Below are 57,671 nucleotides of genomic sequence, written 5' to 3'. Positions count from 1 at the left end.
AAACAAAAATATAAAATCCAAATAATGCGATCTATTTTTTAAGACTTCGCTTATAAACAGGTACTGCCGAACAGGCTTCACCAAACATAACTGAGCGAGCGTGTTCCATCATCAATTGAGTAGACAAAACGTAGGCCTCCTCTGGGATTGCCTTATTTGAGCACCCTTTAATAATAACTGGTAAATCCCTATATTCAGCGTAATTTATACTAAATAAAATTTCTTGATAAATTGATTTTTCCAAATGTGCTTTATCACCTAAAAACACACGTTTTGCAACAGGTTGTAGGTGGCTGGTTAAAACCATATACGCCCAAGCAGGTAAAATCGCATCTGTTGAACAATACAAACCTACATACGCATTTTGATATTGATTCCAATCTACTTCCTTCAAGGCAGCTCTAAACTCTTTCTCACGCAACACAAATCCCTCATACAACCATTGAGCAATGTCTATCTCTAATCGAGGATTAGTAGGATAATAGTCCTCTAAGTCGAAAACTTTCAAAGCACTATTGGCAACTTTATTTACAATTTCTCCTTCCATAATTACAGCATTCCCAACTCTAACTTAGCTTCTTCACTCATCAAGTCTTTTGTCCAAGGTGGATCAAATGTAAGCTCAATTTCAACTCCTTTGACGTTGTCAATAGATTTGACCTTCTCCTCTACTTCCATCGGCAGTGTTTCAGCCACAGGGCAGTTTGGTGAAGTTAAAGTCATCAGAATTTTAACATCATTTGTTTCATTTACGAATACGTCGTAAATCAATCCTAATTCATAAATATCTACAGGAATCTCAGGGTCATAAATAGTCTTAAGAATACCTACGATATTTTCTCCTAATTTTTGTACATCTATTTCTTCCATAATTTGCTCTGATTAATTTTTAGCTTGATAAGCTAAGGCATACATTTTAATTTGTTTAATCATCGAAACAAGACCATTTGCACGCGTTGGCGATAAATGCTCCTTTAAACCGATATCGTCAATAAACCCAAGGTCTGCATCCATAATGTCAACAGCCTTCTGTCCAGAAAATACCCTAATCAGAATAGCTATAATCCCCTTCGTTAAAATAGCATCGCTATTTGCAGTGAAAAAAACGTTTCCTTCACTTTCTTCAGCATGCAGCCAAACTTGCGATTGACAGCCTTTAATTAAGTTTTCAGCTACTTGATATTTCTCGTCGATTAACGGTAATGACTTACCTAATTCGATAATATACTCGTAGCGTTGCATCCAATCATCAAACATTGAAAACTCATCAATGATTTCTTCTTGTGCTTCTTTGATTGTCATATTGTTTTTTCTTATTATTATTCTCTATTACGAAAGCATCATTTTAGCCTTCTTTACAGCTTCGACTAAGATGTCAATCTCCTCTTTGGTATTGTAAAAACTAAAAGACGCTCTTACTGTCCCAGGAATACCGAAAAAGTCCATAATCGGCTGCGTACAGTGGTGACCTGTTCGTACTGCAACACCCAATTTATCGACAATTACCCCAATATCATAAGGGTGAATTCCCTCAATATTAAATGAAATCACCGAAGTTTTCTCTTGTGCCGTACCTATAATTTTCAATCCTTCAATTTCCAACAAGCGCTTTGTTCCATACTCTAACAGTTCGTGTTCATAAGCAGCAATATTGTCAAAGCCAATCCCATTCAAATAATCAATGGCATGACCTAAGACAATTCCCCCTGCTATGTTAGGAGTTCCAGCCTCAAACTTATGTGGTAAACACGCATAAGTTGTCTTTTCAAATGTAACTGTTTTGATCATCTCTCCTCCACCTTGGTAAGGAGGCAGTTTATTCAACCACTCCTCTTTTCCGTACAAAATCCCAGTACCAGTAGGTCCGCAAACTTTGTGTCCTGAAAACACATAAAAGTCACAGTCCAACTCAACAACGTCAGGGCGTATATGTGGAGTAGCTTGAGCACCGTCAATTAGAACTGCCGCACCGAACTGATGAGCCTTCTTTATAATCTCGCGAATTGGGTTAATAGTCCCCAAAGCATTAGAAATATGTGACACTGCCACAACCTTTGTGTTCTCATTCAAAAGCTTATCGTATTCTTCCATGATAAGCTCTCCATGCTCATTCATCGGAATGACCTTTAAAGTAGCACCTGAACGCTCACAAGCGAACTGCCAAGGCACAATATTAGAGTGGTGTTCTAAAGCAGAAATGACTACCTCATCACCTGCTTTTAATAAGCTACCAAAACCATTAGCTACAAGGTTTATACTAAAAGTAGTCCCAGCAGTGAAAATAATTTCGTGGTTGTGCTTAGCATTTATATGATTTTGTATTTTGGCTCTAGCTTCTTCATATGCATCGGTAGCCAATTGGCTTAACGTATGTACTCCGCGATGAATATTTGCATTGATTGTCTCGTAATACTTGATTATAGCATCCTCGACAACTTTTGGCTTTTGAGCAGTAGCCGCATTATCAAAATACACTAATGGCTTTCCATTCACTTGTTGTGTAAGAATTGGAAAGTCTTTTCGAATTGATTTTATATCTAACATACTACTATTCAATTTTATTACTTAATAATTCCTGTGCTTTTAAAGTAATGCACAATTCACAGCAAAGATAATCAATACTATACTTTTCAGTACAATATATTAATTTAAAATTAATCTAAATATGTTTTGTTCCGGAGCAAAAACCTCATATTTTTGCCTCAATTTAGATTCAATTCAAATTAGTATAAAAATGAAAAAACTTATTGCATTAACACTCTTAACCCTTGTGTTCATTTCTTGTAACCAAAAGAAAACAGAACAACCGCAAATCGAAGAAAGAATCATCTCTTTGAATGGAACGATAACTGAAATCTTAGTAGAATTAGGTAAAAAAGATAATATCGTAGGTGTCGATGTTACAAGTACTTATCCTGAGGATATAAAGAAAACAGCTACAGATTTAAATCACACGAGTAAAATATCAATAGAAAGCTTAATGTCTTTGAAACCAACGACTATATTCGCTATCACAAAAGACATAAACGAAGATCTTAAGAACCAAATTGCCAATTCAGGAATAAAATTAGAGTTAATAGATCAAAAGTACACTGTACAAGGAACAAAGGACTTAGTAAAGCAAATAGCAACATCCTTAAACATAACAGATTATGAGCACATCAGTGCTAATATCCAAAAAGACATGGAAAATCTACACCAATTTGAAGTAGCTCCAAAAGTACTATTCATATACGCAAGAGGAGCATCTATGTTGATGGTAGCAGGAGATGAAACCCCTGTAAATAACATCATTCAATTAGCTGGTGGTCAAAATGCGATAACAGAATTTAAAGGTTACAAACCATTAACTCCCGAATCTCTTTTAAATACAAATCCAGATTACATTCTAATGTTTACTTCAGGAATCCAGAGTATGGGAGGCGTTGATGGCGTTTTAAAAATTGAGGGAATAGACAAAACCAATGCAGGAAAGAACAAGAATATCATTGCAATGGACGGGCAACTTTTAAGTGGATATGGACCGAGACTTGGCCAAGCAACAAAAGAGCTTAACACCCTATTCGCTAAACAACAATAAACAAAATGCAAAGAAAACTCTCTTTTTACCTTATAATCCTTTCCATTCTATTAATTACAATTGCGTTAGTATCAATTTTCATTGGAGTTTATAAGTTTGAAGATGGAAGCATCCAAACAATAATCAAAATCATCTTTACCCAAGAAGAAGTAACCCCAAGTGATAGCTATGTGTTTTTAGACGTGCGATTACCACGTGTCATTATGGCTATTTTAGTAGGTGCCGCGCTATCGCTATCTGGAACAACCTTACAAGGAATGTTCAAGAACCCTTTAGCATCACCAGATCTAATTGGAGTTACAGCTGGTTCAGTACTATTTGCAGCAATAACAATTGTACTTGGGCATTATATTAAAGCTTACATACCAGAGGCAGTTCACTACTCCTTATTGAGTTTAATGAGTTTTATAGGTGCCATGATAACGATGACGTTCGTGTACAGAATGTCAACCTCAAAAGGAAAGACTAATGTAAGCGTCCTACTTTTGTCAGGTGTTGCTATCACAGCACTTACAGGGGCAGCCACAGGACTACTAACCTATATCTCAGAAGAAGAAGAATTGAGAAACTTAACCTTCTGGACTTTAGGAAGTCTCGCTGGAGCTACGTGGACAAAAGTAAGCATCTTAGCAGTCGTGATGCTTATTGCCGTAATACTGCTAATAAACAAAGGCAAATCACTGAATGCCATGATGCTTGGAGAAAATGACGCAGCACACTTAGGTATCCCAGTAGAAAGCATCAAGAAACGCATCGTATTGCTTTCTGCATTGATGGTAGGTACCTCTGTTGCCTTTTCTGGTACTATAGGATTTGTTGGTCTTATTGTACCCTATATATTGCGTTTAATATTCAAATCAAACTACTACTATATACTCCCACTTTCGACAATATGTGGAAGTATTTTATTATTAGTTGCGGACACTTTGAGTAGATCTATTATACCGCCTTCAGAGATACCAATAGGAATATTGACATCAATCATGGGCGCACCAGTATTCATAGCAATCTTAATAAGATTCAAAAAGTCACTATAATGATACAAGCACAAAAAGTAAACTTTAAATCTCGAGAAACTTACATCATAAATGAAATAGACTTCAGTTGTGAAAACGGTGAGTTTATAGCGATATTAGGACCTAATGGTGCAGGTAAGTCCACTTTCCTGAGTGTTTTGGCAAATGAGTTACACCAAAAGGGAAATAAGATTCTACTGAAATCATGTGAATATGACAAATGGTGTGATAAAGAATTACCTAAGCACAAAGCGAAGTTCTCTCAACACCACAACAACGACATTCCCTTGAACGTAGAAGATGTAGTCATGATGGGGAGATATCCCTATTTTGATCACACTCCCTCTGATGCAGATAAAAAGGCCATTCAACACAGTATGGAATGCATTGATATATGTCCTTTAAAAAGCAGGGAATACAATCATCTCTCAGGGGGTGAAAAACAAAGAGTACACTTAGCAAGAGTACTGTCACAACTCAACAACGATGTGGAGAACAAACTATTATTCTTAGATGAACCACTCAATAATTTAGACGTACTACATCAGCATAAAATATTAGAATTGATTAAAGATTTTACGGCTAAAGGCAATACAGCTATTGTAGTCTTACACGACTTAAACTTAGCTGCGCAATTTGCCGATAAAATCTTATTACTACAAAAGGGACAAAAAGTATCTTATGATATACCAGAAAATGTACTTACACAAGAAATAATTTCTCGTGTTTACAATTTCCCTTGCGTGGTAACTAAAAATCCAGTTAACAATAATCCCTTAATCATTTTTGGGTAAATTAGAAGACATGAACAAAGAAACACTTACTTTAAAGGAACGTTGGGCTGAATTAAAACAGCAGAATCCTCACTTGAGAATACGAAATGCAGCTACAGAACTAAACGTAAGCGAAGCTGAACTATTAGCTACACAAATTGGAGAAACAGTAACAAGATTAAATACAAACTTAGTTGAACTTCTATCGGAGATTGAACAATTAGGTAAAGTAATGGCATTGACAAGAAACAATGAATGTGTTCACGAAAGAAAGGGCGTGTATAGCAACCCAGATTTTTCGTCTCCTCATGCAGGATTATTTGTCAATCCCGATATAGATTTGCGCATATTCTTAAGCCATTGGACTAAGGCGTATGCAGTAGTAGAGATGGCAGGTGACAAAGAGAGAAAGAGTTTACAATTCTTTGGAAAAGATGGAGAGGCAATTCACAAGATATACCTAACCCCTCAAAGTGATGATTCAGCTTTTGATGCCTTAGTCAAAAAGTACAGATCAGACAACCAAGACTCACATGAGCCAACAGAAGCCTATCAGGTTAATCTCGATGAGAAATTAGATGAAGAAATAGACGTAAAAACTTTTCAACAAGAATGGAAAGAGTTAAAAGATACGCACAACTTCTTCTCTCTTTTAAAGAAACATCACTTGACAAGAACACAAGCATTGCGTTTAGCGCCTGATGAGTTTCACGCCAAACAGATAAGCAAAGAAAGCATAATCACCATGCTCGAAAAAGCAGCTGAGATGCAAACACCAATAATGGTATTTGTAGGAAATAGAGGAAATATACAAATTCACACTGGTGAAGTAAAACGCCTGATGTGGCACCAAAACTGGTATAATGTATTAGACCCAGACTTCAATATGCATTTGGATATGGACAAAATCGCCCAAACATGGATTGTGCGAAAACCAACTGAAGACGGTATCGTAACTGCCATTGAAGTATTCAATGAAATGGGGGAAATAATAGTACAGTTTTTTGGCAAACGAAAACCTGGAATACCAGAACTTCAAGCATGGAGAGACATCGTAGAACCCTTGTCGTAATAAACCATAAAAAGACCTTAAATTAATTTTTAAGGTCTTTTTATTTATGCTATTATCAAAAAGAAAAAAACAACATACTTTACAACAACGTTGAGAATAATCGTGCAATAAACAGAGAGAAATAAAAAAATATACAACTACACTAAAGCGAGAAATTTAAATATGATAAATACAAAAAATTACAATAATTAAGTTATTAATACTTTGTTGATAACTAATTCAAATATTTAAAATCCAAAGGTTGAATGACCTCTCAATATGTCCTATCTTAGCTTTTACAAAAACTTGTAATTCAACCTACTTTATATTCCTCGGCAGCACCTAATACTGCAAGAATCAATATTTTTGAGGGTATAAAATGTCCTATCTAATTAGGGTGAAACAAGCAACGGATTATTAAAATAAATTTTTTTTGCTATGTCTATTTTTGATAAAAGAGTTAACTACAAACCGTTTGAGTATCCTGGAATTTACCAATTCACAGATGCTATTAATAAGTCATTTTGGGTTCATAGTGAAGTAGACTTCACTGCTGACACGCAAGATTTTCATTCACACCTAACAAAAGAAGAACAAATAGCTATCAAACACAGTTTATTGGCTATTGCTCAGATAGAAGTTGCAGTCAAGACATTTTGGGGTAACCTTTATCAACATTTCCCAAAACCAGAATTCAATGGATTGGGTAGTACTTTTGCAGAATGTGAATTTAGACACTCTGAGGCATATTCACGTCTATTAGACGTATTGGGATATAATGATGAGTTCGAAGATTTATTGACAATTCCCGTAATTAGAGAACGCGTAGAATACCTTGGTAAGGTATTAGAAAACTCTAACAACAATACAGATCGCAAAAAATACGTTGTATCATTAATCCTATTCTCTCTTTTGATTGAGAATGTTTCCCTGTTTAGTCAATTTGCCATTATCCTATCTTTTACAAGATTCAAAGGGTTAATGAAAAATGTAAGCAATATTATTGCTTGGACTTCGATAGATGAACAAGTACATGCAAATGCAGGTATTTACATTATCAATATAATAAGAAAAGAGTTTCCAGATTTCTTTGATGAAGAATTGATTGCCCATGTAAATGATGTCATTCACAACTCCATAGAAATTGAAAGCAAAATCCTGGATTGGATATTCGAAACAGGAGATATAGAATCAGTGAACAAACATGACTTACTAAACTTTATGAAGTTTAGAGTAGATGAAAGCATGGTGAAGATTGGCTTAGACAAAGTATTCAATATCACTGCAGAGCAGTACAAACCAATGCAATGGTTTGAAGAAGATGTATTTGCAAATACCTTAGATGATTTCTTTGCCAAAAGACCTGTAGATTATACTAAACACGACAAAAGCTTTACAGCAGACGACTTGTTTTAAAAAAAAAAGAAAAAATTGTTATAAAAAATTACCAAAACTAAGAGCATGAATAACTTCTCATTACAATTACAAATAGAGGACAATAAAAACTTAAGAGAGAAACTTTGGTGGAAAAATTCTGAAAGTGAACAGATACTTAATAGAGGCTATCTTCTTAAGGGAGAAACAGTGGAGGGTGCTATTGATCGAATTGCATCTGCAGCTGCAAGAAGACTATATAAGCCGGAGCTAAAGGAATCATTTCAAGAAATGATAGAAAGAGGTTGGATGAGTTTAAGTTCACCTATTTGGGCCAACATGGGAACAGAAAGAGGATTGCCTATTTCGTGTTTCAATGTGAATATACCTGACAGTATTGAGGGGATCACTCATAAGTTAGGAGAAGTAATCATGCAAACTAAGATTGGTGGTGGTACCTCAGGATATTTTGGAAACCTAAGAGAAAGAGGAAGTGCAGTGACGGATAATGGAAAAAGTAGTGGAGCAGTTAGCTTTATGAAGTTATTCGATACTGCTATGGACACAATATCGCAAGGAGGTGTTCGCCGTGGTGCTTTTGCAGCCTATTTAGATATTGATCACCCAGATGCTGAAGAATTTTTAAACATCCGCAATATTGGTAATCCAATTCAAAACTTATTTTACGGTATTTGTATTCCAGATTATTGGATGCAAGAGATGATTGATGGGGATAAAGATAAGAGAATGCTTTGGGCGAAAGTATTAGAAAGCAGACAACAAAAGGGGATGCCTTACTTGTTCTTCTCTGACAATGTAAATACAAATAAACCGCAAGTTTACAAAGACAATAATATGCGTGTCAACGCAAGTAACCTTTGCTCAGAAATCATGCTTCCGTCAAATGATGATGAATCATTCATCTGCTGTTTGTCGTCAATGAACTTAGAATTATATGATGAGTGGAAAGATACAGAAGCAGTTAAATTGGCAATCTATTTCCTTGATGCAGTATTACAAGAATTTATTGAGAAAACAGAAGGTAACTACTATTTAGCACCAGCAAACCGCTTTGCGAAAAGACATAGAGCTTTGGGATTAGGAGTACTTGGATGGCACTCTTATTTACAAAAGAACATGATACCTTTCGAAGGCTTACAAGCTAAAATGCTAACGAATAAAATATTTGAAGATATAAGCAATAAAGCTGATAAAGCATCTCAAGAGTTAGCGAGAATATATGGAGAACCTGAATTATTAAAAGGTTATGGAAGAAGAAATACCACAACAATGGCTATTGCTCCTACTACTTCATCTTCTGCAATCTTAGGACAAACTTCACCAGGTATTGAGCCTTTCAGTAGTAATTACTACAAAGCTGGTTTATCTAAAGGAAACTTTATGCGTAAGAATAAGTACCTAACAGAACTACTTGTCAGTAAAGGTTTAGACAATGAAGATACATGGAGAACGATCATGCTTAACGGCGGAAGTGTTCAACAAATAGAAGGACTTACTCAAGAAGAAAAAGATGTATTTAAAACATTTAAAGAAATCAGTCAACTTGAGATTATCCAACAAGCGGCAATCAGACAAAAATATGTCGATCAAGCTCAAAGTTTAAACCTAAATATTCCATCTGCTTTACCAATCAAAGAAGTGAATAAATTAATGATTGAAGCGTGGAAATTAGGTGTAAAAACATTATACTACCAACGCAGTCAAAGTGTTTCTAAGGAAATGGTAACAAACTTAGTGACATGTAGTAGTTGTGAATCATAGAGAATATTTATCATAAATTCAAATTCTAAAAAGAGAGAGCTTTTTGTAAAGGTTCTCTCTTTTTTTTATTCAAGAGGATAAAGTCAAAATCAAATCTATCAAAAAACTTATAACCTATATACATCGCTAAATCAAGCGAAGCAGATAACTCGGCATATTTCGAATACCAAAAATAAACAAGTAAAAGCACTCCTTTATTGCATAAAAAACTCCTGTAGTTGTGTTAGCTCTTCTATTAATAAAGTACACACATGTGACGGTTGAAAGCCTTTAGAACATCATTAAAGTATTTCTATCTATCCCTACCAAGATTGACCAATTAATCAGTAAGTCAAATGAAGTCAATCTCTATATCACTAAATAGGCAATCAACATGCCCGAGATTAAATGTTGCGAAATTAACCAGTCTGATCATGGCGTTTAATCCCATAACACATCAACTTATTCTTCCTGGTTGCTAAAATTTTGTCCTCCAAATTAACTTACTTTCTTAGGACTTCCTTGCACCTTTCTTCGGGTATTCTTGCACTTTTGCTCGGAAAAAGGGGTGTTTCAGCAAGGAAACTGCCAGAAACCCCAAAGAATACCCAAAGAAAGTACCAGCGATCTAACAGTTATCCATCTCTAAGTCAATTACTTTCGAATACAATTACCTGATAGAATTTTTGAGTAAGAAGTAGTAAAGTGGATATGATTCAAAGCACTAACGCTTTTTTCAAAATAAGAAAAGTGCTCAAACACCACCTCAATAATAAAGTGAATAGTAAAGTAGCACAATGTCAGTGCTGATAAATCATGTAAAGGATTTGCAGTAATATCCAATAAAAAAAGACAATAAACATCTACTGCATTCACCATAATCTGTAGTGACAACCTACATCAAAACAAAATCAACAACGATTTAGTACATAAACGACTCGCTAATCGATTTTATACAATAAAACAACGATGAGGTTGGTTAAGAAAAATAAAGGCCCTAAAAGAGCTAAAAACAAACAAAGTCATGAAGCTACTCTTTACCTTCTTGAATACTCTCCTCCTATCACACCAAACAAAAACTCCAATAACTAAACATCTGTGCCAATAAAATCACAATCAACACAAAGAAATTCAAGTCTTATTTAGCAATTTTCAGGAAACATTAGAAGATATACTTCTTAAACAATACAAAATCGCCACCCTGAAAAAAAATGGTACAGTATTAGATATATTCAAAGTACAACAAAAAACAACAACTTTTTTCTTTTAGATAACCAGACTATATCCCCACATAGTCTGGTTTCTTTTTTATAAGAGATATTGATTTTAAAGCAAAAAAAATAAGGTTGTCTCTAAAAAAGAAACAACCTTATTTTCCATTAAAATATAAATAGAAATTAAATTTCAAATCCCATAGATACTCCCAACTTAGTAGCAATCAATTTTGCAACCTTCGCTTTCAACTCAGGTATCTTTACAGTTTCCATTACTTCGTCAGTAAAAGCGTACATCAACAACGCTTTTGCCTCCTTCTGAGGAATACCTCTTTGGCGCATATAGAACATAGCCTCATCGTCTAATTGTCCTATAGTACATCCGTGAGAACACTTCACGTCATCCGCGAATATCTCTAATTGCGGTTTAGTGTAAACAGCGGCCTTCTCACTTAACAAGATATTGTTGTTCTGTTGGAATCCGTCCGTTTTCTGAGCGATTTTATCTACGTAAATCTTACCGTTAAACACACCAACTGAATTATCGTCATAGATGCTCTTATAATTCTGGTGACTTTCACAGTTTGGCTGATTGTGAGATACCAGCGTGTAGTGATCTACGTGTTGTTTGTTTCCAATCAATGTAATCCCCTTAAGCGTACTATCGATGCGTTCACCATCTTGATAGAAGTTCAAGTTATTACGCGTAATCTTACCTCCAAAAGAGAAAGTATGTACAGACACACGGCTTTCTTGTTTCTGCTTAATGAATGTATTGTCAATCAAGTTACTGCTTTCCAAATCATTCTGTAACTTATAATAATCACAGATTGCACGTTTATGAGCAAATATTTCAGTCACTGAGTTCGTTAAAACATTTGAGTCAGTTAAACTTTGATGTCTTTCTAATATCTGAACGTGAGCATTCTCACCTACGACAACTAAGTTACGAGGTTGAGTCAATAAAGCTTGATCCTCCAGTGTCGTGAAGTAAATAATCTCGATTGGTTTCGACACTACTTTGCTCTTAGGTACATTGATAAAAGCACCTTCAGTCGCATAAGCACTATTCAATGCAGAAAACACATCAGATTTGTCAACCGCTTGATTATAGTAATTATCGATAACCATTTTATACTTAGGTTTGTTCATTGCCGAAGACATTAAACAAACATCAATACCGTCGTGAGTAGTTTCAGACAAATGAGAGCTAAAAATACCATTGATAAAAACCAATTTGTACGTATCTGAATCACTCAAGAAGTATTTCTTAACTTCTTTATAATCTAAGGCTACTTCTTTTTTAGGAAGAATCGTAAACTCTTTCTTAAGAATAGAGTTTAGTGACGTGTACTTCCAAGCTTCCTCTTTTTTAGTAGGAAACCCCTTTTCTTCGAAAGTCTTAAGTCCTTCCAAGCGGATGTTGTGTAACACATCGTGTTCACCAGTTAACCCTTGTTCGAAAGCAACAAAAGACGTAATTAATTTATCTTTAAGTTCCATATGTATTTACTATTAGAAATGATTAAATCAGTTAATTGGTTTACTTCTTATTTTTCAACAGAAGATTTAATCCAATCATAACCTTTCTCCTCTAATTCTAAAGCTAATTCTTTACCACCCGTCTTCACAATTTTACCATCGTGTAAAACGTGTACAAAATCAGGAACAATATATTCTAATAAACGTTGATAGTGCGTAATAACGATGATTGCATTGTCTTTACTTTTCAGCTTGTTTACACCGTTAGCAACGATTCTCAAAGCATCGATATCCAATCCTGAGTCAGTTTCGTCTAAGATTGCCAATTTAGGCTCTAACATAGCCATTTGGAAGATCTCATTACGCTTTTTCTCACCACCAGAGAATCCTTCGTTAAGAGAACGAGAAAGAAACTTTCTATCGATTTCTAACAACTCTGCTTTCTCTTTAATCTTTTTAAGCATTTCACTTGCAGGCATTTCTTCCATTCCCTGAGCTTTACGCGACTCATTGATAGCCGTTTTCATAAAGTTAGTCACGGATACACCTGGAATCTCTACTGGATATTGAAATGATAAAAACACACCTTTATGTGCTCTTTCTTCAGGAGCTAATTCACCAAGCTCCTCACCTTCTAAGATGATATCACCTTCAGTAACTTCAAAAGCTTCATTACCAGCGATTACAGAAGACAAAGTACTTTTCCCAGCACCGTTTGGTCCCATAATAGCGTGAATTTCTCCAGCTTTTACTTCTAAGTTAATTCCTTTTAAAATCTCTTTATCTTCAACACTTGCGTGTAAATTCTTTATCTGTAACATAAGTTTAATTGTATTTAATTGAGGTTTTGTTTAAAATTTCGCTGTCTTTCTATGGATTAACCCACACTTCCTTCAAGCGAAATCTCTAATAACTTTTGAGCTTCTACTGCAAACTCCATTGGCAATTTGTTCAAGACTTCTTTAGAGAATCCATTAACGATTAAGGCAATAGCCTTTTCAGTTGGGATCCCTCTTTGATTACAATAGAAGATTTGATCTTCACCAATCTTACTCGTAGTTGCTTCGTGTTCAATCTGAGCAGTAGGATGCTTTGCTTCAATATAAGGGAAAGTGTGTGCTCCACATTCATTACCCATTAACAATGAATCACATTGAGAGAAGTTTCTTGCATTCTCAGCACGTGGTCCTACTTGTACAAGACCTCTATAACTATTTTGTGATTTACCTGCAGAAATACCTTTAGAAATAATAGTTGAACGCGTATTCTTTCCAAGGTGAATCATTTTAGTACCTGTATCTGCTTGTTGGAAATTATTAGTAACAGCAATTGAATAGAACTCACCGATAGAATTATCCCCTTTCAAAATACAAGAAGGATACTTCCAAGTCACAGCAGATCCCGTTTCTACTTGTGTCCAAGATATCTTAGCATTTTTCTCACATAGACCACGTTTAGTCACGAAGTTAAACACTCCACCTTTACCACTACTATCACCAGGGAACCAGTTCTGTACTGTCGAGTATTTAATCTCAGCATCATCCATAGCAATAAGCTCAACTACAGCAGCGTGTAATTGGTTTTCATCACGTGAAGGAGCAGTACAACCTTCTAAATAAGAAACATAACTTCCCTCATCAGCAATAACAAGAGTACGCTCAAACTGACCTGTACCTGCTTGGTTAATACGGAAATAAGTTGATAGTTCCATTGGACATCTAACTCCTTTCGGAATATAACAAAATGATCCATCAGAGAATACTGCAGAATTCAATGCAGCATAAAAGTTATCAGTTTGCGGTACAACGCTACCTAAATACTTCTTAACTAATTCTGGGTGGTTCTTAATCGCCTCAGAAATAGAACAAAATATAATACCTCTCTCAGCTAATGTAGCTTTAAAAGTAGTTGCTACAGACACAGAGTCCATAACAATATCCATTGCAACACCACTTAATCTCTTTTGTTCTTCAATAGAAATACCAAGTTTGTTGAATGTATCTAACAGTTCAGGATCTACTTCATCTAAACTATCCAACTTCGGTTTAGTCTTTGGCGCTGAATAATAAGATATAGCCTGGAAATCAGGCTTCTCATATCTCACATTGGCCCACTCTGGTTCAACCATAGATTCCCAAATACGAAAAGCTTCAAGCCTCCATTCAGTCATCCATTCTGGCTCACCTTTCTTCGCAGAAATAGCCCTTACAATATCCTCATTTAAACCAATAGGCAAAGTATCTGCTTCTATATCCGTATAGAATCCATACTCATACTCTTTGGTTTCTAATTCTTTCTTTAAATCTTCTTCTGTATACTTACTCATATTTTAATCCTTAAAAGCAGTACCATAATATGCTTTTCCGTTAAACTATTTAATATCTAAAAGGAAAAACAAACTGTCTTAAAGTTTGCTTTTCCTATGATAAACTTATAATGAAAAACTTTCTCCACATCCGCAAGTTCTACTTGCATTTGGATTGTTGAAATAAAAACCTTTTCCATTTAACCCTCCTGAATACTCTAAAGTAGTTCCTACAAGGTATAAAAAACTCTTTTTATCAACTGCAATTCTCACACCATTGTCTTCGAAAACTTTATCCTCTTCTGAAACTTCATGGTCAAACTTAAGTTGATAAGAAAGACCTGAACATCCACCACTTGTCACTCCTACTCTAACAAAGTCAGTAGTAGGATTAAAACCCTCGTCCTCCATCATTAAAGCGACGTGTTTTCTTGCTATATCTGAAACTTTTATCATACGTTACTTAAATAGATTAGTTCTAAAAAAATTGTCATCGCAAAGGTATTATAAAAAAATGGTTTGTGATCATAACTAACATATTTATAACGATTAGAAGTTTTAATACTAATATCACAAAAATCTATTACCGCAATGCAATATTAGCTATTGATAATGAACGAGTTTAGCTAAAATCATATAGAAACTTAAATACATTTTTGACTAAATTTCTAATAAATTCGATTTTTAAAATCATTTATAGCAAATTTCTTACCATTTATCCTATCCAACAATTCACAAAAATAAGATTTGATTGAACAAAAAGAGGAATTTGAAATTCAAAAGACAAAGTTATCCTTTTTAAAACAAACAACACAAAAAAACAGAATTTCTTTGTGGTAGAACCTCTACTTTTTTTTACTGCAAAACAGCTATCAAAATGCAAAATAATAACACACAGCCTATTGCACCAAAATGCAATCTTACACTTACTGCATACAACGTTAAAATCTCTCTGAACAAAAAAGAACGCTAAACCAGTACATTTTATATAAAATTCATCAGTGAACACAACGAAAATACTTTAAAAAACACCTGTGAAATAGCGATAAAAAAAATAAAAAAAAACAGGCGTAGATAAGCGATCAACAATTGCCAGACTAACAAAACAGCAACGGTAAAAACCAAGCACCAAATAGTATATCCCCCCTACTCTTACCAAAGGACAAGAGCAGTGAAACAAAAGAAGGGTTCAACTATAAATCTCTTATTAAGTACATTCAACGCCAAAGGTAAAAATCCACGCTTACAAATTCGCGTATCCCACCTTATGTATCCCTGCAGAATAAAGAAATGCACCCACTATAGACTGTTCAAAATATCACAACCTTTCAATAAAGCACGCAAAGAAACTAACAAATTTCATTCACGCATCTTATCTTCGTAACAACGATGCTCAACAACATTACATTTGACATACAGAAAACTAAACATCACAAAACTACTCATAGAATTGTCCCTTTTACATTATTTGTTTAATTTGCACACAACAACTCAAAAACGATCAAATTATGAATCTATATAGTATAGAAAGTGGCAACTTCAAACTGGACGGAGGGGCTATGTTTGGCGTAGTACCAAAGGTAATTTGGAATAAAACAAATCCAGCAGATAGCAATAACCTTATCGATATTGGCGCCCGTTTGCTACTCATAGAAGATGGAAACAGACTGATTCTCGTAGATACAGGAATGGGAAATAAACAGTCTGAAAAATTCTTTGGTTATTATTATTTGTGGGGGGACCATTCGATCGAAAAATCACTCAAGAAACACGGATTTCACCCAGATGATATCACCGATGTATTTTTGACTCATTTGCACTTTGATCACGTTGGAGGAGCGGTAAATTGGAACACAGATAGGACGGGATATACAAATGCTTTTAAAAATGCAAAGTATTGGACAAACGAAAACCATTGGCAATGGGCTACAAATCCAAATGTAAGGGAAAAAGCTTCGTTTCTAACTGAGAACATCATTCCTATCCAAGAGAGTGGAGCATTACACTTTATAGACAGACCAGATACTGACTTGCTCAAACAATCTGATTTAGGCTTTGATATATTCTTTGCAGATGGACATACTGAAAAACAAATGATACCCATCCTCAAGTACAAAGACAAAACGATTGCTTATCCTGCAGATTTGTTACCCACAGTAGGACATATTCCCCTACCCTATGTCATGGGTTATGATACAAGACCTTTGTTGACATTAGCAGAGAAGGAGAAGTTTCTCAAAATGGCAGCTGATAACAATTGGTATTTGTTTTTAGGTCATGACGCACACAATGAAGTAATTACAGTTCAAAATACTGAAAAAGGAGTGCGTTTAAAAGAAATACACCGAGCAGCTGATATATTAATTTAATGTTAAGTAAGCCTGCTAATTACCAGTATTTGATATTTTTAAACAATTTTACAGAAGAAACAATAAATATAACAATAATGCGATTGATTAAGCCTATTTATCTTTCTGCTGCTTTAGCAGTAGCTTTAGCAAGTTGCGGAGGAACAAAGAGTGTAGTAACTAACACTCAGAATTACGCACCTATTACGAATGTAGATCACTTACAAAAGAGAACTACACAATTGCCAGAAGAACAACTTAAGAGATGGAGTCACTTAGATATTCTTACTGATACAGTACCAGGAATGTCAGTAGACAAAGCTTATGAATTACTACTAAAAGGTAAGCCATTACCTAAAAAAGTAGTGGTAGGAGTAATAGACTCAGGTATTGAAATAGACCACGATGATTTAAAAAATCACATTTGGACAAACCCAAAAGAAATAGCAGGCAACAATATTGATGACGATAACAATGGTTATGTTGATGATATTCACGGCTGGAATTTCTTAGGAGAATCAGTTCATGAAACTGTGGAAATGGTGCGTGTTATTCGCCGTGGAGATGATGGATCGGCTCAATATAAGAGAGCGGTAGCTCAATACGAAAAAGAAAAGAATGATGCATACGAAGGAAAAGTTAAGGCTGAAATGTATGAAAGAGCAAGCGAACGCCTTGCTAAATTCTTAGGAAAAGAGGATTACACTTTAGCTGATTTAGAAGCTATTCCAGTAAAAGATGATGAAGATGATCTAACAGCAGCTGAAATTACACATTCAAAAAATGTGATCATTGGATTATTAAAAGGTGGTAGAGATGTATCGTGGATTGCAGCATATAAAAATGCAATGCAAAGCAAATTAGACAATCACCTAAACCTGGAGTCTACTTCACGCAAATTAGTAGGTGATGATCCAACTAATATTGAAGACAAATATTACGGAAACAACAACGTATTAGGACCAGATCGAGATGAAGCTAAACACGGTACGCACGTTTCAGGTATTATTGCACAATCAAGACACAATGATTTAGGAGGAGATGGTGTTGCATCAGACGTAGCTGAAATAATGGCAATTAGAGCCGTACCAGATGGAGACGAATACGATAAAGATATCGCGTTAGCTATCCGCTATGCAGCAGATAACGGAGCGAAGGTAATCAATGGTAGTTTCGGTAAATACTACGAAGAAAATAGTCAATGGGTACGCGATGCAATCGTATATGCAGAGAAAAAAGACGTATTAATCGTTGTAGCAGCAGGTAACGATGCTATGGACCTTAACATAGAAGGTGGTGTAGAAAGATACCCAAATGACAACGTTGCAATGGGACCAGAGATTTCAAACAACTTCTTAGTTGTAGGAGCTCTTAATCCAGAATTTGGAGACCATATGGTAGCTCGTTTTTCTAACTACGGTCACTATGATGTAGACGTATTTGCTCCTGGTGTGAAAATATATGCAACAGTACCACACAACACTTACCAATACTTACAAGGTACTTCAATGGCTTCTCCTAATGTAGCAGGTGTAGCAGCTTTAGTAAGAGCTTACTATCCAGAATTTACAGCAGCAGAAGTAAAGAAAATCATCATGGACTCTGGAGTTCCTGTGAATATTGATGTAGTTGTTGGAGAGAAAAGAGAAGTTCGCAAGTTTGATTCAATTTCGACTTCAGGAAAATTTGTGAATGCATACAATGCATTACTATTGGCTGAGAAACTTTCAAAAGCAAAAAAATAAACCAAATTAATACTTACTAACACTTTTACAGACTCCACAATTATAAACCCAAATGATTGTGGAGTTTTAATTTGAATAATCAATTATGAAAAAACTAATACTAACCCTTACTTTAACACTAACAGGCCTTATCAGTGTAGATGCGCATAATAATCCGAACCCAGGATATTGGCAGCAACACGTTGACTACGAAATGGATGTGAAAGTTGATGTGAAGAAGTTCACTTATAAAGGAACGCAAAAGCTTGTCTATACCAACAACTCAAATGATACTTTGAAAAACGTGTATTACCACCTGTATTACAATGCTTTTCAACCAGGCAGTGACATGGATGCATTATTGAATAGCATTCCTGATCCTGATTCAAGAATGGTAGATACAAAAAATATCAGAGGAAGAAAAGTTACTGAAAGCAAAATCACAAAACTAAAACCCGATGAAATAGGTTTTGTCAAAGTGAGTGACTTAAAACAGAATGGACAAATATTGGTTACAAAAACAGTAGGTACTATTTTAGAGGTAGAGTTAAAAGAACCTCTTGCTCCTAATACCTCTACAGAATTGACTATGACATTTGAAGGACAAGCACCTAAAATGGTGAGAAGATCAGGTCGTCAATCAAAAGAAGGAGTAGCACTTTCCATGGCACAATGGTTTCCAAAAATGGCTGAATTTGACTTTGAAGGTTGGCACACAGAACAGTATTTAGGAAGAGAGTTTCACAGTGTATGGGGAAATTTTGATGTTAAAATTACAATCGACAAAGAATATACTGTCGGAGGTACTGGAATATTGGTGAATAACAATGAGGTTGGACATGGTTATCAAGATGCAGGTACAGAGGTAGCTACATCTAAAAAAGACAAAACATTAACTTGGCATTTTAAAGCTGAAAATGTTTTAGATTTTACATGGGCAGCAGATAACAATTATATTCACGACACCTATCAAGGGCCAAATGGCGTAAAACTTCATTTCTTGTACAAGAACAATCCTGCTATTATTGAGAATTGGAAAAAACTACAACCAATAACAGCTCAATTAATGGAGTTTTTCAATGAGAATGTAGGAGAATATCCTTACGAACAATACTCTGTCATACAAGGAGGTGATGGAGGAATGGAGTATTCAATGTGTACACTAATCACAGGAGAAAGAAACTTTGAAAGCTTAGTAGGAGTTACAGCTCACGAATTAGCACATAGTTGGTTTCAACACGCCTTAGCGACAAATGAGACTAAACACGAATGGATAGATGAAGGATTTACGACCTTTATTTCAGATTTGGCTATGGTAAAGATACTACCAGAACAAGGTTCTAATCCATTTGCGTCAAACTACAAAAGCTATTATAAATTAGTTGAAAAGAATATGCACGAACCACTTTCTACACATTCTGATCACTACTTAACAAATAGAGCGTACTCAACATCTGCCTATAGCAGAGGAGCTATATTCTTAACACAGTTATCTTACATCATAGGATGGGATAATATGATGGCATCCCTTAAGAAGTTCTATAGCGATTACAAGTTTAGTCATCCGACACCAAATGACTTTAAACGCACAGCAGAGAGAGTTTCTGGTGCTGTATTAGATTGGTATATGATTGATTGGACTTTAACAAACAATACGATTGACTATGCAGTTCAATTTGTAGAAGAAGTTCAAAAGAATCAAACATTAGTTACCTTAGAAAGAATTGGAAGAAGTGGAATGCCGTTAGATATCTTAGTTGTATACGAAGATGACACCATGGAAACTTTCTACATACCATACACTTCTATGCATTGGACTAAACCAAATCAATATGTACAATACGAAAGAACAGTATTAGATGGCTGGGGATGGGCTCAACCAGAGTACAAATTTATAATTCCAAAAGCAAAAGGAAGTATTAAATCAATCATGATCGATCCAAGCCAATTTATGGCTGATGTCAATCAAGAAAATAATTTATATCAAAAGTAAAAAAGGCCACGCAAGTGGCTTTTTTTATTAAATATACCTAAGCTTTTTCTACCTTTGCATTCTAATCCAATGAAACATGTTTACCTATCCAAAAGAGGAAAAATTAAAGAGTCATACTACTATAAGTGAATTATTTACTACAGGAAAGTCTGTCAGCAAATACCCTTTGCGTATGGTCTATATACCATTGGAGAATAAACAAGAAGATAACATTCCACTTTCTATTGGAGTTTCAGTATCAAAGAAACACTTTAAAAAAGCGGTTGATCGAAATTATTTCAAAAGACTACTTCGCGAATCTTACCGCTTGAACAAACATTTACTCTTAGAAATAATAGATCAGCCTTATGCTATAATGTTGTTTTATCAAACCAAAGACAGATTAAGTTTTGCTGAAGTGAATGAAAAAATGATTAAGATGTTTGAGAAATTCAAAGATCAATTGCAACAAAAGCAATAGTCAAAAGTTAACTGAGGATTTTAACATTCGTATTTTTATTTGTATTTTAGGGGAGTACACGATCAAATAAAATGAAATAAAGAATGCTTAAATCTTCTAATTTACTTCACACTTCACAAAACCCGGTGCAACTGTCTTCTTCAAAGTTAACCTTAGAAGGCCAAACAAATTTTAGAGACTTAGGGGGAATTCCTAATAAAGAAGGCGTACCTATCAAAGAAGGTATTATTTTTAGATCTGGGCAACTTAACGACCTAACCTATCAAGATATAAAGTTATTAGGTGAATTAAATTTAACTTCCGTTATTGACTTCAGAAGTAAACAAGAAGTAAGCTTACAACCCCATAAATTGCCAAACTGCACTACTAATGCAATACACCTACCTATCACGCCAGGAAAAATAACACCAAGTAGTATTGAGAAAATTGTTGTAAGCGGAGATGTAGAAGGTGCAAACGAATACCTCTTGAGTATCTATAGACAACTCGTATTGGAGAATCAAAAAGAATACCGTCTATTCTTCGAGCAATTAATAAACAACCAAGGAACTCCTACTCTATTCAATTGTACAGCAGGAAAGGATAGAACTGGTTTTGCAGCAGTACTATTTCTTTCAGCCTTAGATATAGAGAGAGAACTTATCTATGAAGATTACTTAAAAACAAATCATTCTGTACAAACAATGATCAATCAATTGTCTGCAGTCTATCAATTGGAACACGAGAATCAGAAACAAGCATTCAACGATATGATGACTGTGAAAGAAGCTTATTTAAATGAAATATTCCATATCATTGATAAAGAATATTCTTCAATAGATCATTACTTGACTAAACAATTAAAAGTGGATAAAGAGAAAATTCAATCTATATACTTAAATGTATAAACGCTTTTTAAAAGCATTTAAGACCTTAATTATAAGGTTAAAACACAATACATATAAAACGTAAGATAATAGCTTAAATACACATTAAAAAACAAGAGAGAGGTAATAAGGATTACCTCTCTCTTTATTTAAAATATATTGTATTAATAATTCCCTCTAATTCAGCTAACATCTTTCGCTTGCTCATGGAAGGATTATAAACCATCCCTTCGATAAAAACATAACGGTCAATTTCCTCATCCTTAAAAACATAAGTCATATAAGGCCCTGTCATAAAACTATTCAACATATCCCAGGTTCCTTCGATTACAATACCTTCTTTACCTCCTAAGACAATAGACTTATGAGAAGATATCTCTTTGATGTAGGTTTTCATCATAGATCCAACTTCAGAGGACTGAATATACTTTCTTGTTACTGAATCTTTAGTAGCTATAATATTGTCAATCACAGTATTGTTCACATTTTCAATATTGTGGATAGGCACTGCATAAACAAGAATATTACTACTACCCGATGCGATATCCTTCTTAAACCAAATAAAGTCCTCCCCTTTCTTAGCTTGTTTGAAAGTAACAGGTAAGTCTAACTCAATGTCAAAAGGATGTGATAAAAGCTCCTTAGGATGTAATCTTTCAGAGCGAATATTATCTATATACACTTGAATCTCCGTTTTCTTAATCAAATTCTTAATTGAATCATTCTCAAGAATAAAAGTATTTACTAATTCATCTCGATTCATTGCTGTGACGACAAAATAGTTTTGAGGTGATGCAAACTTATTCCCTTCATAGGAAAAATTTATATCATTGTGGTTATCAGAAAAGACAACAATATTCCTATACTTCTTATAGTCTTGATCAAACAACCTCGGAGAAATTTGCAAAAGGCTATACTCCGATTCTGCAGGCTCTACATCCTTTACAAAAGAGGCTAAATAAGAACGAATACTATCTCCAATATTTCCGTACCATAGCTTATCATCAATAACGACTAAAATACTATTGTGCTCACCAAATGAATGAGGTAAAGAATCCCTTCTTAGAGCATCTTTACAGCTCAAGAGCAAAAAAAGAAATAAAACAGACAGTATTCTATGCATGAAATTACTTTATTTTCAATTTCATTCCAGGGTGAATAGGCGAATCATTCTGCATGTTATTTAACTCACATAATCTCGCAATGGTAACTCCCGGTATCTTACGGCTAATAGAATATAGAGAATCTCCCTTCTGAACCGTATAAAAACCTTTTGAGGCAGAAGCTTGAGCCACTACCGTTTTTCCAACAATTAGCTTTTTACCAGGGTAAATTGTATTGCTCTTCATGTTGTTCATTTTCTTCAACTGTGCAACAGTCAGTCCATACTTCTGAGCGATAATACCAACACTCTCTCCTTTGCGGATTGTATGGTACTTTGATCTATAGTCACTGCGTTCAGCAAGCATTTCGTTCATATTGTAGATAGGCTTTTCCTTTTTAGATTCTTCAAAATCCACATAAGCATAAATCTTATCCTCATTAGAAGCAAAAATTCCTATTCTATCAATTGGCAAACGGACAACATTCACTTTGTCACTCACATAAGGAATAAACTTCAGTTTATAAGTAGGGTTTAAAAACTCTATTTCTTCGTTTGTAATATCTAAAAGTTTAGAAATCTGATCAAAAGAAATTGCTCTTTTCACAGCAATAGTATCTGTTTCAACTAACTGGATAGGAGTTTTATCTGCATTAATACCGTGTTCTTTTGCATATTCGAACATATACATTGTAGCATAAAATGCTGGTAAATAGTTTTGTGTTTCACGTGGAAGATTATGTCTAATATTCCAGTAATTTTTAAACTCCCCAGATCGACGCATAGCCTTAGTAACGTTACCAGGTCCAGCATTGTAAGAAGCTAAAACTAAGTCCCAATCTCCAAACATTCTATACAAATCAGACATAAACTTTGCCGCTGCATCTGAAGATTTAACAGGATCAATGCGTTCATCTACAAAAGAGTTCACTTCTAACTTATACTGTTTACCAGTCGCATACATAAACTGCCACAGTCCAGTAGCTCCCACACGAGATCGCGCATTGGGATTCAAAGCAGATTCCACTATAGACAAATACTTCACTTCTAAAGGAACGTTGTACTTAGCCAACTTCTCTTCAAACAGAGGAAAATAGTATTCAGAAGCCCCCATTAATCGTTCAAAAGAGCGTTTTCTTTTCTTTAAAAAAGACTTTATCACCTTTTCTAATGTTTCATTATACTCCACATTAAAAGGTGTTTTCTCATTAAGTAATTGCAAACGTTCTTTTAAAAGATCAGTAGTTAACCCGTCATATTCATCGTCTATTTGAGCTAAATCGATACTTTCTATATCTTCTTGAATCTCTTCGTAAATATCAGAACTATTCAACTTATTCAACCACTGTTTCTCTATCTTATTGGTGATTTTATGATTGACAAAAGTTGCTTTAATAGAATCTAAATATACACTTGGATCTTCAATTTTACTTTGTGCAACATTAATCTTTTGATTAGTAATATTCTCAACATTATTTTCTTCGACCAAAATATGTCTTTCTTTCGACTGTGCTAAGCTTGCTATAGAAAACAAGCCGCAAGTAAGAACAACAAACCCACTGTATTTCATACTTTTCTCTTATAAAAATCACAGAAGAAAACCCTTACTAAAAGTTTTCTTCTGTGAATGTATTTAACTTAATCTTGAATAGCCTTTACTCCAGGTAATACTTTACCTTCTAACATTTCTAACATAGCGCCTCCACCAGTAGAAACGTAACTCATCTTCTCAGCTAAACCAAATTGTTTAACTGCAGCAACAGAATCTCCCCCTCCAACTAAAGAGAAAGTCCCCTTCTTAGTAGCTTCAGCAATGAAGTTTCCTAATTCAATAGTTCCATTTGCAAATTTATCCATTTCAAATACCCCTAAAGGCCCGTTCCAAAGTATGATTTTAGACTCTAATACAACAGATTTTAGTCCTTCTAAAGTCTTTGGACCAGCATCTAATCCTTGCCATCCATCAGGAATTTCTTTTACATTGACAATTTTAGTATTCGCATCAGCTGCAAAAGCGTCAGCAGCAACTACGTCAATTGGCAAATGAACAGTAACGTTTTTCTCTTTTGCCTTAGCTAAGATATCAAGTGCTAAATCTAACTTATCATCCTCGCAAATAGAATTACCAATCTTTCCACCCATAGCTTTGATAAAAGTAAAAGCCATACCTCCACCGATAATCATGTGGTCAATTTTATCTAAAATATTCTCAATAATAGTAATTTTAGAAGACACTTTTGAACCACCTAAAACAGCAGTTACAGGCTTATCTTTACTGTGAAGTACTTTATCTAAACTTTCGATTTCTTTAGCTAATAAGAAACCAAAGCATTTATTGTCAGGGAAAAACTTAGCAACGATAGTTGTAGAAGCATGTGCTCTATGTGCAGTACCGAAAGCATCGTTAATATAAAAATCAGCTACTGAACCTAATTCTTTTGCAAATCCCTCATCACCTTTTTCTTCTTCATTGTAAAAACGCAAATTCTCCAATAAAATCACATCACCTGCTTTAGCATTAGCAACTGCTTTTTTCACTGGTTCCCCAACACAATCCTCAACAAAAGTAATTTTGCTTCCCAAAATTTCTTCCGTTTTAGAAACAATATGTTTCAAAGAATACTTCGCATTTTTCTCTCCATTTGGTCGCCCTAAGTGTGAAACAAGAATTGCGATACCTCCATCTTTAGTAACTTTTTCTATAGTTGGCTTAGCAGCTTCAATACGGTTGCTATCAGTAACGTTAAAGTCTGCATCTAAAGGCACATTAAAATCAACGCGGATTAAAACCTTTTTACCTTTAAAATTGAAATCATTAATTGTTTTCATATATAAAAATTTGAACCAGTTATTTTTTATTGATTCACAAATATAACCCATTTTGTAAACTAAAAGACTGATATTTATTACAGAAAGAGATTATAGTATAAATATAATAGAGTAATTCTTAAATAAAAACACATACAGCACATTTTTAAATTTAAAAAACAGAATAATTAAAATAACTTGTTTTAATACATCTTACAAAAGACTGCAATTAATCACTTAAAATCCAATAGTCTTTGAATTATAAATAAAACTAATTTACTTAGCATTTTATTTATCTTTGTGCTATGCAATTTTCAGAAATAATCGGTCAAAATAATATTAAGAATCACTTAATACAAAGTGCTCAATCAGGTCGAATCCCTCATGCTCAACTATTTGTGGGTCCTGAAGGTTCGGGAACTTTGCCTATGGCAATCGCATATGCACAATACCTATTGTGTAAAAACATAGGGAATGAGAATACAGGAGGAAACGAATCTTGCAATCTAAAATTTTCAAATCTCTCTCACCCAGACTTACATTTCGTTTATCCGGTTGCAACTACAGATCAAGTAAAGAAACACGCAACGAGTGATCTATTTGCTGATCAATGGAAAGCTTTTTTAAAGAAGAATCCCTATTCCAACTTGTTCGATTGGTATAATGCGATAGAGATTCAAAACAAACAAGGGCAAATCGGTGTAGACGAAGCTTCCGAAGTAATCAAAAAGTTGGCCCTAAAGTCTTATGAAGGAGGATACAAAATCATGATTATATGGATGGCTGATAAAATGAACACAGAGGCATCTAATAAATTATTAAAACTATTAGAAGAACCACCTGCTAAAACGCTATTTTTATTGATTACTGAGAATGAAAAGAGCATTTTACAGACTATTTTATCTCGCTGCCAAATATTGAGATTTAACCCTTTAAATGACAAGGAAATAGAGAATGCATTAGTAGTTAAATACAATTGCCCAACAAACCAAGCTGCGATAATAGCTAAACAAGCTCAGGGGAACCTTAATAAAGCATTTCACTTGTTTGAGAATATAGATGTTGCACTTCCATTTGAAAAATGGTTTGTACAATGGGTAAGAGCAGCCTTTAGAGCAAAGGGAAATGCTGGAGTTATTCAAGAATTGATAGAATGGAGTGAGGAGTTAGCTTCATTAGGTCGCGAACAACAAAAGCAATTTATAGAATACTGCATTGAATTATTTAGACAAGCATTATTGTTAAACTATCAAACACCTAACTTAGTTTACTACCAAACGACAGTTGATAAATTTAAGTTAGAGAATTTTGCCCCATTTGTAAATGGAGCAAATATTCAAGATATATTTAATGAGTTATCTGATGCTATTTATCACATTGAACGCAATGGAAATGCGAAAATGATATTTACAGATTTATCAATCAAACTAACGAGATTAATACACAGAAAATAATAAATACTAACCTTCTGCAGCAGAAGGACGAGATCGTTGGTACAACTTCAATTCTTCCCAAGAGTATTTATCTTCTATCTCAGCTTTTATTTCTGAGATAGACTTCCCATGAAATTCTTCAAATAAAGCCTGTAATTCAATTATTCTTTCAGAAGGTAATATATCTTCTATTGATAAGGAATTATCCTCTACAAGCTTACCTAAATGAGAATATATTGTAGTTTTAGTAAGTTTTCTAAGTTCTGCAATCTCATCGATGCGATTACCTTCTTTCCACAGGTCAAGCGTAATCATATAAGTTGGCTTTTTCTTTTCCTTCTTGTCTTTTGCTTTTTTATCTGAACTAAAATCGGCTAAATCATACTCGTCATCAACTGCTAAAGTTGTATTTCTAATGAGTTCAGCAATAGCAACTAAATGGTTGATTTTATATTCACTACTATCTAAAGTACGCAAATTCTCCTTGCATAATTTCTTCCCTTCGTGAAGTACTTCTAACATTTTGTTGGCTTTCTTCATATTTAAAACCACTGTTAATAGCTCATCCTCTAAAACAACAAGCTCTTCGTAAAAAGCTTTCATCTTGCGTTGACGTTTCACTTGAGCTATCGTAAATAGCAGTTCAAAAACAATGTGATCCATCTTTGGAAAGAAATAATCATAAGCCTTAAAAACTCTTTCTTTAGTAAAATCAAATCGAAAAGGTTTTTCTTGAAACAATGCTTTCAACTGCTTCACGAACTTCTCTGAATTAATAAGTATACTATCTAATTCTTTAGTAATCTTCTCAGCCCATTGCTTATAAGAAGACTTCTTACTCCTATCTGTTTCGGCCAAATAACCGTACAAATGAGTATGCCAAGAAGTATTAAGATCAAACCAAGAATATGTTTTTATTAAAAATTTGCCCAAAAATACTTGTGTCTCTTCAGCTAATTGAAATGCTAACTCGTTCAAAGAAGATTTATTCTGAGAATATGACATCACATCTGTATCATTTTCTAATCCATTCATACGCAACGGACTGGATAAGACAAGCCCCTCTAACGATCGCAGACGAGATAATGCAACATAAGCTTGTCCTGGCAAGAAAACACGAGATACATCTAACACGGCTTTATCAAAAGTTAAACCTTGGCTTTTGTGTACTGTTATTGCCCATGCAAGTTTTAAAGGATAATGAGTAAATGTACCTAATACATCCTCTTTAATCTCCTTAGTATTCTGATCTACTGTATACTTGATATTCTGCCATTCATAGCGTTCTACTTCAATTGTAACATTCTCCTCTGGAAAGCGAACAAACACTTCATTAGAAGATAAGCGTTCAATAACGCCCATTTTCCCATTAAAGAACTTCTTCTCAGGAGAAATATCATTCTTAATGAAGATAACTTGCGCACCTTTCTTTAGCCCGAGATTAAATTCAATCGGAAATATCTTCTCTGGAAAATCACCTACAATTTCAGCTTCATACTTGAACTCCTTATTATCAATTTCTTTCAAAGCTTCAGTGTTAATCTTATCGGCTGTAGCATTGTGAGTGGTCAGCGTGATATAACCAGGATTCTTCATTACATCAAAAGTTGGGTCTAAATAAGCATTGAGTATCTCGACCTGCTCACGCGTAACTCTATTGTTTCTCAAATTATTGAGAATGGTAATAAAACGGTCATCTGACTGCCTGTATATCTTCTCTAATTCGATGTATAAAGGAGGATTGTTTCGGATAACTTCAGCATGAAAAAAGTACACTCCATCATAATAGCGCTTCAAAATATCCCATTCTTCATTCTTGACTACAGGAGGCAATTGTAATAAGTCGCCTATAAATAGTAACTGAACTCCACCAAAAGGCATACTATTCTTACGCACCGACTGTAGAACAAAGTCCATTGCATCCAAAACGTCCGCTCTCAGCATACTAACTTCGTCAATAACAAGCAATTCCATATTCTTAAAAATAGAGCGTCTTGCATTATTCATAAGCATATGCCTTCTTAAAGAAACTCTATTCTCAATCTTAATATGATCTGTAAAAATTGGAGGATTCTTTGTATCTGGTACTAAAGTAGCAAAAGGTAAGTGAAATAAAGAGTGAATAGTCACTCCACCAGCATTCAGAGCAGCTATTCCAGTTGGAGCAACTACAACTGTATTCTTATGCGTTGTAGAGATAATTTCACGTAACAGCGTAGTTTTACCAGTACCAGCCTTTCCTGTTAAAAAAATACTGCGATTAGTTTCGTTTATAAACTGTAAAACGTAGTTAGCTTCTTCAGAAAAAGTATTCATTTTTTTAATTTTGGTTCAATTTACAATAATTAGAAAACATAAATCGATAAACGAACAATAAAAAAAGAGAGACTATGTAAGTCTCTCTTTATACAATATATAGAAAAATGATTCTATTATTTTTTTTCTGGTGTAGCTTCAGTTGGAGCGATGTCTGTTTTAGCAACAGCAGAATCTCCCTTGTACTTCGCATTCAATTCCTTTAAGATAATATCTGTAATATCATTACCGTCTTTACTATAGATAATAGTAGAAGCGTCATCTGTATTAAAAACATACTCAAAATTATTCTTCTTTGCGTACTCAGCAATATACTCCTTAACTTTCTTAACAACAAGATCCATTTGTTCTCCTTGTTCTTTTTGAAGCTCTTGAATCAAAGTATTTTGCTTAAACTGTAACTCTTGTTCTCTTCTTTGAAGTTCTTTAGCTTTTTGCTCTGCCCAAGCTTGCCCTTTTTGAGCAGCTGTTCTCTGGAAACCTTCAGCCTCCTTTTGGAAACTTGCTACCTCTCCATCAAAAGCTTTACCTTTTTCGTCAGCTTTAATTTTCAATTTAGACTCTACATCTTTAACCTCTTCATATTCTTTAAACAATTTAGCTGAATCTACATATCCAGTTTTAAATTCATTTGAAGTAGAATTATTACAAGAAAACAACATTGTTGCTAAGCCTAAGACTAATAAACTTTTTTTCATTTCTTATTTTTTTAAACTGATGTAAATGTAACAAAAGTTTTTGCTATATAATAAAAAAAATAAATATAGATAATACTTATAGCTATCTTATAAATCATAAATACTATCTATAAAAACAAGCTTTAATAAAGCTGTTTTAAGACATTATTACAAATAAACCATACATTTATATACATAACTGTAATTAATCGCTTTAAAAAGCTTTAAAACAAGAATCACACTCTAAAAATGTTAGAAATCTAATAAAAGATGACAAAATAGCAATGGAGCACACAAAATCAAAAGAACTACTCCTTCAATTTGAATACATAAATAAGAGATGAAAAATTCATTGTTTTTCTGGCTTTAAAATTAGACAGACAACCAATGCGAAAAGCTTTCAACCAATTCAATCTTCCACTCTTATACTTTTCTGATAACAATGAAACATAAAAACTATCGAAGTACATAGGTTTGATAGATTCTAACTGAAAACCATAATTCTCTAAAAGCTTAGTTAATGACTCTTTGGAAAAATGCCATAAATGTCGTGGAACATCATAAGCAGCCCAATACTCTTTATAATATGTAGCATCATAAGATTCATAATTAGGAACAGCAATAACTAAAACGCCTTGTTTATTCAATAAACGAACAAACTCTTGTACCTGGGCATCCAAATCTGGTATATGCTCTAATACATGCCATAGAGTTAATACATCAACACTTCCATTTTCTATAGTATCCAGATCATCACAGATTTCAACTCCTTTACTAACAGCTAAAGTCTTCGCTTTAGAATTAGGTTCAAATCCTAATACATTCCAATCTAACTTTGCTGCACAAGTTAAAAAATCACCAGTACCACATCCTATATCTAAAAGTACCCCCTTCTTATGATGATAAGAATTGATAAGACTAACTTTTTTATTTAAACTATACAGTTTAATTAGATGATATACTTTCTCAAAAAAAGTTTGCTTTCTATCCGTATGAGAAATATAATCATTACTCAAATAATAATCACCAATAACTTCATTAGAAGGAACAGGGGTAGTACGCAAAATATTTAAACGTTCATCCACAATTAAATCAAACTCCTCTCCTGATACAGTAAAATCTTTTACTGATAGAAAAACATTCTTCACTACTATCAACTATTTAAAAGTTATTAAAACAAAGATATAAAACAACTGAAATCTCCTATCCAATTTCTGAAAGAAAAACAGATTTAAATTGAAAAGAAAGTCAATTACAAAGTGAATACACCAGCAGGAAAAAACGTAAAGAAAAAACATGAAGAAAAAACATGAAGAAAAAACATGAAGAAAAAACATGAAGAAAAAACATGAAGAAAAAACATGAAGAAAAAACATGAAGAAAAAACATGAAGAAAAAACATGAAGAAAAAACATGAAGAAAAAACATGAAGAAAAAACATGAAGAAAAAACATGAAGAAAAAACATGAAGAAAAAACATGAAGAAAAAACATGAAGAAAAAACATGAAGAAAAAACATGAAGAAAAAACATGAAGAAAAAACATGAAGAAAAAACATGAAGAAAAAACATGAAGAAAAAACATGAAGAAAAAACATGAAGAAAAAACATGAAGAAAAAACATGAAGAAAAAACATGAAGAAAAAACATGAAGAAAAAACATGAAGAAAAAACATGAAGAAAAAACATGAAGAAAAAACATGAAGAAAAAACATGAAGAAAAAACATGAAGAAAAAACATGAAGAAAAAACATGAAGAAAAAACATGAAGAAAAAACATGAAGAAAAAACATGAAGAAAAAACATGAAGAAAAAACATGAAGAAAAAACATGAAGAAAAAACATGAAGAAAAAACATGAAGAAAAAACATGAAGAAAAAACATGAAGAAAAAACATGAAGAAAAAACATGAAGAAAAAACATGAAGAAAAAACATGAAGTAAATTTCTACTCTAATAATAAAGCCTAACCAATAAACATATTAATAATTTAATAGTAAAAAACATCTCCTACTCTTTTAGAATTATCAATTAAAATAAACACCTAAACCACCTTAAAAATCCATAATGTTTCACGTGGAACAAAAGAAAAAGGATATAAAAAGGGATTGTTCCACGTGAAACAATCCCTTTTTATATTATAGCTATACTTTAACTATCTTCCCATATGTATCAGTAAAATAGAGATATCCGTAGGAGTAACTCCGCTAATACGAGAAGCTTGAGATATCGTGATAGGTCTAATATTCTTTAGCTTCTCACGTGATTCAAATGATAGTGACACTATCTTATCATAATCAAAATTCTCAGGTATACGCACATCCTCCAACCTATTCAACTTATCAGCATTATTCTTTTCTTTCTCAATATACCCAGAGTATTTTACTTGGATCTCGGCCTGCTCAATAATCTCTTGATCTAAATTATGATCTTCTACATAAGCCTTTACTTTCTCAAATTTAAGAATGTCTTCCAGTTCAATTTGTGGACGAGAAAAGACCTTAAACATCTTATCAGGTTGAGTCATTAGAGATGAACCTTTGTCCTCCAAGATAGGGTTAGCTTCCTCTGTTTTTACACTTGTTTCCTTAAAGAATTGAACGAAGTTTTCAGCTTCTGTCTGCTTATGTTCCATTCTTCTCATACGTTCTTCGGTAGCTAAACCTAGTTCAAAAGACTTCGGTGTTAATCTAAAGTCTGCATTATCTTGACGTAATAAGGTACGGTATTCCGCACGAGATGTAAACATTCTATAAGGCTCTTCTGTCCCCTTCGTAATTAGGTCATCTATTAATACTCCTATATATGCTTCATCCCTTCTAAGGATTAACTCTCCTTCTTCTTTCACTTTCAAAGCCGCATTCATACCAGCCATTAATCCTTGTGCAGCTGCTTCTTCGTAACCAGTAGTTCCATTGATCTGTCCAGCAAAATACAATCCATCTACAAGTTTAGTTTCAAGCGAATGCTTTAACTGTGTAGGTGGAAAATAATCATATTCGATAGCATATCCAGGTCTAAATATCTTAGCATTCTCAAACCCAGCTACCGAACGAAGAGCCTTAAACTGAACCTCCTCCGGTAGTGAAGTAGAGAATCCATTTACATAGATTTCACAAGTATTCCACCCCTCAGGTTCTACAAATATTTGATGTCTATCTTTATCAGCAAAACGATTAATCTTATCTTCAATAGAAGGACAATAACGTGGTCCAATACTCTTAATTCGACCAGTAAACATAGGAGAACGATCAAAACCTTCTCTTAATAAATCGTGTACTTCAGGAGAAGTATACGTCATGTAACAGTCTCTTTGTTGAACTAATGGCTGCGTCACATCTAAGTACGAGAACTTAGAAGGGTTAATATCTCCCCCTTGCACTTCCATCTTACTATAATCTAATGATCGACCATCCACTCTTGGAGGTGTACCTGTCTTCATTCTTCCAGAAGTAAAACCAGCTTTCACAAGATCTTCTGTTATACCGTAAGCAGCACCCTCACCGGCTCTACCACCACCGAACTGTTTTTCTCCGATGTGGATAAGCCCATTTAAGAATGTACCATTCGTTAAAATAACTGTCTTAGCTTTTATCTCTAACCCAAGATTAGTTACTACACCTTCGATCTTATGATTCTTAATAATCAAAGATTTCACCATATCTTGATAAAAATCAAGGTTAGGTGTACCCTCTAACATAAGTCTCCAAGTCTCAGAAAAACGCATACGGTCAGACTGAACACGTGGAGACCACATAGCTGGTCCTTTAGACTTATTAAGCATCTTAAACTGGATCGCAGTCTTATCTGATACAATACCGGAATACCCTCCTAAAGCATCAATCTCTCTTACGATTTGCCCTTTTGCGATACCACCCATTGCAGGATTACATGACATCTGAGCGATGTTCTGCAAACTCATTGTAATCAATAAAGTTTTAGAACCCATATTTGCAGCGGCAGCAGCAGCCTCCGAACCAGCGTGCCCTCCACCTACTACTATTACATCATATTTATCTTGAAAAATACTCATTCATTAAATTTTAAAATTATTGTTCCACGTGGAACAAAGTCATCTTTTCATCTTCTTTACGACGCATTAAATCACTTTCTTCTTTAGTCTTATCCTTATATCCACAGTAATGTAATACACCATGAGCCATAACTCTTAGTAGTTCAGTATCAAAATCAACACCAAACTCTAATGCATTCTCTCTAACTCTATCAATGGACAAAAAAATATCACCTGAAATAATACTACCTTCCGTATAGTCAAAACTAATAATATCAGTCAAAGTGTCGTGATCAAGATACTTTACATTAATTTCATGTAAAAAATCATCAGTACAAAAAATATAGCTAATATCACCTAAGTAAAAATCTTCTGACTCTACAATATGTTCAATCCAATTTTCATACTTTTCTTCGTTATCTAACTGAAAATCAGTTTCATAATTAAAAATAACCATACTTATTTTCTATAAAAAATTTGAGTGCCAAAGGTACAATGAAAAATAAAAAACTTAGAAAATAAAAGCATAAATATTTCTTTACAAACAAATTAGCCCAGGATCAAAGAATAAAATAAGTAGATAAGTAAAATTAAGAAAAAATGCAAATGCCGGAACCAGGTAAATACAGGCTATAAAAATAGGAGTAGTAGAAACAAACTTATATCTCAAACTCTCCTTACTAACAATAGTTTACGATAGTATTCTTATACTATGGTACTACCAAACATCAACTTAAGAGATCAATAGAAAATAAAACTTAGAACTATCGATTAATATTGCTCATACCAAAAATCAAATATACAAAATATATACAACCAATACAGAAGAATAGCTACAAGTGTAGAAATAGAAAACACCTAAAACTTTGTGCAGTATTAATCTCATAAAAAACTACTTGCTCTCTACTCCCGAATATCGTAAATATACCACGAAGAAAACCCAAAGAATCAAATCAAAAAAAAATTTATCCAAAATCTAACCCTTCATAAATCTCATAAAAAAAAACTACTTGTCCTCTACTCCAGAATATCACAAATATACCACGAAGAAAACCCACAGAACAAAAACAAAATAAAATTCTATCCAAAATCTAAGGCTTCATAAATCTCATAAAAAAAACTGTTTGTCCTCTACTCCAGAATATCACAAATATACCACGAAGAAAACCCACAGAACAAAAACAAAATAAAATTCTATCCAAAATCTAAGGCTTCATAAATCTCATAAAAAAAACTGTTTGTCCTCTACTCCAGAATATCACAAATATACCACGAAGAAAACCCACAGAACAAAAACAAAATAAAATTCTATCCAAAATCTAAGGCTTCATAAATCTCATAAAAAAAACTGCTTGTCCTCTAATCCAGAATATCTCAAATATACCTTGGAGAAAACCCACAGAACAAAAACAAAATAAAATTCTATCCCAAATCTAAGGCTCTATAAATCTCATAAAAAAAACTGCTTGTCCTCTAATCCAGAATATCTCAAATATACCTTGGAGAAAACCCACAGAACAAAAACAAAATAAAATTCTATCCCAAATCTAAGGCTCTATAAATCTCATAAAAAAAACTGCTTGTCCTCTAATCCAGAATATCTCAAATATAAGCAGAAGAAAACCTACAGAACAAAATCAAAATAAAATTCTATCCCAAATCTAAGGCTCTATAAATCTCATAAAAAAAAATAACTGTCTCTTAGTACAGAATAGCACAATTATACCCTGGAGAAAACCCATAGAACAAAATCAAAATAAGATCATATCAAAAATCTAAGGCTCTATAAATCTCATAAAAAAAAATAACTGTCTCATAGTACAAAATACTACAACTATGGGACGAAAGGAAAAAAGAATGTCACTAAAAGCAACATTAAAATAAATACACTACTACCTTCAAAAAAAATTGAACAAAATAAAATTCTGATACTCCAAAATAAAATTGTCACTGACTATCAAAAAAAGTACATGTGTACAAACTACATAATGGGTGAAAAAAGCACAATTAAATAAAAAGACAATAAGCACTGGCAAAACTCGAGAAAAGAAAATCAATAAAAACAGAAAACAAAAAATATTTAAAAATCTCGAACCGCAAAAGAACAAATAATTTTTCCCATCACTTTACTCAAAATAGAAAAGCACACAAATCGTCGGAAAAATGTTCCACGTGAAAAAAACAATTTCAACCTTTATTAACAACATAAATTATTAATAAAAGAAAAAAGAAAATTTATAAAAAAAGATATGTATGTATATAGCTTGTTAATATGTAGCATAACTTTTTTCTATAGATTTCGTATTATCAATTATTAATACTTATCAACATATTATTAATTTTTAAATTGCTTAAAATTAAAGGATTATTTTGTTTATCAACATAGCTTATTATCGTTATCAACAACCTTTTTAGGATAAGTTTAGGTGTTAATTTCTGTTGATAAGTGCTTAGTTCATTATTGATATCTACCTAATAGTTTTTATAAAGTTAATTTGGAATTGACCTTCGATGTAGTGTATTGTAAAATTTTATTAAAATCCAAAAAATAGTTATTTCAAACTTTCCATATTTATCAACATTTTTTGTTGATTTATATATCATTGATTATCTGCTTTTTAAGCGATTTAATTATTTCTTATGTTGATAACACATAAGTAGCTAATTATTAATAGATTATAGTATTTAGTAAGATGTTGTCTTTTACCTGTTTTAGTTCTCTTATGTGCTAAATAGAGTTTAAATATTTCTGTAGTAAAGCAGATTTTACGCTTAATATAGACATGTTTTAATCCAGAAAATATTGTTTTAGAGAAGTAAAACTCCTTCTATTTTAAGTTGATATTTTCTCGAAAAGCAAGTTGTAAATCTTTTTGAAAGACATATTATTTCTTTTTACGTTATTATAAAAATGTCCGATTAATACTATTTTATATACACTTTAAATGCCATCTTCATCGTGTCATTTTATTTCTATTTTATGTATAAGTACATACTAAATTGTAGTTGTATGTCTATGTATTTACCCTTAAGGTTATTTCTTTTTTCTATGTGACGTATATCTTTCAAATGATTACTTTTTGAGTAGTTATATACTTATTAATTGACAGTTATGTTATCTTTGTAAAAAATTTTAAACAAAATGGCTAAGCAAGTTCGCGTGCGTTTTGCACCAAGTCCAACAGGGCCTTTACACATTGGTGGTGTAAGAACCGCGTTATTCAATTATTTATTCGCTAAGAAGCACAACGGAGTATTCTATATTAGAATAGAAGATACTGACCAAAATCGTTTTGTACCAGGAGCTGAGGCTTATATATTAGAAGCTTTAGAATGGTTGGGGATTTCACCAGATGAGACTATCGGTAAGAATGAAAAGTTCGGACCATATAGACAGAGTGAACGCAAGGAATTGTACAAACAATATGCTGATCAACTGATCGAAAGTGGATGGGCATACTACGCTTTTGATACTGCTGAAGAATTAGATCAATTGAGAAAAGACGCTGAAGCTGAAGGAAAGACATTTATATATAATCATACGAATAGAGAGCAGCTGAGTACTTCTCTTAAATTAAGTAAAGAGGAAGTAGATGCTAAGATAGCTAATGGTGAGGCTTATGTTATCCGCTTTAAGACTCCTGTAGGAGAGACTTTACATCTAAAAGATATTATCAGAGGTGATATCAAGTTCGAAACGAGCTTATTAGATGATAAAGTGTTGTATAAAAGTGACGGAATGCCGACATATCACTTAGCTAATATCGTGGATGATCATCTTATGGAGACATCACACGTGATTAGAGGTGAAGAGTGGTTACCTTCTCTTCCACTACACGAGTTGTTATACAAAGCATTCGGATGGGAAGCTCCTGAGTTCGCTCACCTTCCTCTAATCCTTAAGCCAGTAGGTAACGGTAAGTTATCTAAGCGCGATGGAGATAAATTAGGATTCCCTGTGTTCCCATTAGATTGGCAAGATCCTACATCTGGAGAGAAATCTTCTGGATATAGAGAGAGAGGATTCTACCCTGAGACTGTGGTGAACTTCCTTGCTTTACTTGGATGGAATGACGGTACAGATCAAGAGATTTTCTCATTAGAAGAGCTAGTAGAGAAGTTCGATTTAACACGTGTGCACAAGGCAGGTGCTAAGTTTGACCCAGAGAAGAATAAATGGTTTAACCAGCACTATCTGAAACTACAAAGCGATGCTGACTTAGCTAAGGCATACCAAGTAATCTTAAAAGAGAATGGTATCGAGGCGACAGATGCTTATGTAGAGAAAGTAGTGGGATTAATCAAAGAGAGAGCAACATTCGTAGCTGATTTCTATGAGTTGAGTGATTTCTTCTTTGTAAAGCCAACAGAATATGATGCTAAGGCATTAAAGAATTGGAAAGAAGATACCTCTGGTATTATGACACAAGTGTCTGATGTAATAAAAGGTATTGAGACATTCGAAGCGAAGAATATAGAGTCTATCGTGAAGGATTGGATCAATGAGCAAGGTATCGGAATGGGCAAAGTGATGCAACCACTTCGCCTTAGTTTAGTAGGTGCTGTAAAGGGACCAGACTTATTTGACATCATCGAGATGATAGGAAAAGACGAAACTGTCGATAGAATAAAGTTAGCTATTCAAAGAAATAACTAACTTACTAATAAAGTTTAGCAAAGGGGCTCATGTTTCATGAGCCCCTTTTTTTGTATAGTTAACCTATAGAATAGTTTTTTTGTTAAAAAAAATGTAATTTTATAGCATACTAATGCATTCAAAAATGAAAAAGTTACTGTTTTTATTTTCTTTAATGCTTTGTAGTTTATGTTTTTCATGTAGCAATGATGACAATAAATTAGGAGACAAAGCTGAAGAAGCGTGGAACCATTTTGTACAAAAACACCTTGTTGGTGAATGGGTGCCTAATAAAATTGAAATTAAACCAATAATAGGTGAGGTTTTATTATCTACCCCTTATCCTCACAAGGATGGATGTGATCGCGATATCCTGTCTATGTCTGAAAATTTTGAAGGAGCATTTAGCGTATACAGTGAATCCTGTAGTATTGTGAACTACCCATTTAAGTGGAAACACCAAATAGGCACATTGAGTTTTGAGTTTGATAACCGCATCTTAACCGCTTTTTTATTAAAAAAATCCAATGAGTATTTAGTATTAGATTTTAAAGCTATAGATGCGTTACCTATCTTGACTAAATATTATCCAGATATTGCTACTTTACCAGCTGAAGAACTTGCATTGCTTGTGGTAAAGGTCACTTTTTTGAAAAAAGCGAATTAGGTTAATTCTTTTGAGTTACTTTGTAAATAATTAAATATAAATAAATTGTTATGAATCCAACTATTATTGTAGGGGTAATTATAGTAGTAATTATCTTTTTGGGAATTTTTACTGTTAAGCAGCAAAGTGCTGTTGTTGTACAACGTTTTGGTAAGTTTAATAGTATTCGTCAATCTGGTTTGAATTTTAAAATTCCGGTTGTGGATAAAATTGCAGGAGTGGTTAACCTTCGTATTCAGCAATTAGACGTATTGATTGAAACAAAAACAAAGGACAATGTATTTGTTAAGTTGAAAGTTTCAGTACAGTTTAAAGTGATCCAAGATCGCGTATATGACGCATTTTATAAATTAGAGTATCCTCATGATCAGATTACATCCTATGTTTTTGACGTAGTACGTGCTGAAGTACCGAAACTTATCTTAGATGACGTATTCGAGCGCAAGGATAATATCGCTGTAGCTGTTAAAGCAGAATTGAATGAAGCTATGACCACTTATGGTTATGATATCATTAATACTCTAATCACAGATATTGATCCGGATATCCAAGTTAAAAATGCGATGAACCGTATTAACGCTGCTGATAGAGAAAAAGTAGCTGCGGAGTATGAAGCAGAAGCAAGTAGAATACGCATTGTAGCGAAAGCTAAAGCAGAAGCAGAATCTAAGCGTTTACAAGGACAAGGTATTGCAGATCAGCGTAGAGAAATTGCTCAAGGATTAGTAGAGAGTGTTGACGTATTGAATAAAGTGGGTATTAATTCACAAGAAGCATCAGCTTTAATTGTTGTAACTCAGCATTATGATACACTGCAATCAGTGGGTGGTGAAACAAACTCTAACTTAATCTTATTGCCAAATTCACCTTCTGTTGCAACAGATATGTTAACGAATATGGTTGCTTCATTTGCAGCGAGTAGTAAAGTTAAAGATATGATGGAAACTCCCAATATTGCATTAGCTAAAAAAGGAGGTTATAAGCAACAAAATAACGATAATGAAGATGACCTTAACTAGGTTAGAGAACGTTCTTTAAAACGTATAATAGAATCAAAAAAGGCTAATTACATTGTAATTAGCCTTTTTTGATTATTGTCTTCTCTTTTTAAAGAGATATTTTAAAACAGTTGTAATTACAAAAGCTTGTAAACTCCCAGAAGATTTTACAAAGTTTGCAATAGAACCGACTGTATTTTTTACTAATCTATCAGGTGATAATTCTTCTTTAATATCGTCTACAGATTGAAAAATCTTTTGGTAGTGTATTTCGCGTTTGACTTCCAAAATCTTTAAATCCGAATTAATTTCCTCTAAGGATGTATATTGCTTTCTCATGAGTTCGATTCGAATTTAATCATTAAATAATATTTCTGATAGTTTTTTTATCAAAGGTCTCTCTACTAAAGATTTTCTAAATGAATAAGCAATAATAGAAACTAAGATATAGAAACTACCAACAATTAAAAACCCTGTTGAAGTACTATTAAAAGCTTCACCGATAGCATAGGCTGCGAACAAGGATATAAACAATAAGGCCAATGTTGAAAATAAGCTTACTAATATCAATGTCATAAAGATACTACCAGCTTTGACACTTACTTTAAAGCCCCATAAGCGATAATAGTCTAATGTTGACTTGATAAATTCTTCCGAATTTTCTTTAATATTAGTCATTTCTGATTTAACCTCGTCGAAAGCCATATTACAAAATCTAATTATTTTTTAACGTTATCAGCAGCATCATTTGCTTGTTTCTTCAATGCAGCTAATTTATCTTCTAAAGTTGCAATTACTTCATCTCTTTTCTTTCCTGAAGTATTTACAAAGTGCTCAAAACCCTCTTCAAAATCGTGTTTTTTCTTTTCAACAGCACTGCGAACTTGTTTTTTAAGTTCGTCAATTTTGTCTTCAAGATCTTCCTTAGATTCATCAAAAGTTTTCTTGATTTTCTTTCTTGTTTTTTTTCCTTCATCAGGAGCAAAAAGTATTCCTAAGCCTGCTCCTACTGCTACTCCAGCTAATACTGCAAGTACTGTACCTCCTAAACGATTTGACATAACATTGATTTTTTGATTATTATCTAATAAAGTTAGAAAAAAATCACCTCTTTAACTGTTAAAAACAAGTTAAAGAGGTGATTAAATTATATTTTACACAAAAGATTAGGAGTTTATTTTTGCTCTACTTTAGCCCAAGTATCTCTTAATCCAACTGTTTTATTAAATACTAATTGATTCGGTTTACTGTCTTTATCCACACAGAAATACCCCATTCTTTGGAATTGGAATTTATCACCTTCTTTAGCTGTACTTAAACTTGGCTCTAAATAGCCTTTTACAATCTCTAAAGAGTTAGGGTTTACAAATTCTAAGAAGTCTACTTCTTTATTACCATCGGGATTTTCATCTACGAATAAACGATCGTAAATACGAACTTCTGCTTCTACTGCATGAGCTGCAGAAACCCAGTGAATCGTCCCTTTTACTTTGCGTTTACTTGCTTCTGATCCACTACCACTTCTACTATCTGCATCATAAGTTGCATGTATTTCAGTGATATTTCCGTGCTCATCTTTAACGACACTTTCACCTTTGATAATATAAGCATTCTTAAGGCGAACTTCTTTTCCAAGCGTTAATCTAAAGAATTTGCTATTAGCTTCTTCTTTGAAATCTTCTCTTTCAATATAAAGCTCTTTAGAGAACGGAACTTTGCGATAAGTCATTACCTCTTCTTCTGGGTTGTTCTCTGCGTCTAACCATTCTTCTTGTCCTTCAGGGTAATTTGTAATCACCAATTTTACAGGATCCAAAACAGCCATGACACGTGGAGCAATTTTATTTAAGTCTTCGCGAATACAAAATTCTAAAAGTGATACATCTATTAAATTATCGCGCTTAGCAATACCAATAGTATCAGCATAGTTTCTTATAGAAGCTGCTGTATATCCTCTTCTTCTCAATCCTGAAATAGTAGACATACGCGGATCATCCCATGCTGTTACATGTCCTTCACTTACCAAGCGAGCAAGTTTTCGTTTACTTACTACCGTATGCGATAAGTTTCGTCTTGCAAACTCGCGTTGTTTTGGTCTAATATTGTCTTCAGTAACCACTTGATCTAAGAACCAATCATATAGTTCTCTATGAGGTAAAAATTCTAAAGTACAGAAAGAATGAGAAATACTTTCAATATAATCACTTTCACCGTGTGCCCAGTCGTACATTGGATAAATGCACCAAGCATCTTTAGTTCTGTGGTGTGCTTTTTTTATAATTCTGTACATGATCGGATCACGCATCAACATATTCTTGTGAGACATGTCTATTTTTGCTCTTAGAATATGTGCTCCTTCTTCAAATTCTCCATTTTTCATTCTCTCGAATAAATCAAGGTTTTCTTCTATAGAACGATTTCTATATGGACTATCTACACCAACTGTAGATGGAGTACCTTTCTGTTGAGCCATAACTTCTGAAGTTTGGCTATCTACGTATGCTTTGCCATCTTTAATCATTTGGATAGCCCAGTCGTATAGCTGTTGGAAATAGTCAGATGCATAAACTTCATTTGCCCATTTATACCCAAGCCATTCTACGTCCTGTTTGATTGCGTCAACAAACTCCTGTTCTTCTTTAGACGGGTTAGTATCGTCAAAACGCAAGTTAACTGGCGCATTGTACTTTAACCCTAATCCAAAATTTAAACAAATAGAACTCGCGTGACCAATGTGTAGGTACCCATTTGGTTCAGGCGGAAAACGGAAATGAAGTTTTTCTGTTGGCAAACCATTTTTTAAATCCTCTTCAATGATTTGCTCAATAAAGTTTAATGATTTCTCTTTTGTTGACATGGATTTTATTTATATAATACTCACAAAGGTATCAAAAAACAAATCAACTTCGATGGATTTATTATCTTTCCTTGCTATAGACCGTAAAAAAATGTCGTAATTTTAGCCTTTATTTATTTTAATTATTGACTAATGGGAATTATTCGTTTAAACAATATTCGCGTATATGCTTTTCATGGTTGTATGGAAGAAGAAGCTAAGATAGGATCTGACTATCGTGTAGATGTTACTGCTAAGGGAGTATTTAGAGATGCTGCTACTTCTGATAACCTGGTTGACGCTATAGACTACGTGCATTTGAACAAAATAGTGAAAGAGGAAATGGCAATTCGCTCTAACCTTTTAGAACACGTATGTGAGAGAATCATCAAAAGGGTTTTAAAAGAAATTGAAATGGTTACGGATATCACTGTTGCAGTTTCGAAAATTAATCCTCCTATTGGCGGAGATGTCGAATCTGTAACGGTTGAAATGCAGGAAGTTAGATAAAACCTAAAAAAAATATACAACTTTTAGAGTAAAAGGCTTTTGAACTTTCAAATTATTTGCTAAGTTTGCAATCCAATTCGGAACAATGGCTTCGTGTCCGAGTGGCTAGGAAGCGGTCTGCAAAACCGTCTACAGCGGTTCGAATCCGCTCGAAGCCTCAAAAGGATAGTTGTTTAACTATCCTTTTTTTGTATCCAATAATGATATATCTGTGAATAAAAAAAGCCTTAGAGATTCTCTAAGGCTTTTACTTATTTTGTATTTTCTGTAGCGGTTGTTTGGAAGTATTGCTTTACACAGTCTATTGTCGATTTTGGTAAAATTCCTTTCATCATTATTCCAAAACCAAACACCATGATGATGATACTGCTGATTTTTTTTACTTTCAAGATATTTTGATACGTTAACTTCTTGCGTAATTGCTTTGCTAAGAATATTTTAAATAAATCTGTGATAAAATAAGCCAGAATAGTAAAGCCAAAGAAAGTGAACATCTTTTTTGGATCCATGTCCATTTGAGGTCCAATTGTAATGATTATTCCCAACCAGAATCCCAACACACCTACATTGATAAAGTTTAATAGAAAACCTTTCGCAAAGAGGTTAAGATATTCTCTCCTTAGGTTAGGTGGAGCTATTTGCAGTGTTTGTACTTCTACTTTTTTGAGTTTGATAAAGGAGATTATTCCATAGGTAATCATGATAATTCCTCCAAAGATAAAAAGTGCAGGGTCGTCTTTTATGGCATTGATCAGTTTAAAACTACTAAAGAAGGCAATAGCAAAGAAGATAGCATCAGCTAAAATAACTCCCATATCAAGAGCTATCGCTGCTTTAAACCCTCTCGTTATACTTGTTTCAATAAGAATAAAAAAAACAGGACCTATCATAAAACTTAGGAAGAACCCCAAAGTCATACCTGTTAGCAAACCATCAAACATTTTATATAATTAAAAAATGCCAATCATAATAATTGGCATTTAATTATTTCGCAAGTTACAGCTTTTTGGAACAATACTAAAAAATGTTATTCAACTTTTTTAATTGTACCCCCAGCTATTGTTTTTTCATTTAATGTTTTTGGATTCCCATATACGGAAATCGATCCTCCTGCTCTTACTTTCGCATCAGCAACATCAGTGGCATTGATACTCGCTTTACCTCCAGCATTTACTGTGACTGATGTTTGTTTGGTTACAAGTTTGCTATTGATAATATCAGCTCCCGAGTTTGATAATGCATCTTGTACATTTGCTTTACCAGTTAATCTAATTATAGATCCAGCACCTGCTTTGACATTTACTTTATCGGTATCTATGTCTAATTTAATGGATGAGCCTGTTTTTCCTTGTACGTCTAATACATTGGCATTCAATGTACCTTTTCCAACAACGTTAGCACCTTCTCCTGCATTAATCTCATTTAGCTCTTTGTAATACAGAGTAACCTTTATCTCATCACCTTGATAACTGTTAGTGAAATTCATCTTTATTTTTAGATGTTCATTCTTGTTGATGACATTGACGTTATCTTGTTTTTTGCCCTCGATTTCTATCTTGGTACTTCCTGTAGTAGGAATTAAAGTTACTTCTATTTGGTCGAAAACACTTAGCTTTTTAAAAGAACCAATTTCTTTATCTATCTGTGCAAAAGAAATTTGAGCAACCAATAAAGTAATTAATACGGCTAATTTTTTCATAATCTAATTTAATTTTTTAATGAAATTGTAATCCAATTGTTTCTTTACTAAATCTGCATTTTTTACAGTAACAACAACCTCATCTCCAAGTTGCAGAAGATTCTTTGTTGCTTGTCCAACTAAGGCATATTGCTTTTCGTCGAAAACGTAATAGTCTTCTTTTATTTCTCTAATGCGAACCATTCCTTCACATTTGTTTTCTATGATTTCTACGTAGATTCCCCATTCAGTAACACCAGATATAACACCTACAAACTCTTTTCCTTGTTGGTCCTGCATATACTTTACCTGCATGTATTTGATACTATCTCTTTCGGCAGTTGCAGCCAGGTTCTCCATAGAAGAACAATGGTTACATTTTTTCTCAAATTCATCTACTTTAGCAGACTCACCATTATCTAAATAGTGTTGCAGTAGGCGGTGTGCCATTACGTCTGGATAACGTCGTATTGGCGAAGTAAAGTGAGAATAATAGTCAAATGCTAAACCGTAGTGACCGATGTTGTTGGTAGAATAACTTGCCTTACTCATGGTGCGTATAGCTAATGTATCTACTAAATTTTGTTCTTTTTTACCATTGACATCCTTTAGTAGTTTATTCAGTGATTTTGATACACTTGACTTTGTCTTAAAGTTGATTGTGTGTCCAAATCTCGCAATGACAGATTGAAGAGCAAATAGCTTTTCTTGATCTGGTTCATCGTGCACACGATATACGAATGTCTTCTTTTGTTTACCAATAAATTCTGATACTTTTCTATTGGCAAGTAACATGAATTCTTCAATCAAATGGTTTGCTTCTTTTGCCTCTTTAAAAAAGACTCCTACTGGTACATCATCTTCGTTCAAGTTAAATTTCACTTCCACTTTGTCAAAAGAGATTGCCCCATCACTCATGCGTTTTTTGCGCAATTGTTTAGCTAAATCATTCATTTTTAACACTGCTTCAGCTACTTCTTCACTGACTGTTTGCGTTTCTCCTGTAATAGAAATGCTCTCTGGAATTACTCTATCCTCAGTTTCAATGATGTATTGTGCTTCTTCGTAAGCCATACGTTGATCTGAATGCGTCACTGTACGACCAAACCACTTGTCGACAATCTCTGCCTTGTCATTTAACTGAAATAGGGCTGAGAAAGTATATTTATCTTCATTAGGTCTAAGTGAACAAGCAAAGTTAGACAACACTTCAGGTAGCATTGGAATTGTTCTATCTACTAAATAAATAGAAGTAGCTCTATTATAAGCTTCTTCGTCTAAGATAGTTCCTTCTTGTACGTAGTGTGATACGTCAGCAATGTGGATACCTATTTCGAAATTGCCATTTTCAAGTTTTTGGAAAGACAAAGCATCATCAAAATCTTTTGCGTCTTTTGGGTCAATAGTGAAAGTAAGAATATCGCGCATGTCTTTTCGTTTCGCTATTTCACTTTCAGCTATAGAGGTATCTAATTTGTTTGCAAATTCTTCTACTTCTTTTGGAAATTCTGTAGGTAAACCATATTCTGCCAAAATAGCGTGTATTTCAGTATTGTGTTCTCCTTGTTTACCTAATACTTTCATTACTTTCCCGAAAGGACTATCTGCTTTTTCTGGCCAATCTTCTATCTCAACTACAACTACATCACCATCTCGTGCTTCTCCTACTTTTTCTTTTGGAACGAAGATATCAGTATACATCTTAGCATCAGCTGTAGATACAAAAGCAAAGTTCTTTTGAATTTCAATAACACCCACAAACTGTATTTTGTGTCTTTCTAAAACCTCAACAACTTCTCCTTCTGGTTTTTTACCTTTTCGTTTGTTGTAAATATAAGCTTTGACAAAGTCGCCATCTAACGCTTTATTTAAATTATTTGTAGGAATGAATACGTCGTCTTCCATTCCCTCACATACCAAGTATGCTGTTTTACGCGAAGTCATATCGATATAACCTTCAACATAATTAGCTTTAGGGATAAAGCGATATTTACCAGTTTCTATTTCTTCTATCTTTCCTTTTGAGATTAAGTGTTTAAGTTCTTTTATTATCTCGTTTCTTCCTTGCGTATCGTTTACTTCTAATTGACCAGCAATTTGCTTGTAATTATAAGATTTAGTAGTGTTCTTAGACAAGAACTTTAATATTTTTGGAGCAAAGTCAAACGACTTATTCTTTTTATGTTTAATTTTTTTTGCCATTTTCTAATTCATTTGTTTACCTCTATTCAGGTTCATAATTATCCTTAAAAGTACGAATTACTTACTGGTTTATCCTACTTTTTGGATTAATTTAATTTGATTTTTATACATTAATTTATTAATTGCTGTCATTATGAGCAAAGTTTTGAAGCAATGTGAAATGTAATAATTTCCCAGAAAGGGAGATGGAAGAATTATTTTTTTCTATACTCATTGATAGTAATACAGTACTGTAGAGTGCCAGTACAATTTAATGTGACAAAGTTAATGCGCTCTATTGTACTTTCCAAAATTTACGGGTAAAGCTTGTATCAATTACGGAAGAAAATGAGAAATTAAATCATTATCACGGTCTACGTGATAGTTGTTTAAAAATGGATAGTGTAATCGTATTTTCCTTTTTTGTAATATTCTACGCTTTGAGGTTCATTATTTCTGAAGTAAGTCTTTTCTGCTATTCTGCCTTTCTTGTCGTAAACCTCCCATACTGATAGCATTCCACTATTAAATAAGAAGTATTCATTCTTTTCTCCCGTATTGTGGAAGTTAATTTGAGCCTGGATGACTCCCTCTCTATAATTCTTTTCAAACTCCTTTACCCCATTGGAATAATACGAGATAATGTTGCCATCTAAAAGACCATTCGAATAGCTGTAAGAGGCTTTTAATTTGCCGTTCTCGAAGTAGATTCTCAGCTCACCTTCTCTTTTTCCTTCCACATAATTCACTTCAGAGAATAGGATGCCATTTCGGTAGAATGACTTGTACTTGCCCGTTTTATAACCATCGACATACAAAGCCTCTTCCTCTATGATATTGTGATCGTTGTACCTTACAACTTTTCCTTGTAAAGGCTTTCCATTTAGTTCGAATAAAACGGGTTCTTCTTGTTCTTGGCTATATACGGATAATGAACTGAATGTAGCCAGAATAAAGATTCCTGTGATTAAGTTGCTATTCATCTTCTTTTGTATTGAAGTTTTCAATTGCTTTGACTACTAAGGGTAGATAGACACTTTTGTAAATGACGTCACTTTCATCAACCAACGTTCCATCGGCATTGCATATATTGGGTGAAATTATTTGATACCCATTTCTAAAGATTCTCTGTATGTAAACTTCTATGGCTACATACTCTTTGTGCTCCCCGTGTAGTATTCCATTTTTGTAGTTTACCTCTCTTTTTAGGTAACCATTTTTGTCAAAAACTTGTCGGAGTCCTTCTCTTTTATTGTGAAGGTAATACGCTGTTTCTTTGACAACTCCAGTTTTTGTATAGATTACTTCAGGCCCTTCTTTGAGGTGGTTTTTGTATATTCTCTTAATAAAAACCTTTCCGTTATCATGATAATAGTATAGCTCCCCATCTAAGTTGTCATTGATATAGGTAGCTTTTAGTTGCAAAATGCCCTTGTCGTATTTATTGTAAACACCATTTAGCATGTCGTTTTTATAGCTGTGTTCTCCTGTCAATTTACCACTTGCTGTATATTGTTTAAAGATTCCGTCTTTAAGGCCTTTGATATACTTGCCTTGTTGCTCGATTTGTCCATTAGGAAAGTAGGTAGTTAGTTCACCGTTTAATATATTGTCTTTATACGTACCTTTATATTTGAGTTTTCCATTGCTGTAATACACTGTGTTTTCGCCTTCCTTAAGTCCATTTACCAAGGTTGTTTCTTCAGCTAATTGATCATTGGAAAAATAGGCTTTAAGCTTTCCGTTTAGCGGCTTATTCCCGTCGGCATAGACATAAGTCCCATTGACTAATTGAGCTTGACTATGCATAGAGATTAGCAGAACAAGTAGAAAGAGTAAATATTGAATCTGTTGTTTTTTCATGTCAATTTTTAGTTAAGTAGAATGAACACCTTATAAAGGTAACTAATTTAATAAGTTGATTTTTAAAATAGTACAGCTTACTTTAATAGATAATCTACTATGTATTGACGTCAGCCACTGGATTTATTTATTGTCTTATATTCCATAGTGGTTTGAGAATAGTTATCAGGTTTAAGGTCATTTGTTGTTTCGTTTTACTTCGCATTTCAAGAGGGTTGTCTTTAAGGTATTTGCTTTAGTTCTATTGAAATAGATTATTGTATGTAAATTTTTGTATTTTAGAAAACCAACAAAAAACTTTAATTATGAAAACAATATCTTATGTGCATGGGGCATCCTCTATTCCCTTGCTGGGCGAAACTATTGGCCAAAATCTAAAGCGAACCGTTGATAAATATCCAGATAAAGAAGCTGTGGTAAGTGTTTACCAGAATTACAGGGCTACTTATCGCGAGTTTTATGAACAGACAACTCAGGTGGCCAAAAGTTTATTAGCAAAGGGAGTGATTAAGGGAGATCGCGTCGGTATTTGGGCACCCAATTGTTATGAATGGGTTTTGATGCAGTATGCGACTGCGCGTATTGGTGTCATATTGGTAAATATTAACCCTGCTTATCGCGCGCATGAACTTGAATTTGCAATCAATCAATCCGAAGTATCTTTTATTGTATCAGCTGAAAGTTTTAAGTCAAGTGATTATCGAAAGATGATTTCTCTTGTTTTTGAAGATTGTCCAAGCTTGAGGGAGGTGGTTTTTTTAGGGGAAGAATGGACAGAATTTTTGAAGCAAGCAGACCATATTTTTGAAGAAGATTTTGTTCTAATTGAAGAATCAGTTCAGTTTAGTGAGGCTGTGAATATTCAGTATACTTCAGGGACAACTGGATTTCCCAAGGGAGTTACGCTAACACATCACAATATTCTAAACAATGGCTATTTTATCGGTATTCGATTAAAGTACTCCGTAAAAGATAGGGTGTGTATTCCTGTTCCTTTTTACCATTGCTTTGGGATGGTTATTGGCAATTTGTGCTGTATTGCTCATGGAGCAACCATTGTCATACCCAATGACGGATTTGATGCTAATAAAACGCTGCAAACCGTTCAAGATGAAAAGTGTACTTCTCTATATGGTGTGCCTACTATGTTTATCGCAGAACTGCAACTTCCCAATTTTAAGGATTATGATTTAAGTACCCTGCGTACGGGTGTTATGGCGGGGTCTTTATGCCCTGAAAGTATTATGAAGCGCGTTAAAAGTGAAATGCACATGGAAGAAGTGAGTATCTGTTACGGAATGACCGAAACTTCTCCAGTATCTACGCAAACGCATATTGGTATTGATATAAAGAAGCAAACGACTACCGTAGGTACTGTGCAGGATCACTTAGAAATCAAAATTGTAGATCCAGAAACAGGTAATATTCTCCCTCGAGGAGAAGCAGGAGAACTTTGTACTCGTGGATATTCTGTTATGTTGAAATATTGGAATAATAGGACTATGACTTCAGAAGTATTGGATGACAATAGGTGGATGCACTCTGGGGATTTAGCGACAATGGATGAAGATGGGTATATCTCTATTACAGGGCGTATTAAAGACCTTATCATTCGCGGAGGGGAGAACATATCTCCGAAGTGGATTGAAGACTTCTTATACACTCATCCCGCTATTGCTGATGTACAAGTTATTGGTGTTCCAAGTGAAAAATATGGAGAGGAAATTATGGCTTGGGTTATACTCAAAGAAGGTCAAAGTGCAACTATGGATGAATTGAGAGCTTATTGTGATCAAAAGATTGCGCATTTTAGAATTCCAAAGTATTGGAAGTTTGTTACCGAATTTCCGATGACTATTTCTGGCAAAGTTAGAAAAGTAGAAATGAGACAAATAGCAATCGAAGAATTAGGTTTGTAGAAGATAAAAAGTTTTAACTTTGTAGTGTATAATATAACACAACAATAAAATGAAGATTTCTATAGGAAATGACCATGCAGGTCCAGCATATAAACAAGCAATTGTCAAGTATTTAGAAGAAAAAGGACATACAGTTACTAACTATGGGACTGATTCTTTTGATTCAGTAGATTATCCAGATTTTGCTCATAAGGTAGGTACTGATATTGATGAAGGCAAAGCTGATTTAGGTATCGTAATCTGCGGAAGTGGAAACGGTATAGCGATGACTGCTAATAAACATCAAGGTGTGCGTTGTGCTCTTTGTTGGACCAAAGAGATTGCTGAGTTAGCAAGACAGCATAACGATGCTAATGTGGTTAGTATTCCCGCTCGTTTTACGTCTATTGAACAAGCTATTGCAATTGTAGAAGCTTTCTTGAATACAGCTTTCGAAGGAGGAAGACATCAGAATAGAGTGAATAAAATTACTTGTGCCTAAACAAGTTTTAACAATATAGAAAAGTCCATAATGCTAATTATGGACTTTTTTTTTTGTATACTATTACTCTATTTCGAAGATAGCTTGTATTTCTACCACAGAGTTGACCGGAACAGAAGTAGCACCCAGAGTACCTCTTGCATGTTTGCCCTTCTCTCCGAATATAGCTACAGATAAGTCTGATGCCACATTCATTAGATTAGCGTGCTGAGCGTAGTCAGGAGCCGTGTTGAATATACCTGTTAGCTGTACGGTTTTCTTTACTCTGTTGAGGTCACCATCTACAGCTAATTTAAGCACCGCGATTACATTTAGCATCGTCTGTTCAGTCGCTTGCTTTGCTTGTTCTTCTGTGACATCTACACCTACCTTACCAGGATATAATACTTTACCCTCTTTTAAGGCTACCTGATTGATGAATATTAGATTTCCACTGCGTGAGTAAGGCGTGTAGTTTCCCACAGGATTTGGCGCTACAGGTAGTATGATGTTTTTTTGTTTAAGCGTGGTTTCTACATCAGTGACTACTTGTTTAGGCGTCATTTCTTCTTTCTTTTGAAAAGTTCCTTTTAAGGCTTTGGCAACTTTAGCGAAGTTTTGACCTTGCGTATAAGCGATTAGCAGTTCGCTTTCGCTGGGACGTTGTACCGTTTTGTTTGAAGCAAGGCTACTGGCTCCCAAGACGCTATTGCCTTGAGGGATGCTATTATCCAGCTTCTCCGTAGCTCTGATGCCATTCGGTACGAGTATCATCCCATGTACTGCTAAGCTGTTCCAAAACGACTGTAATGCGAGCTCCTTCCCTGCTCCGCTACCAGCAGACATAAATACGGCTGTAGGTATTCCCTCCAGAGCATGAGCAGTCCACAGATCTACAGTCTTCGCGAGAAAGGCACTCATCGGAGTACTGATGTTACCAAAGTACACAGGAGATCCCCATACGATGCCATCATAAGTCGGTAGCTCCTCAGGAGTAGCTATCTGTAGATCATGTAACAGTGCATTTGCTGAAGGTTGTACTATTTTTATAGTCGCCTCTGTGTGAGGGTTGCTTTCTATTCCCTTAGCGATTTCTTGTGCCATTCTATACGTACCACCTGTATCAGAGTGGATAAGTACTAATATTTTGGTTAGGGTATCTTTTGCCATGATCTGTGTCGTTGTGAAGAATAGTGTACAAGTGATTAGTGCAGTATATAATGCTTTCATATTAATTATTTAAAGTATAATCACAAAGGTATACTTGCAGTTTATATTATATTTGTCAAAAAATATATGCAAAACGCCAATATCAAATGTGGATTGACCGAGAAACTCTTAGGAGTATATGATGATACTAATGAGGTACAGGCGTATGTATGGTATGAAGACAACTTCGTTCACGATGAGTATCAGCACGCTCATCAGCGATATCAGCTCACCTACGTAGAACAGGGCTATCAGTACCTTCATGTAGATAACTGTATCTATCTAGTCCCTCAGTATCACATAGCATGGATACCTTCAGGACAGCAGCACGCTACTACCTCTACAGCGAAGGATATCAACCTAAAAGTACTGTTGTATAAAGAGGTGCCAGCTGACTCATTCTATGATCAAGTGCACATCTTCCCTGCTCCTACTGTGCTGAGGGAGATGCTACAGTATGTGACGAAGTGGAATAGAGTAATCGAGACAGAATTAGAGAAAGAACAGTTCTTACAGGCTATTCTTATGAGTTTAAAATCGTTCTGTGAAGAGAATCAATCGCTCCAATTACCTATTCCTACCGATCATAGGTTAATACCTGTATGCACGTATATCAATGAGCATCTTACCTCAACGCTTGACTTAGATGAACTAGCCAGTATCTCTACCATGTCTGTGCGCAATCTACAGCGCCTGTTCAAACTGGAGACAGGTATCACTCTACAGAAATACCTTCAGATCATCCGCATCTTGAAGAGTATAGAGCTAATAGATACAAGAGAATTTACCTTGAGTGAAATCGCTTTTAAAGTAGGTTATAAGAGCTTAGTGGCTTTTAGAAACTCCTATTTTGACATAGTGAAAGTATATCCTAAAATTAAAAAATAAGGGTATACACCCCTGACAAAAGGTTGTCACTACCCTACTCTACCTTTGCTCCATAATCTTAACAATATACAGAATGATACGAGTAAGTAATGCACCAGTGTGTGCGATGGAGTTCACCAGTTTTAGAAAGAAAACCACAGTAAATGATGACGAATTATTAGTTGCAGTAGCCCGATTTGAGCGTCAATTGGCGCAGGTAGAAGGTATTGTCTATCATACCTTGGTTCGCAACTATGATAACGAGTATGCTAATGTGCTGTTCGCTACTTCTATGGAGGTGATTAAGACCTTAGAAACAGTGATAGGAAACACCAAAGAAACCCAAGACTTCTTCAGTATGGTAGACATGAGTACTGTGCAGGTAGAGTATCACCAGATAAACAAGTTTAATTTCACAGTGCCTTCCTACTTTGGTTGTATAGAGAATGGTAAGTTTTCTCTTAAAGATACTACTCAAGCCTCTACTCTATTATCTGTCTCGGATGCTGTAGAACAAGCTTATCTCAAAGCTTTTGACAACACTAAAGGACACTTTATCTCCACTCGTGGCGATAACCAATATGCCGAAATCGTATTAGGTCAAACCTTTGGCAATACGAAGGAGATTTGCTACGGTTATTTTGGGAATGAAGCTTGCCTTTCTCTTCTTGGTTTAATCGACGAGAGCAGTATGAATCTTGGTTTTTGGTATGTGGTTGGATAAGTGAAATTAAACTACTTAATTATTTGATTATTGACTGACATAGAGCTATTTAACTGTCGCTGACTAAATGAGGTTGTCACTGTCAATATCTGTATAAGAAAGGCCAATTTAAGAGAAAAAGCTAAGAATCTGTTTAAGTACAAATTGTCTTAGAATAAAATCAGTATTTCATTTTTGTATCCCTACGATTGAGGTGGTCGGCTTGTGGTCGGTATTTGATAGGCATCTGGTCGGCTTAAAACATCGCAAAATAGCCTATCACTACCCTATCATCTACTAATCATCTACCGATAAGATGGAATAGTCTTTGTGCAACTTTATAGTACCAACCTATAAAACAAAAAATTATGGCAAAGATGTCACCAAAGGGAAAAATTACAGGAGTAAGTGGTCCTGTGTATTTTAGGTCTTTAAACAATGTGCAGATTGTACAAAGTAGGCCTAATCGCTCAAAACAAGACAAGGGCAAGAATCCTTCCGCTAAGCTGTTTAAGCACACGGCACAGAGCCTGAAACACATACGTAAGCATGTCGAATACTTCTTGGGGATGAGGTATGAGTCTACTGCTCATCTGCGATTGATGGGGCTTGTGATGACGGCCTTGCGCAAGAATACTGTACTACTGATAGCAGAGACTACACTATACAATACTTCTATTGCTGAGGTAGTCGGATTTGAATGGAATACAGCTAAGCTATTTACAGATACCTTCTTGGTAGATATAGCTGTAGAGGAGTTGGAAAATAAGGAGATAACTGTATCGGTGTCTCCTTTTATCCCGATAGAACAGGTGGACTTCCCTCCTATGTGTACACATGCAAGTTTGCGTATCGAAGGATTTTTCATGGCTGAGAATGACGAGATACTTAGTAAGCAAACAGGCACATTATCTATTGATTTCAAAAAGAGTGATGAGGTGGTCAGTCCTCAAACGCTATCTGTACTGATTCCCAATCGGGATTGTCTAAAGATGATGGTAGCTGAGATACAGTTCTTCTACCCGATTAACAACAATCCTGATCAATTGACACTGTACAACTCTAAGGCTTTTAATCCGAGTGTAGTGGTATATGTGGGGAAATGAGGGTATCTTTAGCTACGCAAAAAGCTAAAGTATAGAGATGAGAATGTATCTATGTATTAATAATCAAATGGGTAACATAGTAGGAATAATAACCTGCTATGAGTGTACTAAATGTGACGTAGAGATGCATAGTTATTTGATGTATATAGTTGCAGATGTGGAAATATCTCGGTAAATGCTAAAATAGCAAGGGTAAGGATAATTGTAAGATTTTTGAAGAGTAAAAATGGTTATGGAAAGAGAATTTAGGTTAGATGTTGTTTTGGAAGAAGAATCGTTGGATTTTACTACCATTGTAAACCAAATAACAAATGCTTTTGATATAGAGTTAACTGTAAAGAATCACAAAGGTAGATTGTTGGGAAAAGGGGTATGGGACGAAAGATACAGTTTTCAATTGGAAGATAAGTACGATGACTTATTTGGAGATCACGATCTCTTTTTTGAAATGGGGATAAAGTTTAGTGCTACTGTGGATGACTGTATCACTATACAACAAAAAGTACTGAGGAGATTGGATGAGTATAATATAGCTTGGAATAGGGTAATGTTGATAAAGTATTGAGTTAGTTTTCGTTTATTGAAAAAATGTTTTATTTTAGAGTAAACAAAAAAATATAAGTATGAAAAGGTCTTCATTGGAGGATTTGGAGGTAGTTGTTTAGTTACAATTATAGTAGATTCAATTAATAACGTAGATTAGTTCTTGGGAAGTTTCTACAAAAAGATGTTTTAATTATGAAGAATCGCAAGTATTTAGCTATCGGGTTTGGAGTATGTATCTTGATATACTTGATAGATCACTCAGATCGATTTTTAGAAGGTGTAAGAGACGCATTGTCTTTATAAATAAATATACCCTACAAGCTATGTTATATTGCTTGTGGGGTACTTATAGCAAATCTGTAATATCGTTTTGGTGTATTACTTATAATAAGTTAAGAACTCCTCTATAAGGTATGGAGGGTTGGCTTGTTTTGTCCAACTTAAGGGTAGATCATAGTACTCTAATTCGTGGATAATAACAGGTATGTCTTTGCCTAATTTCTCTTTTAATAGATTGGATTGATGTAGCTCTTGTACTATAGAAATAATCACTTCCATAAAAGCTTTCTGAACTTGTTCGTCTTTCGCACAAATAGCTCTATAGGCGGTATCATCGCCTTCTTCTTCTAAATCCTCTGCTTCCTCCTGCTCATCGTCAGTATAATACCATCCAGAGTCTTTGATAAACTGCTGTAAAACGTTGTCTTCACCACCTAATGTCTCTATCTCGTCTTGCAACCAAAAGGCAAAGTTCCACTTCGCTTCCATCGTATCACTGGCATTGTTTTGCTCAGCGATTACTTGAGATGCTGTGTTGTAACTGATATAGATAACAGGGCATCTCGGGTCATCATTATCATTGTCCTTCCAAAAAGATAGTGCGTATATATCTTCCATTTTCTCATTAGCTATTGCTGCTATTGCTCTTTCTACTTTTTTAAATAAATATGTATATAGTTTTGCTCTATCCATTACACTGTTTTTGGAGTTTATTAAACAGCACTAAAAGTAGTAATTAAAGCAGTATAACGAAGGGTTTATTTAGTCATAGAATATTTAGTTTTCTCTACCACGTCTTCCAATCATTAGAAGTAAACTTCCACTCAGGAGTTTGGATGATGTCGTTATTGAGGTCATACCAAGGGCTGTTGTCTGTAGCATTAGGGTTCTTTAGAATCTGTAGCTCCTGAGCAGGCATA

The 57,671-nt window shown here is 34.3% G+C and carries 50 protein-coding genes and 1 tRNA gene (1 of these 51 running past the window's edge); 23 read left to right on the top strand and 28 right to left on the bottom strand.

All coding sequences use genetic code 11. From position 1 onward, the window contains the following. Window positions 1–31: 31 nt before the first annotated feature. Genes NWE55_RS07455 through NWE55_RS07440 form a run of 4 tightly spaced genes read right to left on the bottom strand, consistent with a single transcriptional unit; the run spans window position 32 to window position 2,544 of the window. A complete protein-coding gene (locus NWE55_RS07455; protein WP_155091930.1) occupies window positions 32–547 on the bottom strand; it encodes a DUF2480 family protein in 516 nt (171 codons plus the stop codon). Between the two features lie 2 nt (window positions 548–549). Next, the gene (locus NWE55_RS07450) at window positions 550–870 is read right to left on the bottom strand and encodes an SUF system Fe-S cluster assembly protein (protein WP_155091929.1); all 321 of its coding nucleotides are present in this window, start codon (window positions 868–870) and stop codon (window positions 550–552) included. 12 nt (window positions 871–882) lie between these two features. Then, entirely contained in the window at window positions 883–1,302 is a 420-nt protein-coding gene (locus NWE55_RS07445) for a SufE family protein (protein ID WP_155091928.1), read from the bottom strand. A 27-nt stretch (window positions 1,303–1,329) separates the two neighbouring features. Next, window positions 1,330–2,544 carry an aminotransferase class V-fold PLP-dependent enzyme gene (locus NWE55_RS07440; RefSeq protein ID WP_155091927.1) on the bottom strand — a complete coding sequence of 405 codons (1,215 nt, stop codon included), beginning with the start codon at window positions 2,542–2,544 and terminating at the stop codon, window positions 1,330–1,332. A 190-nt stretch (window positions 2,545–2,734) separates the two neighbouring features. On the opposite strand from NWE55_RS07440, the gene NWE55_RS07435 reads away from it, so the two are divergent. The 6 genes from NWE55_RS07435 (at window position 2,735) to NWE55_RS07410 (ending at window position 9,576) form a co-directional block, all read left to right on the top strand. After that, window positions 2,735–3,580: a heme/hemin ABC transporter substrate-binding protein gene (locus tag NWE55_RS07435; RefSeq protein WP_155091926.1), complete on the top strand. Its 846-nt coding sequence runs from the start codon at window positions 2,735–2,737 to the stop codon at window positions 3,578–3,580. 5 nt (window positions 3,581–3,585) lie between these two features. Further along, the gene (locus NWE55_RS07430) at window positions 3,586–4,617 is read left to right on the top strand and encodes a FecCD family ABC transporter permease (RefSeq protein ID WP_155091925.1); all 1,032 of its coding nucleotides are present in this window, start codon (window positions 3,586–3,588) and stop codon (window positions 4,615–4,617) included. Next, window positions 4,617–5,390 carry a heme ABC transporter ATP-binding protein gene (locus NWE55_RS07425; RefSeq protein ID WP_155091924.1) on the top strand — a complete coding sequence of 258 codons (774 nt, stop codon included), beginning with the start codon at window positions 4,617–4,619 and terminating at the stop codon, window positions 5,388–5,390. Before NWE55_RS07430 ends, NWE55_RS07425 begins: the two co-directional genes overlap by 1 nt. A 10-nt stretch (window positions 5,391–5,400) precedes the next feature. Continuing rightward, on the top strand, window positions 5,401–6,441 hold the full coding sequence (locus NWE55_RS07420) for a hemin-degrading factor (protein WP_155091923.1): 1,041 nt from the start codon (window positions 5,401–5,403) through the stop codon (window positions 6,439–6,441). A 417-nt stretch (window positions 6,442–6,858) separates the two neighbouring features. Beyond that, on the top strand, window positions 6,859–7,836 hold the full coding sequence (locus NWE55_RS07415) for a ribonucleotide-diphosphate reductase subunit beta (protein WP_155091922.1): 978 nt from the start codon (window positions 6,859–6,861) through the stop codon (window positions 7,834–7,836). A gap of 45 nt (window positions 7,837–7,881) precedes the next feature. Next, window positions 7,882–9,576 (top strand): ribonucleoside-diphosphate reductase subunit alpha, encoded by a 1,695-nt coding sequence (locus NWE55_RS07410; protein ID WP_155091921.1) that lies wholly within the window; start codon window positions 7,882–7,884, stop codon window positions 9,574–9,576. 1,376 nt (window positions 9,577–10,952) lie between these two features. Here the strand turns inward: NWE55_RS07410 and sufD are convergent. The 4 genes from sufD to NWE55_RS07390 all read right to left on the bottom strand — a co-directional run bounded on the left by sufD (window position 10,953) and on the right by NWE55_RS07390 (window position 15,012). After that, the gene (gene sufD, locus NWE55_RS07405; protein ID WP_155091920.1) at window positions 10,953–12,272 is read right to left on the bottom strand and encodes a Fe-S cluster assembly protein SufD; all 1,320 of its coding nucleotides are present in this window, start codon (window positions 12,270–12,272) and stop codon (window positions 10,953–10,955) included. A 47-nt stretch (window positions 12,273–12,319) separates the two neighbouring features. Further along, entirely contained in the window at window positions 12,320–13,072 is a 753-nt protein-coding gene (gene sufC / locus NWE55_RS07400; RefSeq protein ID WP_155091919.1) for a Fe-S cluster assembly ATPase SufC, read from the bottom strand. Between the two features lie 56 nt (window positions 13,073–13,128). Further along, a complete protein-coding gene (gene sufB, locus NWE55_RS07395; RefSeq protein ID WP_155091918.1) occupies window positions 13,129–14,577 on the bottom strand; it encodes a Fe-S cluster assembly protein SufB in 1,449 nt (482 codons plus the stop codon). A 105-nt stretch (window positions 14,578–14,682) separates the two neighbouring features. Then, window positions 14,683–15,012 carry a HesB/IscA family protein gene (locus tag NWE55_RS07390; RefSeq protein ID WP_155091917.1) on the bottom strand — a complete coding sequence of 110 codons (330 nt, stop codon included), beginning with the start codon at window positions 15,010–15,012 and terminating at the stop codon, window positions 14,683–14,685. 1,052 nt (window positions 15,013–16,064) lie between these two features. On the opposite strand from NWE55_RS07390, the gene NWE55_RS07385 reads away from it, so the two are divergent. The 5 genes from NWE55_RS07385 to NWE55_RS07365 all read left to right on the top strand — a co-directional run bounded on the left by NWE55_RS07385 (window position 16,065) and on the right by NWE55_RS07365 (window position 21,968). Beyond that, window positions 16,065–16,925, top strand: coding sequence for an MBL fold metallo-hydrolase (locus NWE55_RS07385; RefSeq protein WP_155091916.1), 861 nt, complete (start codon window positions 16,065–16,067; stop codon window positions 16,923–16,925). 77 nt (window positions 16,926–17,002) lie between these two features. After that, entirely contained in the window at window positions 17,003–18,649 is a 1,647-nt protein-coding gene (locus NWE55_RS07380; protein ID WP_155091915.1) for a S8 family peptidase, read from the top strand. A gap of 85 nt (window positions 18,650–18,734) precedes the next feature. After that, on the top strand, window positions 18,735–20,621 hold the full coding sequence (locus NWE55_RS07375; protein WP_155091914.1) for a M1 family metallopeptidase: 1,887 nt from the start codon (window positions 18,735–18,737) through the stop codon (window positions 20,619–20,621). Between the two features lie 76 nt (window positions 20,622–20,697). Then, window positions 20,698–21,081 (top strand): ribonuclease P protein component, encoded by a 384-nt coding sequence (gene rnpA / locus NWE55_RS07370; protein WP_155091913.1) that lies wholly within the window; start codon window positions 20,698–20,700, stop codon window positions 21,079–21,081. A gap of 83 nt (window positions 21,082–21,164) precedes the next feature. Continuing rightward, complete coding sequence (locus NWE55_RS07365) at window positions 21,165–21,968, top strand: tyrosine-protein phosphatase (RefSeq protein ID WP_155091912.1); 804 nt, start codon at window positions 21,165–21,167, stop codon at window positions 21,966–21,968. 124 nt (window positions 21,969–22,092) lie between these two features. Here the strand turns inward: NWE55_RS07365 and NWE55_RS07360 are convergent, their stop codons facing one another. The 3 genes from NWE55_RS07360 to NWE55_RS07350 form a co-directional block, all read right to left on the bottom strand. Beyond that, window positions 22,093–23,070 (bottom strand): DUF4837 family protein, encoded by a 978-nt coding sequence (locus NWE55_RS07360; RefSeq protein WP_155091911.1) that lies wholly within the window; start codon window positions 23,068–23,070, stop codon window positions 22,093–22,095. 4 nt (window positions 23,071–23,074) lie between these two features. Beyond that, complete coding sequence (locus tag NWE55_RS07355) at window positions 23,075–24,619, bottom strand: lytic transglycosylase domain-containing protein (RefSeq protein ID WP_155091910.1); 1,545 nt, start codon at window positions 24,617–24,619, stop codon at window positions 23,075–23,077. 68 nt (window positions 24,620–24,687) lie between these two features. Beyond that, on the bottom strand, window positions 24,688–25,878 hold the full coding sequence (locus NWE55_RS07350; protein ID WP_155091909.1) for a phosphoglycerate kinase: 1,191 nt from the start codon (window positions 25,876–25,878) through the stop codon (window positions 24,688–24,690). Window positions 25,879–26,162: 284 nt separating this feature from the next. Here NWE55_RS07350 and NWE55_RS07345 point away from each other — a divergent pair, with 284 nt between their 5' ends. Further along, complete coding sequence (locus NWE55_RS07345; RefSeq protein WP_155091908.1) at window positions 26,163–27,311, top strand: DNA polymerase III subunit; 1,149 nt, start codon at window positions 26,163–26,165, stop codon at window positions 27,309–27,311. A 6-nt stretch (window positions 27,312–27,317) separates the two neighbouring features. On the opposite strand, the gene NWE55_RS07340 is transcribed toward NWE55_RS07345, so the two are convergent. From NWE55_RS07340 to ybeY, 5 genes are all read right to left on the bottom strand, one after another. Further along, window positions 27,318–29,606 carry a helix-turn-helix domain-containing protein gene (locus NWE55_RS07340; RefSeq protein ID WP_155091907.1) on the bottom strand — a complete coding sequence of 763 codons (2,289 nt, stop codon included), beginning with the start codon at window positions 29,604–29,606 and terminating at the stop codon, window positions 27,318–27,320. 116 nt (window positions 29,607–29,722) lie between these two features. Beyond that, a complete protein-coding gene (locus NWE55_RS07335) occupies window positions 29,723–30,304 on the bottom strand; it encodes an OmpH/Skp family outer membrane protein (protein WP_155091906.1) in 582 nt (193 codons plus the stop codon). Between the two features lie 287 nt (window positions 30,305–30,591). Continuing rightward, window positions 30,592–31,431 (bottom strand): class I SAM-dependent methyltransferase, encoded by an 840-nt coding sequence (locus NWE55_RS07330; protein WP_258204681.1) that lies wholly within the window; start codon window positions 31,429–31,431, stop codon window positions 30,592–30,594. A 1,005-nt stretch (window positions 31,432–32,436) separates the two neighbouring features. Continuing rightward, complete coding sequence (gene mnmG / locus NWE55_RS07325; RefSeq protein WP_155090594.1) at window positions 32,437–34,314, bottom strand: tRNA uridine-5-carboxymethylaminomethyl(34) synthesis enzyme MnmG; 1,878 nt, start codon at window positions 34,312–34,314, stop codon at window positions 32,437–32,439. A 16-nt stretch (window positions 34,315–34,330) separates the two neighbouring features. Then, window positions 34,331–34,750 (bottom strand): rRNA maturation RNase YbeY, encoded by a 420-nt coding sequence (gene ybeY, locus NWE55_RS07320; RefSeq protein ID WP_155090595.1) that lies wholly within the window; start codon window positions 34,748–34,750, stop codon window positions 34,331–34,333. 2,685 nt (window positions 34,751–37,435) lie between these two features. On the opposite strand from ybeY, the gene gltX reads away from it, so the two are divergent. The 3 genes from gltX (at window position 37,436) to NWE55_RS07305 (ending at window position 40,615) form a co-directional block, all read left to right on the top strand. After that, window positions 37,436–38,950, top strand: a complete 1,515-nt coding sequence (gene gltX / locus NWE55_RS07315; RefSeq protein WP_155090596.1) for a glutamate--tRNA ligase — start codon at window positions 37,436–37,438, stop codon at window positions 38,948–38,950. Between the two features lie 124 nt (window positions 38,951–39,074). Then, window positions 39,075–39,596 carry a hypothetical protein gene (locus NWE55_RS07310; protein ID WP_155090597.1) on the top strand — a complete coding sequence of 174 codons (522 nt, stop codon included), beginning with the start codon at window positions 39,075–39,077 and terminating at the stop codon, window positions 39,594–39,596. A gap of 50 nt (window positions 39,597–39,646) precedes the next feature. Then, complete coding sequence (locus NWE55_RS07305; RefSeq protein WP_155090598.1) at window positions 39,647–40,615, top strand: SPFH domain-containing protein; 969 nt, start codon at window positions 39,647–39,649, stop codon at window positions 40,613–40,615. A gap of 72 nt (window positions 40,616–40,687) precedes the next feature. Here the strand turns inward: NWE55_RS07305 and NWE55_RS07300 are convergent, their stop codons facing one another. The 4 genes from NWE55_RS07300 to NWE55_RS07285 form a co-directional block, all read right to left on the bottom strand. Continuing rightward, the gene (locus tag NWE55_RS07300; RefSeq protein ID WP_155090599.1) at window positions 40,688–40,933 is read right to left on the bottom strand and encodes a DUF6327 family protein; all 246 of its coding nucleotides are present in this window, start codon (window positions 40,931–40,933) and stop codon (window positions 40,688–40,690) included. Between the two features lie 15 nt (window positions 40,934–40,948). Next, on the bottom strand, window positions 40,949–41,299 hold the full coding sequence (locus tag NWE55_RS07295; RefSeq protein ID WP_155090600.1) for a hypothetical protein: 351 nt from the start codon (window positions 41,297–41,299) through the stop codon (window positions 40,949–40,951). A gap of 14 nt (window positions 41,300–41,313) precedes the next feature. Beyond that, window positions 41,314–41,655 carry a YtxH domain-containing protein gene (locus tag NWE55_RS07290; protein WP_155090601.1) on the bottom strand — a complete coding sequence of 114 codons (342 nt, stop codon included), beginning with the start codon at window positions 41,653–41,655 and terminating at the stop codon, window positions 41,314–41,316. A gap of 113 nt (window positions 41,656–41,768) precedes the next feature. Beyond that, the gene (locus NWE55_RS07285) at window positions 41,769–43,451 is read right to left on the bottom strand and encodes a glutamine--tRNA ligase/YqeY domain fusion protein (RefSeq protein ID WP_155090602.1); all 1,683 of its coding nucleotides are present in this window, start codon (window positions 43,449–43,451) and stop codon (window positions 41,769–41,771) included. Between the two features lie 132 nt (window positions 43,452–43,583). Here NWE55_RS07285 and folB point away from each other — a divergent pair, with 132 nt between their 5' ends. Both folB and NWE55_RS07275 read left to right on the top strand, forming a co-directional pair. Further along, window positions 43,584–43,940 (top strand): dihydroneopterin aldolase, encoded by a 357-nt coding sequence (folB, locus tag NWE55_RS07280; protein ID WP_155090603.1) that lies wholly within the window; start codon window positions 43,584–43,586, stop codon window positions 43,938–43,940. 87 nt (window positions 43,941–44,027) lie between these two features. After that, window positions 44,028–44,098: transfer RNA gene (locus tag NWE55_RS07275), tRNA-Cys, on the top strand. A 93-nt stretch (window positions 44,099–44,191) separates the two neighbouring features. Here the strand turns inward: NWE55_RS07275 and NWE55_RS07270 are convergent. From NWE55_RS07270 to NWE55_RS07250, 5 genes are all read right to left on the bottom strand, one after another. Next, window positions 44,192–44,881: a LysE family translocator gene (locus tag NWE55_RS07270; protein ID WP_155090604.1), complete on the bottom strand. Its 690-nt coding sequence runs from the start codon at window positions 44,879–44,881 to the stop codon at window positions 44,192–44,194. A gap of 86 nt (window positions 44,882–44,967) precedes the next feature. Next, window positions 44,968–45,639: a head GIN domain-containing protein gene (locus NWE55_RS07265; RefSeq protein WP_155090605.1), complete on the bottom strand. Its 672-nt coding sequence runs from the start codon at window positions 45,637–45,639 to the stop codon at window positions 44,968–44,970. Between the two features lie 3 nt (window positions 45,640–45,642). Next, a complete protein-coding gene (rnr, locus tag NWE55_RS07260) occupies window positions 45,643–47,820 on the bottom strand; it encodes a ribonuclease R (RefSeq protein ID WP_155090606.1) in 2,178 nt (725 codons plus the stop codon). 368 nt (window positions 47,821–48,188) lie between these two features. Further along, on the bottom strand, window positions 48,189–48,782 hold the full coding sequence (locus NWE55_RS07255; protein WP_155090607.1) for a toxin-antitoxin system YwqK family antitoxin: 594 nt from the start codon (window positions 48,780–48,782) through the stop codon (window positions 48,189–48,191). Beyond that, on the bottom strand, window positions 48,775–49,662 hold the full coding sequence (locus tag NWE55_RS07250; RefSeq protein ID WP_230381468.1) for a toxin-antitoxin system YwqK family antitoxin: 888 nt from the start codon (window positions 49,660–49,662) through the stop codon (window positions 48,775–48,777). The genes NWE55_RS07255 and NWE55_RS07250 overlap by 8 nt, the downstream gene beginning before the upstream one ends. Before the next feature lie 305 nt (window positions 49,663–49,967). Here NWE55_RS07250 and NWE55_RS07245 point away from each other — a divergent pair, with 305 nt between their 5' ends. Together NWE55_RS07245 and rpiB are read left to right on the top strand one after the other, a co-directional pair. Continuing rightward, the gene (locus tag NWE55_RS07245) at window positions 49,968–51,581 is read left to right on the top strand and encodes an AMP-binding protein (RefSeq protein ID WP_155090608.1); all 1,614 of its coding nucleotides are present in this window, start codon (window positions 49,968–49,970) and stop codon (window positions 51,579–51,581) included. Window positions 51,582–51,630: 49 nt separating this feature from the next. After that, a complete protein-coding gene (gene rpiB, locus NWE55_RS07240) occupies window positions 51,631–52,062 on the top strand; it encodes a ribose 5-phosphate isomerase B (protein ID WP_155090609.1) in 432 nt (143 codons plus the stop codon). Window positions 52,063–52,125: 63 nt separating this feature from the next. Here the strand turns inward: rpiB and NWE55_RS07235 are convergent, their stop codons facing one another. Beyond that, a complete protein-coding gene (locus NWE55_RS07235; RefSeq protein ID WP_160338988.1) occupies window positions 52,126–53,271 on the bottom strand; it encodes an Atu1372/SO_1960 family protein in 1,146 nt (381 codons plus the stop codon). Between the two features lie 66 nt (window positions 53,272–53,337). Here NWE55_RS07235 and NWE55_RS07230 point away from each other — a divergent pair, with 66 nt between their 5' ends. From NWE55_RS07230 to NWE55_RS07215, 4 genes are all read left to right on the top strand, one after another. Beyond that, window positions 53,338–54,138 carry an AraC family transcriptional regulator gene (locus NWE55_RS07230; RefSeq protein WP_155090611.1) on the top strand — a complete coding sequence of 267 codons (801 nt, stop codon included), beginning with the start codon at window positions 53,338–53,340 and terminating at the stop codon, window positions 54,136–54,138. Between the two features lie 73 nt (window positions 54,139–54,211). Continuing rightward, complete coding sequence (locus tag NWE55_RS07225) at window positions 54,212–54,841, top strand: hypothetical protein (RefSeq protein ID WP_155090612.1); 630 nt, start codon at window positions 54,212–54,214, stop codon at window positions 54,839–54,841. 347 nt (window positions 54,842–55,188) lie between these two features. Continuing rightward, window positions 55,189–55,926 carry a hypothetical protein gene (locus tag NWE55_RS07220; protein WP_155090613.1) on the top strand — a complete coding sequence of 246 codons (738 nt, stop codon included), beginning with the start codon at window positions 55,189–55,191 and terminating at the stop codon, window positions 55,924–55,926. Window positions 55,927–56,158: 232 nt separating this feature from the next. Further along, window positions 56,159–56,491, top strand: a complete 333-nt coding sequence (locus NWE55_RS07215) for a hypothetical protein (RefSeq protein ID WP_155090614.1) — start codon at window positions 56,159–56,161, stop codon at window positions 56,489–56,491. A 359-nt stretch (window positions 56,492–56,850) separates the two neighbouring features. Here NWE55_RS07215 and NWE55_RS07210 read toward each other — a convergent pair whose 3' ends face one another. Both NWE55_RS07210 and NWE55_RS07205 read right to left on the bottom strand, forming a co-directional pair. Next, a complete protein-coding gene (locus tag NWE55_RS07210; RefSeq protein ID WP_155090615.1) occupies window positions 56,851–57,444 on the bottom strand; it encodes a hypothetical protein in 594 nt (197 codons plus the stop codon). 94 nt (window positions 57,445–57,538) lie between these two features. Next, a protein-coding gene (locus NWE55_RS07205) for a DUF4846 domain-containing protein (protein WP_155090616.1) crosses the window boundary here: on the bottom strand, window positions 57,539–57,671 show its 3' portion. It continues 668 nt past the right edge of the window; 133 of the gene's 801 nt are visible here — the last part of the coding sequence; its start codon lies off the right edge, out of view; its stop codon occupies window positions 57,539–57,541.

This window comes from Myroides albus (genome assembly GCF_024722315.1).
GTDB lineage: Bacteria > Bacteroidota > Bacteroidia > Flavobacteriales > Flavobacteriaceae > Flavobacterium > Flavobacterium album_A.
This window is presented reverse-complemented; position numbering and strand designations above follow the sequence as displayed.

Bases quoted from the DNA above. Each gene is read 5' to 3' on its own strand.
- NWE55_RS07455 (WP_155091930.1), bottom strand. From the start codon at position 547: ATGGAAGGAGAAATTGTAAATAAAGTTGCCAATAGTGCTTTGAAAGTT.
- NWE55_RS07450 (WP_155091929.1), bottom strand. From the start codon at position 870: ATGGAAGAAATAGATGTACAAAAATTAGGAGAAAATATCGTAGGTATT.
- NWE55_RS07445 (WP_155091928.1), bottom strand. From the start codon at position 1,302: ATGACAATCAAAGAAGCACAAGAAGAAATCATTGATGAGTTTTCAATG.
- NWE55_RS07440 (WP_155091927.1), bottom strand. From the start codon at position 2,544: ATGTTAGATATAAAATCAATTCGAAAAGACTTTCCAATTCTTACACAA.
- NWE55_RS07435 (WP_155091926.1), top strand. From the start codon at position 2,735: ATGAAAAAACTTATTGCATTAACACTCTTAACCCTTGTGTTCATTTCT.
- NWE55_RS07430 (WP_155091925.1), top strand. From the start codon at position 3,586: ATGCAAAGAAAACTCTCTTTTTACCTTATAATCCTTTCCATTCTATTA.
- NWE55_RS07425 (WP_155091924.1), top strand. From the start codon at position 4,617: ATGATACAAGCACAAAAAGTAAACTTTAAATCTCGAGAAACTTACATC.
- NWE55_RS07420 (WP_155091923.1), top strand. From the start codon at position 5,401: ATGAACAAAGAAACACTTACTTTAAAGGAACGTTGGGCTGAATTAAAA.
- NWE55_RS07415 (WP_155091922.1), top strand. From the start codon at position 6,859: ATGTCTATTTTTGATAAAAGAGTTAACTACAAACCGTTTGAGTATCCT.
- NWE55_RS07410 (WP_155091921.1), top strand. From the start codon at position 7,882: ATGAATAACTTCTCATTACAATTACAAATAGAGGACAATAAAAACTTA.
- sufD (WP_155091920.1), bottom strand. From the start codon at position 12,272: ATGGAACTTAAAGATAAATTAATTACGTCTTTTGTTGCTTTCGAACAA.
- sufC (WP_155091919.1), bottom strand. From the start codon at position 13,072: ATGTTACAGATAAAGAATTTACACGCAAGTGTTGAAGATAAAGAGATT.
- sufB (WP_155091918.1), bottom strand. From the start codon at position 14,577: ATGAGTAAGTATACAGAAGAAGATTTAAAGAAAGAATTAGAAACCAAA.
- NWE55_RS07390 (WP_155091917.1), bottom strand. From the start codon at position 15,012: ATGATAAAAGTTTCAGATATAGCAAGAAAACACGTCGCTTTAATGATG.
- NWE55_RS07385 (WP_155091916.1), top strand. From the start codon at position 16,065: ATGAATCTATATAGTATAGAAAGTGGCAACTTCAAACTGGACGGAGGG.
- NWE55_RS07380 (WP_155091915.1), top strand. From the start codon at position 17,003: ATGCGATTGATTAAGCCTATTTATCTTTCTGCTGCTTTAGCAGTAGCT.
- NWE55_RS07375 (WP_155091914.1), top strand. From the start codon at position 18,735: ATGAAAAAACTAATACTAACCCTTACTTTAACACTAACAGGCCTTATC.
- rnpA (WP_155091913.1), top strand. From the start codon at position 20,698: ATGTTTACCTATCCAAAAGAGGAAAAATTAAAGAGTCATACTACTATA.
- NWE55_RS07365 (WP_155091912.1), top strand. From the start codon at position 21,165: ATGCTTAAATCTTCTAATTTACTTCACACTTCACAAAACCCGGTGCAA.
- NWE55_RS07360 (WP_155091911.1), bottom strand. From the start codon at position 23,070: ATGCATAGAATACTGTCTGTTTTATTTCTTTTTTTGCTCTTGAGCTGT.
- NWE55_RS07355 (WP_155091910.1), bottom strand. From the start codon at position 24,619: ATGAAATACAGTGGGTTTGTTGTTCTTACTTGCGGCTTGTTTTCTATA.
- NWE55_RS07350 (WP_155091909.1), bottom strand. From the start codon at position 25,878: ATGAAAACAATTAATGATTTCAATTTTAAAGGTAAAAAGGTTTTAATC.
- NWE55_RS07345 (WP_155091908.1), top strand. From the start codon at position 26,163: ATGCAATTTTCAGAAATAATCGGTCAAAATAATATTAAGAATCACTTA.
- NWE55_RS07340 (WP_155091907.1), bottom strand. From the start codon at position 29,606: ATGAATACTTTTTCTGAAGAAGCTAACTACGTTTTACAGTTTATAAAC.
- NWE55_RS07335 (WP_155091906.1), bottom strand. From the start codon at position 30,304: ATGAAAAAAAGTTTATTAGTCTTAGGCTTAGCAACAATGTTGTTTTCT.
- mnmG (WP_155090594.1), bottom strand. From the start codon at position 34,314: ATGAGTATTTTTCAAGATAAATATGATGTAATAGTAGTAGGTGGAGGG.
- ybeY (WP_155090595.1), bottom strand. From the start codon at position 34,750: ATGGTTATTTTTAATTATGAAACTGATTTTCAGTTAGATAACGAAGAA.
- gltX (WP_155090596.1), top strand. From the start codon at position 37,436: ATGGCTAAGCAAGTTCGCGTGCGTTTTGCACCAAGTCCAACAGGGCCT.
- NWE55_RS07310 (WP_155090597.1), top strand. From the start codon at position 39,075: ATGAAAAAGTTACTGTTTTTATTTTCTTTAATGCTTTGTAGTTTATGT.
- NWE55_RS07305 (WP_155090598.1), top strand. From the start codon at position 39,647: ATGAATCCAACTATTATTGTAGGGGTAATTATAGTAGTAATTATCTTT.
- NWE55_RS07300 (WP_155090599.1), bottom strand. From the start codon at position 40,933: ATGAGAAAGCAATATACATCCTTAGAGGAAATTAATTCGGATTTAAAG.
- NWE55_RS07295 (WP_155090600.1), bottom strand. From the start codon at position 41,299: ATGGCTTTCGACGAGGTTAAATCAGAAATGACTAATATTAAAGAAAAT.
- NWE55_RS07290 (WP_155090601.1), bottom strand. From the start codon at position 41,655: ATGTCAAATCGTTTAGGAGGTACAGTACTTGCAGTATTAGCTGGAGTA.
- NWE55_RS07285 (WP_155090602.1), bottom strand. From the start codon at position 43,451: ATGTCAACAAAAGAGAAATCATTAAACTTTATTGAGCAAATCATTGAA.
- folB (WP_155090603.1), top strand. From the start codon at position 43,584: ATGGGAATTATTCGTTTAAACAATATTCGCGTATATGCTTTTCATGGT.
- NWE55_RS07270 (WP_155090604.1), bottom strand. From the start codon at position 44,881: ATGTTTGATGGTTTGCTAACAGGTATGACTTTGGGGTTCTTCCTAAGT.
- NWE55_RS07265 (WP_155090605.1), bottom strand. From the start codon at position 45,639: ATGAAAAAATTAGCCGTATTAATTACTTTATTGGTTGCTCAAATTTCT.
- rnr (WP_155090606.1), bottom strand. From the start codon at position 47,820: ATGGCAAAAAAAATTAAACATAAAAAGAATAAGTCGTTTGACTTTGCT.
- NWE55_RS07255 (WP_155090607.1), bottom strand. From the start codon at position 48,782: ATGAATAGCAACTTAATCACAGGAATCTTTATTCTGGCTACATTCAGT.
- NWE55_RS07250 (WP_230381468.1), bottom strand. From the start codon at position 49,662: ATGAAAAAACAACAGATTCAATATTTACTCTTTCTACTTGTTCTGCTA.
- NWE55_RS07245 (WP_155090608.1), top strand. From the start codon at position 49,968: ATGAAAACAATATCTTATGTGCATGGGGCATCCTCTATTCCCTTGCTG.
- rpiB (WP_155090609.1), top strand. From the start codon at position 51,631: ATGAAGATTTCTATAGGAAATGACCATGCAGGTCCAGCATATAAACAA.
- NWE55_RS07235 (WP_160338988.1), bottom strand. From the start codon at position 53,271: ATGAAAGCATTATATACTGCACTAATCACTTGTACACTATTCTTCACA.
- NWE55_RS07230 (WP_155090611.1), top strand. From the start codon at position 53,338: ATGCAAAACGCCAATATCAAATGTGGATTGACCGAGAAACTCTTAGGA.
- NWE55_RS07225 (WP_155090612.1), top strand. From the start codon at position 54,212: ATGATACGAGTAAGTAATGCACCAGTGTGTGCGATGGAGTTCACCAGT.
- NWE55_RS07220 (WP_155090613.1), top strand. From the start codon at position 55,189: ATGGCAAAGATGTCACCAAAGGGAAAAATTACAGGAGTAAGTGGTCCT.
- NWE55_RS07215 (WP_155090614.1), top strand. From the start codon at position 56,159: ATGGAAAGAGAATTTAGGTTAGATGTTGTTTTGGAAGAAGAATCGTTG.
- NWE55_RS07210 (WP_155090615.1), bottom strand. From the start codon at position 57,444: ATGGATAGAGCAAAACTATATACATATTTATTTAAAAAAGTAGAAAGA.